Genomic DNA, 42,988 nt, shown 5'->3' with positions numbered 1-42,988 from the left:
GATGCTGACCATAACGCTGCTCAAGTAATCTCTCTCCTTGGGGCGACTGTAAACTCGCCTGAAATTCCGAAACTTAGCTGTCCTCTGGGGCCGCTGGGGATTGGGATAAAGCCCGCACTCTGCGCATAGCGCGGGTGTCGGGTAGTTTACCGCCGCCATTCTCAGCGCTTCCCTGCGGGGGACGGCCAACTTCGACGAGGAGAACTTTCCCTACGATGTTGTCTACACCTTGGGTCGCTACTTCGCCCAAATGGGGGCCTTGGTGCAGCAATATGGGGGAGTACTGGCCAACCAGAGCGGGCTGAGAAGTCTGGCTTTGTTTGGCTTAAAACAACCCGAGCTGGCCATACAGCAGGCGCTGCAGGCGGGGTTGGCGCTTGGGCAGTCGGTGGTGGAGTTGAACAGGTGTTTGCGGCAACTCTCCTACCCGCAGGTCAAGCTTGCCATCGGGATCCACTACGGCCCAGTCCTTTTGCTGCCCCTCGATCCCCAAGATCCGCAGCGGCTGTCTGCCTTTGGCAAGTCGGTCAATGTTGCCACCTGGCTGGAGTCGGTTGAGGATGTTTCGCAAGGGGGGGAACAGTCTGAGGAACAGAGCTCCCGGTTGCTCATCTCGGCAGCTGTGTATCGAGCCGTGGAAGGGCAACTCCTGCAGGTGGAGCCTCTTTCGGTGAAACCCGTTCCCAACGCCAAACCCATCCGAGTCTACAGGGTGCATCCCAACCCCGTCAGCTTGCCGACTGGCGAGGAGCAAGCTCCAGAAGCAACCAAGCCTGAACCGCTTGGATGGCTGGAAGCGCTCCGGGAATGGCTACAGGCTTGGTCTCGTTTTTGAGGGATCCCTTCAGGCAAAAACGCCATCCCTTTGCTGAACTTGGGCCTGCAAATAGGGGATCCCCATCCGGTGGCAGTAGTCGCCGAAGCTCTCGCCAGGACGGCGCTCCTGCTTGTAGGCCTGCAGGAGAACTCTCATCAGCGGCACGATCTGGCTAATGTGTACCCGCTCCTGAAACACTTGCGCCAGGCGATCCCCCTGCGGGCTGGCTCCCAGCCAAATCTGGTAGTAGCCATCGGGGGCGGATCCCACCAATCCCAGTTCCGCCAAGTAGGGTCGGGCACAGCCGTTGGGGCAGCCGGTCATGCGCACCAAAAAGGGCGAATCCTGCAGATCCAGCTCCTGCAACAGTTGATCCAACTGGCGCACCAGCCCTGGCAAAGCTCGCTCCGACTCAGTAATAGCCAAGCCGCAAGTGGGCAGCGCCGGACAGGCCATCGACAGCCGCACCAGTTGAGGGATCTCTTCCTTGGAAAGCACCCCGTGGGACTTGAGGATCTGGTTGATGGCCTCCCGCTGCTGCTCCGCAATGTCGATGAAAAGTAAATCCTGAGTGGGGGTCAGCCGCACGTGCAGAGAAAAGGCTTCCACAATCCGGCGCAGCGCCGTTTTGAGCTGTCGCTCTGGGGTGTCCTGGATGCGCCCATTTTCAATGGAGATGCCCAAAAACCAACGGCCATCCCCCTGCTCGTGCCAGCCCAGGTAGTCGTCGCTGTTGGGAACAAACTTGGGTAGGGGGCGAAACCGGGGCAATTTTTCCCCCACATACTCCTCGACAACGCGGCGAAACTTGCGGATTCCCCAGTCTCTCACCAAGTATTTCAACCGCGCCTGCTTGCGGTCGTGCCGGTTGCCGTAGTCTCGCTGCACGGCCAAAACCGCTTGGCAAACCCGATACACCGCCTCCGGAGGGGCAAAGCAGAGCTTTTGGGCCAAAAGGGGCTGGGTTTCTTCCTTGCCGTGGGTACGCCCCATGCCCCCACCCACCACGATGTTGAAGCCCTTGAGGTTGCCCTTGCGGTCGGTGAGCACAATCAAGCCCAGGTCCTGGGAGTACACATCTACCGTGTTTTCCCCAGCTACGGTGATGGCTGTCTTGAACTTGCGGGGCAAATAGACGGGGCCATACAGAGGTTCTGGCCCCTCCAGGCGCACCCCGTTGCCGACAAACTGCTCTGCTTCCACCACTTCCTCATCCACCGGTGGGATGGGAACCGGCTCCCCATCCACCCAGATCTCGTAGTAGGCAGAGGTTTTTGGAGCCAACAGATCCGCCAGCTTGCGGGCATACTCTTGGGCATAGCGATAGGCAGGGCGATTTTTGTAGGGGGCCACCGGTGCCATTACGTTGCGGTTGACATCGCCGCAGGCGGCCAGGGTGGATCCCATCTGCTTGAGAATGCTGGCTATGGTGGCCTTGAGGTTTTTCTTGAGGATCCCGTGTAGCTGAAACGTCTGCCGCGTTGTGGCTCGCAGGGTGCCATTGCCGTACTCATCGGCCAGCCGATCCAGGGTCAAGTAAAGCTGGGGGGGCACGTGTCCCCCGGGGATGCGGGTGCGCAACATCATCGAATAGGCCCGCTCCAGCCCCTCCTGCTTTCGCTGCTGCCGCCGATCCCGGTCGTCCTGCTGGTAAGCCCCGTGAAACTTCAGCACCTGCACCGCTGCTTCGCTGAAGTGGGTGGTGTCTTGGGCCAGCTCCTGCTGAAGGGGATCCCGTAGAAAGTGGCTGTCTGCCTTGATCTGCTCCACCTTGGAACGCTTGGCCTCGGATGGGATCATGGGGGGCATTGATAATCTCCAGTAAACCGGTCGGAATACTTGTGAATAACAGGCTATCACCTCCTTTGAAGAGCGTCCAGTTGGAAAAGTCAGCCTCTTATCCGGGTTTTGTTCCAAACCCGCAAAACTTGTTATTTGAGTCAGCTGGAGATGTCGGCGCTGCTAGCTGGCCAGGGCTAGGCGGGCACCGTACTCCTGCACCGACCACAGTTGCCAGGCACAATTCCCCTGCAGCTCCAAAACCAGGTCGTGGTAGGCCAGGAGGGTGGGACGATGCCCAACGCTGATGTAGGTGGTGTTCAGGTGTTGCAGCTGCAGGTAGAGCAGTTTTTCGTTGGCCACATCCAGGGCGCTGGTGGCCTCGTCCAAAATGGCGTAGCGGGGCTGGGTGATCAAAATGCGGGCAAAGGCAAGACGCTGCTGTTCCCCTAGGGAGAGAGTGCTGGCCCAGTCTTTCTCCACATCAAAGCCGCCCACCCGCTCCGGCAAGTCTCCCAGGTTCACCTGGGCCAAGACTCGGATGAGATCTTCATCGGTGAGGTCTCGGCGGCGTTTGGGATAGAGCAGTTGATCCCGCAGGGATCCCAGCAGCATATAGGGTTTCTGGGGCAAAAAGAGCATCTCCTGAGTATCTGGGCGGGCGATGGATCCCTGGCCGTTGGTCCATAGGCCGGCAATGGCCCGCAACAGGGAACTTTTGCCGCTGCCGCTAACACCGACAATCAAAAGCCGCTGGCCGGCTTCCAAGGCGAAGGAGAGATCCCGCACCAGGGTTCGTTCTGAATTGGGGGTGAGCAAAGTGACGTGGTTTAGCGCCAATTGCTGGGCAATGCGAGTTTGAATGTTGCTTTCCCGAGCGCCGGTGTGGCGCAGCGCCGGATCTTCCAGAGACTCGTGAAAGGAGCCTAAGCGGTTGATCCCGGCGGCAAAACTGGAAATGCTTTGAATCTGGTTGGCCACAATGGAGAGGGCGCTCAACACCTGGCTGAAGGCAATGGTGGCTTGGGTAATGGTGCCGAAATCTCGCACGCCGCTGAAGTAAAGGGGGGCGACGATGACATAGGGCACAATGCGGGTGAAATAGTTGTAGGCGTATTGGAAAATATCGATGATGGCCTGCCAGATGATCAGCAAATTAAAATTGCGCAAGGCCGCACCAAAGCGATGCAAAATTTGCCTGAGTTCTTGATCCTCTCCCTGGTAAAAGGCGATGGACTCGGCGTTGTCGCGCACATGCACCAAGCTGTAGCGGAAATCGGCTTCGTAGCGCAGTTGATCGAAGTTAATTTTGATCAGCTTGCGACCGGCCAAAATGGCGATGGCAGTACCGATAGTGGCATAGACCACCAGCCCCAACGCCAACGGACGAGAAATGCCATAGAGAATGCCGGTGAAGGCATAGAGGGTGAGAATCGAGTCGAGAATGTCCAACAGGAAGGAAAGGGTGGTGCCGGTAAAGGAGCGGACATCCTCTGATATACGCTGGTCGGGGTTGTCGATTTCGGTGTTGGCGGCGTTGGAATCCAGCTCGTAGTAAGCCCGCTGATTGAAGTAGCGATCCAGAAAATGATCGGTCAGCCATTCTCGCCAAAACAGCCCTAGCTTGAGGCGAGTGTAGCGGTAGATCACCAAAATGGGAATAGCTGAGATAATCAGCACTCCATAAATAATCAAAAACTGCCAGAAAGTGGGCTCTTCTTTTTGCTGCAGAGCTGTGTCGATAAATCGAAAGATAAAGCTAATCATCACGTTCAGCCGGTTTACCGTCAGCGACAGAAACAGCAAAAAGGTGAGCAGCGCCCACTGCAACCAGCGCTGGCGAAGCTGCCGCCACACTGCCCCAAAACAAAGGCTGCTCAAAGCCAAGCTGATCGCGGCTACCCACAGCACCGGCGAGGACAAGTTTCTCTCCGTTTGGGCCACCAATCCGGCTGCCACATTGGTAAAAAACTCTGGGAACAGGGCCTGACCGACCAAAGTTACCCCAATCTCCACAAAGAACATCAGGGCAACCACAAACACCATGGCCGCTGCCAGCAAGCCCAAAAAGATCCAGCCCCCATAGCGCACTCTGGGGTAAAAGTAGGGCTGGGCCACGGTGATAAACCGATCCCACAGTTTGCGGTCAAAGTTAAATTGAGAGGCTTGGGATTCCATTGTCGTGGTCGGCGGAGAGAGCAAGATCGACATCTCCCAGGCTAGCAGGCCATGGGTGCCAATCTGTGTTCAACAGGAGCGGATTCATTGGGGGTGAAACGCGGATCCCCCTTGTCCCATCCAAACCGTCTTGGTTCTGGGTCTTGCTCACCCACACACCCCTTGCTTAAAGCCAGTGTCTCTTCAACCTTGCAACCGGTTTTGCCAAGCCGATTGGGCCGCCAGCCACACCGTCTGAACCGGCACGTGAAACTCCTGGGCGCGGGCCACACAGTCGCGAAACTCCGGCTGAGCGTTGACGATGCGGCCATGGTGGCGGGCCACTTTGATGTCTACCAGGCCGTAAGGGGTTTCCACCCGCTCGATAACCCGCTCCAGCAGGGTGCGCTGCTGTTGGAAGTGGCGAATGCCCAGGGTGGTGGTCTCCCGGAAGATGAGATCTTGACACTCCGGCACCCGATCCGGCGGACAGATAACGGTGAGCAGGATCCCCGGCCGCCCCTGTTTCATGGTGATCGGCTGGGTAAACACGTCCCAGGCCCCCAGGGCCAACAACTGCTCGCAGGTGTAGGCAATCACTTGGGGGTTGAGATCGTCGATTTGGGTTTGCAACACCGATACCGTTTCCGTTAGCTCTCCCCCATCGGCTTCCCCGATCCAGAGACGAAACACGTTGGGAATGGGCAGCTCTTGGGCACCGGCCCCACGCCCCACTTTTTCCACCCGCATCGGCGGACAGGGGCCAAACTCTTCCGCCAACGCCACAGCCAAGGCTGCTCCTGTGGGGGTCACCAGCTCGGCTTCCACCCCGTTGCTGAACACCGGCACGCGGCCCATTTCCCACAACTCGATCACCGCCGGCACCGGCACGGCCAATTTGCCATGCTCTGTGCTCACCCAGCCGCCCCCAATAGGATGGGGGGATGACAACACCCGCTCCACCTGCAGCCAATCCAGGCCGATGCAAGTGCCGACAATATCCACCAAAGCATCCACTGCCCCCACTTCGTGAAAGTGCACTTTTTCCACGGGCACTTGATGGACTTTTGCTTCTGCCTGCGCCAACTTTTCAAACACCGCCAAGCTGCGGGCCTTAATGGCTGGGGAAAGCTGGGATCCCGCGATCAAAGCCTGAATCTCTGCCCAATGCCGAGCAAGGGATCCCCCACTCTGGGATCCTAGTACCTCTACCACAGCTTGCAGAGCAGGCTGCCCACACCGCTGCACCCGGCTCACCTGCAGGCTATATTCCCCCTCGATGCCCAACGCCTGGAGCTGACGGTTGAGGTACTCCAAAGGCACCCCGCAATCCAGCAGGGCTCCTAGACACATATCGCCGGCAATGCCCGCCGCACAGTCGAAGTAGGCTATTTTCATGCTGGAGAACTGGGGGTAGCCGCTGCCGCCAGAATGGACTTGTATCCCTCTTGATTGTAGGCAGCAACCGGCCTGGAAAAGGCGACGGGAGAGCAGTTAGGCTTCCCTAGAGTCAGAAGATTCAGAAGATCGAGCAGCAGATTCCCGCCACTGTTGGATGATGTTGCCCAAATTGCGCCGGAATTCTCCAATTCCCAGCAGGGATCCCGGCTCGGGATCCCAGGAAGCTGAGAACACACCGTAGCTGATGCCCAAAAAACCAAGGCCAAACAAAGTTAGCGACTCCGCCAAGGTGAAGTAAGGGGGCAGAGGAACCACGTGGTTGGTCAAGAGATAGTAATTCACAAAAAAGCTGCTCAGACCTAGCCCCGAAGGGATCCCAGAAAACACCAGAATCCGCCGCACCATCCGCCGGCTGACCTCAGGGGGAATCACGGCAACAGGCTCCTTCTTGGCCGGCTTCTTCTCCACCTCAACAGAGGCGGAGGGGGAGCGACGGCGAAAGGTTTTGGACTGGCGGCTGGATTTGCCCACGAAGACAGATCTCCGATAGCGTTTTGGATGGGCTGCCTACTTTTTCACCCGGATGTTCAGCCGTTCGGCCAGCTCCCGGAAGCGGTCAGGAGAATGCTTGGCGATGTAGTTGAGCAAACGCTTGCGACGACCGATCATCATCAGCAGGCCGCGGCGGGAGTTGAAATCCTTCGGGTTTCTCTGAAGGTGCTGAGAGAGCTGGTTGATGCGACTGGTGAGCAGAGCCACCTGAACCTCGGCAGAACCGGTGTCGGTGTCGTGCAGTCGATAGCTCTCAATGATCTGCTGCTTCTCTTGTTGCAATAAGGCCATAAGATCAAGGGACTGGATGCACTGCTTCAAGATAATAACATCGGCTTTTCCTCCCTCGCTATGGCCGAGGAGGGTTATGGAGAGAATGGGATATGACAACAACCTCTGGGGATCCTCCGGCACTGCCCGCTTTGCTGGAGCTGTTGAACTCACAAGACTTGGGAAATCGGCTGCGCGCTGTCAACAAAGCCAGAGAACTGCCTGGGCCAGAAGCCCTGACATTGCTGCAGCGAGCGATTCACGACGAGAATGCCCGCGTCCGTTATGCTGCCATCAGCCAGATGGGCACCCTGTCTGGCGTCGATCCGAACCTACTGTTGCCTATTTTGCAGCGCTCTTTGCGAGAGGATCCGGAGTTCGATGTGCGGGCTGCTGCCGCCGCTGCCCTGGGGGATCTCAAGCAGCCACAGGCCCTGGCCGATCTCCTGGAAGCTTATCGGCGAGAAACGGAGTGGCTGGTACGGTTTAGCATCATCGCTGCCCTGGGAGAGCTGGGGAACCCTGCCGCCTTCGACACTCTGGTGGAAGCTTTGCAGGACAAGAGCGAGCTGATCACCACAGCCGCTGCCGCTGCCTTGGGCGATCTGGGGGATCCGCGGGCCATCCCCTACCTGGATCCCCTCATTGATTCCGACGACTGGCAACTGCGCTACCGCGTCTGCATTGCCCTGGCCAAGTTGGGAACAGAAGCCGCTCGCGCCGGACTGACCCGGCTGGCCCAGGATTCCCAAGAACAGGTGGCCGTACATGCCCGGGCTGCCTTGGGATCCCTGTAGTTCCCTAGCTCATGGCATTGATGATGTAGTCAAAGTAAGGGGCGGCTTCAGCGGCTGCCGCCGGCTCCAACAAGCTGAGGGCAGCTTCCTTCAAAAAGACAATCGCATCGATCATGCCGGCGATGGGTACGTTGAGGGCATTGTACATTTCCCGCACCCCTATCAGGCCGATGGACTCAATCGGCTCTTTGCTGCCGGCAATAATGCCATAGGTCACCAGACGCAGATACCAGTCGTAATCTCGCAAACATTGGTTGTAGCGCTTGTCACCGTAGGCATTGCCACCGGGTTGCACGTACTCGGGCCGCTTGGCGAATAGCTGCTTCTGGGCCTGGTCAATGATGCGCTTTTTGTTTTCTGCTAACACCTGAGCGATTTGCAAGCGCCTCTCGCCGGTGGTCATGTAATTCCTGATGGCTTCCAGTTCGCTAACTGAGAGGTAACGCAGCTGGTCATCCGCGGTCTCGATGATCTGGTTGATCACGCTCACGGTAGGGATTCTCCTGTTTTCTAACTTGCTTTCAATTCGGTTCATCAATTCGCAACCCATCCCCCCAGCCCAAGGTCGGCCCAAGAGATGAGCAGGTAGCTCGGCAAGCCAGCGCCGCCGGCTGCTCCCAGTTTAGGATAGGGCAAACCTTCCCTCAAGCACTTTGGCGTGACTCCATCTCGAGACTGGCCCTAGATCCGGCCTCGCAGCCATTGGGCCATCTCATTGCGGCGTGGGGCAGCCTCCAGACACACCTCTTCGGTAATCCGCCCCTCTTGGTAAAGCCTAAACAGGGATTGATTCATCGTACACATGCCCTCATAGGAGCCATCGGCGATCAGCTCCTCAATTTCATCCACCGCCCCCCGCTTGATGTAGTCCCGAATGGCATCGGTGTTGCGCATGATCTCGTGGGCCGCAGCTCGCTTGCCATCGGTGGTGCGCACTAAGGTTTGAGCGATGATCGCCACCAGGGTTTCTGCCAGTTGCAGGCGCATCGGCTCCTGTTCCTCCGGCTTGTAAATCCCCAGCAGACGCTCGATGGTGCGGACGGCGCTGTTGGTGTGCAGGGTTCCAAAGACCAAGTGGCCCGTCTGGCCGGCCTTCAGGGCAATATCCACTGTCTCTCGATCCCGCATCTCCCCAATCAGGATGATGTCCGGATCTTCCCGCAGAGAGGCTTTCAGGGCATTGGCAAATTCCAGGGTGTGGATCCCGACCTCCCGCTGCCGCACCATCGATTTCTTGCTCTGGTGGACGAACTCGATGGGATCCTCAATGGAAATGATGTGTTTGGGAAAGTTGGAATTGATGTAGTCCACCATCGCCGCCAAGGTCGTGGACTTACCGGATCCGGTGGGGCCGGTCACCAAAACCAAGCCTTTGTGCTCTTCGGCAATGCGCTTTAGCACTTCCGGCGCCCGCAACTGCTCCAGCGTCAAAATTTTCAACGGGATCAGACGCATCACCATAGCCGGGCCAAGAAGGGAAACAAAGCAGTTGACCCGACAACGCACCAAACCCTCGTACTGGATGGCAGTATCCAGTTCCAAACATTCCTCAAACTGGCGAATTTGGCTCTCCGGCAGGCTTTCCCGCAGCCAGCCATAGAACATCTCGGTGGTGGTGACCGGGTAGTTGGTCAAAAGCATTTGCCCCCGATCCCGAAAGCGAGGCACTTCCCCCACCCCCAAATGAATATCGGAGTAGCCTTTGTCATAGGCTTCCTGCACCAGTTGGCGCAGGGTCAGGCCCGCAGGAGTAGCTGGAGCCACCGGGATCCGACCGGCAGCCGTTGGGCGAGCTGGTGGCGCAAAAGGCGGAGCGGCAGGATTGGGGCTGGGCGGCGACACTGGAGGCCGAGCAGCAGCAGCCGGAGCCGGAGTGGGCGGGGGCATTCGAGGGGGAGCGACAGGATCGGGCACAGGCACAGGCACCTGAGGGGGAGCGACAGCCACACCAGGCGGAAGGGGCCGACCCAGAATGGGGTTGGGGGGGCTTTTGGCGTTGACAGGCCGGGATCCCATCCCTTGGGAAGCTGAACCCAGCACCGGATCCAGTTGCGTTGGGGGCTCCACCGGGGGCGTTTGAGCAGCCGGACGAGGCGGACGCTGCATGACCGGCGGAGCCGGGGGCTGCCAATTGGAGTCCAAATCGGTGGGAAACTGGTTTTCGGGGCTGACCTCGCTCATGACAAGCCTCGCTTCTGGCAGGGTTTGAGTCAATCTTAGGCTAGTATTCCCAGCCTGAGCAGAGGCTTAACCCACTCACCGGCAAAGCTCCGGGAAGCTCCCTAAAAATTGGACGGATGGCGAATGAGACTCAAAAACTCCTCACGGGTACGGGGATCCTCCTGAAACACCCCCACCATCGAGCTGGTGACCGTCCAGGAGCCGGCCTTTTGTACCCCCCGCATCACCATGCACATGTGGGTAGCCTCGATAACCACCCCCACCCCGTAGGGATCCAGCACCTCCATCAAGGCCTCAGCAATTTGCCGTGTCAGGCGTTCCTGAACCTGCAGGCGGCGGGAGTACATCTCGACGATACGGGCAATTTTGCTTAGGCCCACCACCTTTTGCCTGGGGATGTAGGCCACATGGGCTTTGCCGATAAAGGGCAGCAGATGGTGCTCGCACAGGCTAAACAGAGACACATCCCGCAACAGCACCATCTCGTCATGGCCCTCATCAAAGATGGCACTGTTCAGTAGCTCCTCCAAAGACTGCCGATACCCACTGGTCAAAAACTTCAAAGCCGCAACCACTCGTTCCGGGGTTTTTCGCAGCCCCTCCCGTTGGGGATCCTCCCCGATCCCCCGCAGCAGCGTCTCCACCGCCGCCACCATAGCCGGATCTGAGACATCCGAGCTACCCAATTCTTCTTCCGCAAAAGTGGCTCGATCTCGAATCACCCGAGACTTGAAATGGGCTTTGTCATCCATTCGAGATTGCGAGCCAGATCCGGGTTTCGCAAGGGTCATAGCAGGATATTCCTTGGTTAACGAAAGGCTAAGAGAACTCGGTGCATGCAACTCAGCTCAGGTGGCATCCAGTCAAAGGCTGCGATAGCCAAAACCCTCCCAAGTCACGGGCAACCCCAAACCAGCCAGGTCTAAAAGGCTCCCACCGCAGGCATGAAGGTGAGATCTTCCACCACCGCACCTGTGGGCAACCGAACAATGTAGGTAATCAAATCGGCTACCCATTCCGGCGAGAGCATTTTGGAACGGTCGAAGTTGACCCCTACCGTGCCCGTATCCCAGAGGGACGTGTCCACGGCACCAGGGCACAGGCTGGTGACCCGAATGCCATGCTGTCGCTCCTCTTCGGCCAAAGCTTGAGAAAAGCCCATTAGGCCGAACTTGCTGGCACAGTAAGCTCCCCAGTTGGGAAAAGCTCGCTTGCCCGCAATCGAGATGACGTTGACAATCGTGCCGAAGCGCTGCCGGCGCATTCCGGGAAGTACGGCTTGGGCGCACAGAAAAGCTGCCGTCAAGTTCAAGTCGATCACTCGCTGCCAATCCGACAAAGGTAAGGTGGCCAAAGGGCCAACGTGGGCCATGCCCGCATTATTGACCAAGACATCGCAGACGCCAAATCGATCCAGGAGAGCCTGCAACTGCTGGGGCAGAGCTGCTAAGTCGGCCAAGTCCATGGGAAAAACCGCTGCCTTGCCGCCCTGGGCTTGGATTTGGGCTTGCACCGCCAGCAGATCAGGTTGGGAACGGGCCACCAGAGCTACTGCTATCCCTTGTCGGGCTAGGGCTAGGGCTACAGCTCTGCCGATCCCTCGACTGGCCCCTGTAATCAGAGCACGTTCGGGAAACTTTGTCTCAAAACTCATTTACAACAAGCCTCTGGCGTGCGCCACACAAGCAAGCGCCGCCCAGGCCTGAGAAACTTCGCTAACTAAGTTTAACACTGATTTTCCGCTGCTTCGCTTGGAATCAGGGCGAGGCGTAGAAACCTTATTCTGTCCTGCTCAAGATCTGGCTGCTGGCTGTTGGATCTCGATCCGGTTGGACGGGATCCGGGGACATGGTAGTGTGGTAAAAATAGTGAAAATCTTTTGCAACAAAAACCGTCATGGCTGAGTTCTTGTTTTCTCCAAGTCCCACTGCCGCGCGGGAGGATCCCTCCTACATCCTTCAGCTTGAGGGCATCAGCAAGGGGTTTCCCGGCCAGCGGCAGTTGGTTTTGCGGGAAGTCGAGTTTCGCCTGCCCCAAGGAGACATCCTCAGCATTGTGGGCCCATCAGGTTGTGGGAAAACCACCTTATTGCGCACCATTGCCGGATTTGAGCAGCCGGATAGCGGGCGGATCCTGCTGGGGGGGCAGGTTGTGGCTGGGGAGGGGCAGTGGATCCCACCGGAGCGACGGGGAGTGGGGCTGGTGTTTCAGGATTTTGCCCTGTTTCCCCACTTGAACGTGTTGGCCAATGTGATGTTTGGCCTCCGACCCACTACCCCGTTTGCGTCGGCGGCAGGGGGTGGCAATCGCTCCCCCTCAACTGAGTTGCGAGCTGAGTTGCGAGGCGCTGCCCAACAGGCGCGGGAACGCGCTTACGAGGTGTTGCGGTTGGTGGGCCTGGAAGACTACACCCATCGTTATCCCCACGAGCTTTCGGGCGGGCAGCAGCAGCGGGTGGCTTTGGCGCGGGCTTTGGCCCCCAGGCCTAGCTTGATCCTGTTGGATGAGCCGCTGAGCAATTTGGATGTGCAGGTGCGCTACTACCTGCGGGAAGAAATCCGCAAAATCCTCAAGCAAACCCAGACCTCGGCCATTTTTGTCACCCACGACCAAGAGGAGGCTCTCTGCCTCTCCGACTGGGTGGCGGTGATGCGGGAAGGCCGTATTGAGCAATGGGGATCCCCGGAGGAGGTTTACCGGGAGCCGGCTACTCGCTTCGTGGCAGAGTTTATTACCCAGGCCAACTTTCTGCGCTGTGAGCGGCGGGAGTTTGGTTGGCAGGCTGAAGAGCTGCTGCACATCCCATTCCAGGCTTTGAGGGATCAGCCCGACCCCAGCTTGCGCTGCGCAGAGTTGATGGTTCGACAGGAGGAGTTGCATTTGCATCCTGATCCTCAGGGCGGCATTGTCATTCGGGATCGACAGTTTTTGGGGCGAGAGTACCGCTATTCCCTGATCACAGCAGCCGGCAAAGAATTGCACGCCCTAGCCCGGGAAGCCCTGCCTGTGGGCGCGCGGGTTCACATTGCTGTTGGGCAAGGTCGGCTGTTCCCCCTCGCTGAGGGGTCCTCCGTGGCTGAAAAAGAGCCAAATCGCGCAAAAAGTAAAAGTGTTGCCTGAGTCGGGGTTCTTTTGCACACCTTTAGCAACCCATCTTCCCCGCGACACGAAAGCCTTCGCCCCAGATAGGGCTTAGACTGGCAAGACGGTGGTCCAGGCTGGTAGCTCCCTCTGGAGGGACAAACTGGGTAGGCTGTTGGTGGAGCATGCCTCTAACCCCCAAAACCCTGAACTTTGCTGAATTTACTGAGCTTTAGGCGGTTTGGCAAAAGTCATTGAGAGGGATATAGTAGACCAAGTTTCCCCCTGATCCTTGAGTCCACCGCAACGGTTGCCGGGAAGTGAAGGGGGAAAGCGCTCGGGGGGTATTCCTCAGGGCTTTGCGGGATACCGCCTTCCTGTTTGGACTCCGTCCCGCTGACGCGAACAGAGATAGGCAGGATGCGATCGCTTCTTTCCTGAACCATGTTCAGGAGAGTTCAGCGTGAATGTATCAGGATTCAGTGCCAAGCTATGCAGGGATCCCGCATCGTGGCAGGCCCATCGGAGAACCGGATCGCCTTGGCGGAGTTCCGGGTGGGCGTGGATGCGGTCATTTTCTCCATCGACACTGAGCAGAATCGCCTCCTGGTGCTGCTGGTGCGGCGGCGGGAGGATCCCTTCCGCGGTTGCTGGGCCCTGCCAGGAACACTGGTGCGGCGCTCAGAATCCCTAGAAGCAGCGGCCTACCGCATCTTGGCGGAGAAAATTCGTGTTAAAAACCTCTATCTGGAGCAGCTCTACACCTTCGGGGGGCCGGAGCGGGATCCCCGCGAGGCCGAGGATGGCTATGGAGTGCGCTACCTGTCGGTCAGCTACTTTGCCCTGGTGCGGTTCCAGGATGCTGAATTGCTGGCAGACGGAGTGGAGGGCATTGCCTGGTATCCCGCCGACCAAATTCCCCCCTTGGCCTTTGACCACGAAGAGATTTGCCGCTATGCCCGCCGTCGCCTCTGCGCCAAGTTGGAGTACAGCCCGATTGCCTTTGACATTTTGCCCGCCACCTTCACGCTAGGGGAGGTCTATCAGCTCTACGGCACCGTTTTGGGCGAGGGGTTCTCCGACTACTCCAATTTTCGCGCCCGCCTACTGAAACTGGGTATCTTGCAAGATACCGGCCAGAAAAGTTCCCAAGGAACAGGCAGACCGGCAACCCTCTACCGTTTTGATGCGGCTGCTTTCGAGAAAATCCGTCATAAGCCGATGGTGTTTGTCTGAAGGCCGTCTGAGGGATCCCGGCTCGCCAAGGCCAAGCTGGCCAGATCGGTTGGTATAGATTGGCTTTTATTCAAAGGGAGTTCCATACATGACCACCTAGACAAAGGTTTATGCCTTGATCATGGTCATTTCAAGTTAGGCTGAGACACTTCCCAACTACTCCGCGTCGCTTCCACAACTATCCTCAACCCCTCTTCCAATGGAACAGTTTCATTCCTCGTTAAAATGACTACAGTCGTTTCAGGTTAGGGTGAGACGCCTAGGCTACTGAGAAAAGCTTTCTAGCCCTTTGCATTATTGCTCCGCAACGCTATTGCTCCGCAACGCTGACGCGAAGACGCGACCAAGGTTTTAGGTGTGGGTGCAGTGTCCTAGTTTGAATCAAAGTGACCATATAGGATAGGAGCAGCCTGGTCATGACGCACTCAACTATCCCGGGAACCTTGCCAAGACAAATCTTTTGATGGATGCCGTAGAAGCCTGCTTCAGCACGGCTCAGATGCTTTCGGTGCCGTCCCCAAACTGCCTAGCGCTGCGGTTGGCTGAGCGAAGGTCTCAGGCCGGGATCCCAAGGGACAGTTCCTTTGGCGAACGCTCCGTGTAGTAGCAATGGAACAGGCTGAGGTCACCAGCAGCCTGGGGGCTGTGCTAAGATCAGAGACCGTGACAGGTGTTGTTTCAGGAGTTATCCAGGCATGTCTGCAGCAATAGATATCGCTGATGCCACCTTTGAGGCAGAGGTGCTGCGCAGCGATATTCCAGTTCTGGTTGATTTTTGGGCACCTTGGTGTGGCCCCTGTCGGATGGTGGCTCCTGTGGTTCAGGAGATAGCTGAGCAGTATGTTGGCAAAGTTAAGGTTGTAAAAATCAACACCGACGAGAACCCTCAAACTGCCAGCCAGTACGGTATTCGCAGCATTCCCACCCTGATGTTGTTCAAGGGCGGCCAGAAAGTGGATGTGGTGGTCGGCGCCGTACCCAAGGCAACTCTAACCACGATTTTGGAAAAGCACTTCGACACACCTGCCGAAGCCTGAGGGCTATGCCTTGGGTGTTTCAGAATGTAACTTTTGGGTTCTGGATTAGAACCCGGCTGCCATTTTGTGCCGAGAACTGATTAAAGTAATTCCAGAGAACTTTAGGATCCCAGCTTGACCGATTCTGTTTCTTCCCTTCTGCGAGAGGTTTTTTCCAACGCTGAGACCCGCCTAAAGCAGTTGGAGCATCACCCCAACCGGACGGCCTGGCTGCGTATTTTGCAGTCGCTGCAGCGCATGGGATCCCTGGAGCTGAGCCGTTTAGATGCCAAGATCTTGGCGGCTACTCTTGAGGATCTGGAGCAGGGGTTTGCCGCCTTCCAAAACTATGCCCACCAACGCAAGATCACCGTTTTCGGGTCGGCACGACTGGGGCCAGAAAGTCCCGAATATCGCCAGGCCCAGTTGTTCGCCTACTGCATCAGTCAACGGGGATTCATGGTGATGACGGGGGGCGGCGGCGGCATTATGGAAGCCGGCAACCGAGGGGCAGGGCTGGAAAACTCTTTTGGGCTCAATATCCAGCTTCCCTTTGAGCAAATGGCCAATCCCGTTATTGCTGCCAGCGATCGGGTCATCAACTTCAAGTATTTCTTTTCGCGCAAGCTCTTTTTTGTTAAAGAAACCGACGCGCTGGTGCTTTTTCCCGGCGGTTTCGGCACTCAGGATGAAGCCTTTGAATGCCTAACCCTGATGCAAACCGGCAAAACCAAGCTCATGCCCTTGGTGCTGGTGGACAGAACAGGTGGCTGCTACTGGAAAGAATGGGACGAATACGTGCGGGAGCACCTGCTTGGTCGCGGCTTGATCAGCCCAGAAGATCTCTTCCTCTACACCCTAACCGACGACGTGGAAGATGCCTGTCAGCAGATTGTCGATTTTTATCGCGTCTTTCACAGCAATCGCTACGTGCGAGAGCTCCTGGTTTTGCGCTTGAACACCAAACTTTCACCGGAAGCCCTAGAGATTTTAAACGAAGAGTTTGCCGACATTCTCGATTCGGGCCGGATCGAGCAAACTGGGGCTTTGCCGGAGGAAGCCGAGGAAGATATTGCCCATCTGCCACGGCTGGTGATGCACTTCAACCAGCGCAACTTCGGACGGCTGTGGCAAATGGTGCGCCGGATCAACAAGCTTCACCCGGAACAGCCGGATCCTCTGCAAATGCGCCCTGAACAAAAGTAGATGTATCAGCGCTCTCAGAACCATCCAAGAACCAGCAGCCAATTGTTTTGGTGGTGCTCCCAATGGGCCGGTTGTTTGTCAAAATCTGCGGCATCACCCGTCAGGATCAGGCGGAGGCCATCGCCGCGCTGGGGGTGAGTGCCCTTGGGTTCATCGCGGTGCCCAATACACCCCGCTATTTGCCCCTCTCGGAAATGGCTCGTTGGGTGGGATCCCTGCCCGACCACGTGGAAAAAGTAGGGGTCTTTCTGGATCAGGATCCCCGCGCCATCGCCGCCTGGGTGGAAACGGTGGGCCTCACGGCTGTCCAGTTGCATGGCCAAGAATCCCCGCAGGATTGTCAGCAATTGGGGAAATGGCTTCCCGGGATCCGCCGCATCAAAGCCCTGCGCATTCGCCAGCCGGCGGATCTGGAAGTAGCCCATCTCTACCGAGACTGTGTGGAGATGCTGCTTTTGGATGCTTATCACCCCCAACAGGCGGGTGGAACGGGGCGAACTCTGAATTGGTCAGAACTTGCCCACCGCTCCCTGCCCTTGCCTTGGCTACTGGCTGGTGGGCTGAACCCGGACAATGTTCTGCAGGCACTCAGCCACCTTCAGCCAAGCGGCATCGACCTCTCCAGTGGTGTGGAACGTCGGCCAGGCGATAAAGACATCGACAAAGTCCGGCACCTGCTGCAGCAGCTTGGCTCCCAAGGGTGGGAGATTGCTCCTACTCTGCCGCCGATAACGCCAAGCGCAACGGGATGATCATTTGGCTGGGTTCCTACTGCAGCGACTGAATATCCAACCCCGGCTCGAACATCAGCTCTTTCACTTCCCCAAATCGGCCCATCACTCCAAGCTCCCGGTCGTTAAAGGTCACCAACACACCGCCCGCATTGCCGGTACGCAACACGATTGACTGCTCCGCTTCCCAATTCAACTCGGCCCCTGGCTGTAAGGTGGCCTCAAAAACCGTTTGCCCATCGGCGATGACCCGCAACCAGGAAGGGCGCTCCACAACGCGAATATCCAGACGCACCGGCTTGCGCCCCGCCCCCCCTGAGTGAGCTTCCAAGACCTCGGGGAAGACGCCCTGAATGCGCGTCCATTGGTCGAGGGTGGGAAACAGTTGGCGGGCCGTGGGCTGAGCTGCCGACAGAGTGGGATCCGGGGAGTTGGCAGCAGGCGGTTGCTGGCCGGATCCCTCCCGACTGACCGTTGACAGGCTCACCAGCCAACGCCCAAAGGGATTGCCTGTGCCTTCCAAAAGAGCCGACAATCCCCCCACCGTCAGCACAATCAGCACCACATAAGCAGCCCAAAGGTGGAGAGGACGCAGGGCAAAGGTAGGTTGCTGGCCGACAACGGCAAGAGGAGCTGGCGCGTGGGGCGTTTTGGCCGATAAAAGCGGAGAAGCACGCCGGGAGAGGGTTTCGCCATCCAACCCCAAATAGTCGGCATAGCGCTTGAGAAACCCTTGCACATACACCGGCTCCGGTAACCGGCTCAAGTCAGCTTCCTCCAGCGCCTGCAGATATTGGCAGCGAATGAAGGTATCGTTAGCTACTTCTGTCAACGTCAGTCCCCGTGCCTCCCGTGTTTGCCGCAACAGGGATCCCAGGGCTTCTAAAGAGTGTGCTGGCTCTTGCATCATTTGGCCACCTGCGGAAGAAAGGAGGCTACTGTGAGAGTTTGCACTCAGTTAGAGGCTCTGACGAGCTAATCGCGTGAGCGGGCCGGAGGCCTTAGAGGGCGCTTCCCGTTCGCGTAAGCGGGACGGAGTCCTTGCGAGGATGAGCTGCTGTGCCCGGTGAGAGGGGCCAGCAAAGCTCGGAGCTCATGGGGATCCAACTGGCGGAACTGGCCTGCTTTCAGGTTGCCCAAGCCCAGTGGGCCAATGGCTTCCCGATGTAAGCTGAGCACCGGATGCCCAAGACGCTCCGCCACCCGCCGAATTTGCCGGTTGCGTCCCTCAAACAACACCACCCTCAGCCAGGAGCAATTGGGATGCTCCCTTTGCCGGAAATCCGGGGCAGGACAAAACTCCACCTCCGCCGGCAGAGTGGTGTACCCCTCTAAGTCTACTCCGTCTCGCCAATGTTGCAGAGTGGCCTGACTCGGATGCCCTTGTACCTGTACCCGGTAGGTTTTGGGCAGATGATAGCGCGGATGGGTCAGCTTCAAGGTCAAGTCGCCATCATTGGTGAGCAGCAAAGCGCCACTGCTGTCCGCATCCAGCCGGCCCACCGGGTAGAGGCGGGTTTGCCGTTTCCAAGATGGGGGGAGCAGATCCAGCACCGTCTTGCGTCCCCAAGGATCTGCACAGGTTGACAAAACCCCCACTGGCTTGTGCAGGAGCAAAACATAGCGCGCCGGATCCTTGGCCAAAGGGATCACTTGCCCATTCACCTCGATGCAATCCCGCTCTGGGTCGGCTTTGGAGCCCAGCTCAGTGACCACCTTCCCATTGACCCGAACGCGCCCGGCCAGGATCCAGGCTTCCACCTGGCGACGCGAGGCCAATCCCTGCTGAGCCAAGAGCTTCTGTAGCCGTTGGGGTTCTGCCATGGGGATTTGAGCAGCAAAAGCAGCAACCGAAGCTGGGGGTGCTAGGCGGCGGAGCCTGAGGCGTCTGGCCCGCTTGCGCGAACGGGGTTGGAGAGTCGGTCGGACAAATCAGCAGAATTGGAGGGCAACAGCAGCATCTCCGACTGAGACTCTGAGTTTCCTCCTAGAGAATAGCTGAGGCCACAGTCGAACTCTTCTGCCAGCCGACAGACTTCCTTGAGATCTCCCACCGACCAAATGCTCCAACTGCTGCGAATTTGGTTATCCACCCACACTTCCACGCGATTGCCTTCGATGTGCATGATGCGCTTGGGCTGGGCTTCTGAAGGGCAACCTGCAGGCTCGGCCAAGGCCTCCGGCCCGCTCACGCGAAGGGAAGATTTTTGCCTCAAGGCCCCCAGAGCCGCCATGAGCTGCGGCAGAGCCAGCAAAAGGTGCTGAGTGGCCTGTTGGGGTTGCCCTTTCAAGCAGGAAACCAAAGCTTCGGCAACACTCTGGTTTAGGGCCTGCAGAGCTTGGAGTGGAGTAGCACCCCCTAGAGAGGGATCCGGTTGCAGTGGGCTTTGAACATCCATGAAAAGGCAGAAAAGGCATGGACAGCAACCTTACAGCCCTTTCGCAGGTTGACCACAACAACGCCGCTGCCCTTTGGAGCAGAGCGCTCTGGTTTGCGCAAGTGTGCCGCAGACATGGAGTCCTGTACGGATAGACGATCGGGGGAAGGGCTGTATAGCTCCCTTAAGCCTAACAAATCCAAAAACTTCAGGGCCCGCTTACGCGACACGAACGGTAAAAAATCTTTCTTTCATGTTGTCCGCATTGCTGCAAAGCAAAGGCCTCTCTATCTGGTCTGCTTAGCCATCGGTGCAATTATTCACCGCCCGATGGGTTTTCTTCGCCCTCGGCGGTGTTCTCTAGCGGTTCCTCAACCCCAGGCTGGGCCTTGGCCTCAAAGGTCGGTCTCAGTTGGTTAAGCAGAGCCAAAACGCGGGATCCCCGCTCCAAAGAGCGATCCTGCAAAAACACCACCGTTGGCACCCGTCGCAGGCTGAGGCGCTGGCCGATTTCCCGCCGCACAAAGGGTGTGGCCGCTGCTAGCCCTTCCATAGCTCGGTGTTGAGCTGTCTCATCCCCATAAATGCTGACGAAGATGCGGGCGTTTTGCAGGTCATTGGAAACCTCGACATCCACAATGCTGACCATCCCTGCCCCAACCCGGTCATCTTTGATCTCCGAGAGCAGGATTTGGCTGACCTCTCGTTTGATCAGTTCTGCTACCCGTGCCACCCGTCGCGCTGTCGCCATTTTTGGATACCTAGGCTAACATCATCCGCAAGCCTGCTCTGGTCGGTGTGAAGCATAGCCCCCGCCAGCTTGGCCCCAAGAACAGTAGCCAATGCTACGAGCATCTCTTCCTTCCACCTTTATCCTGAGTCCATGTCCATCTTGCCTTGAGTATGAATACCTAAAGCCATCGATGGATGGATGGAGACGTGATGATCAAGACGCCAGAGGCGCTGCGGCGCTCCATTGAGCAGTTTATGCTGAATGTGACGGAGCCGCTTGACCCGTTGCTTTCCCTGAAGCTGACTCAGCTGGTGGTGATGTTGGGGGATACAGCTTACGCGATGGGATACAGCGATGGCCAGCAAAAGCCAGAGGAGCGCTGCCGCTATTGTCCCAGTCGGGTGTTCGACAGTCTAGAGCTTTGATAGGGTTCTTCAAGGTTCTTTAGAATGTAGCTTCTGGCCGCCCCGGCTCCCAGCCTTGGGGGGAGTGAGTTGAAAGGGACGGTGGCAACCGGCCAAGATGGGATCCCATTGCTTGGCAGCCTATGACTTCCCCCGTTTTGCTTTGGCATCGTCGCGATCTGCGGTTAGGGGACAACACAGCCCTGCATGAGGCAGCCCAGCGCAGCTCCCAGGTGGTGCCTGTCTTCATTTTCGACCCCCAGATCTTAGGGCGGTCGGACATGGCTCCGGCCAGGGTGGCCTTTTTGCTCCAGGCTTTGCAAGAGCTACAGGAGCGCTACGCCCAGATGGGGATCCCACTGATCTGGCGGCTGGGGGATCCCTCGGTGGAGTTGCGGTGCTTGGCCACAGACCTGGGAGCCAGGGCCGTGTTTTGGAATGCCGATGGGGAGCCGTTCGCCCTACAGCAAGAGAGTCGAGTGCAGGCCAGTTTGGCCGCAGCCGGGATCCAGTCCTTCTCCTACCAAGATGTGCTGCTGCACGGGCCGGGGGAAGTGTTGACCCAGGCGGGGGAGCCCTATTCGGTCTTCACTCCCTTCTGGCGCAGGTGGGCGAGCTTGCCCAAGCGGGATCCCTACCCAACCCCCGAGGGTCTGCAGCCGGTATCGGGACTAAAAGCGCAGCCTCTACCGACTTTGGCAGATTTGGGCTTTGTCTGCGACCAGCGGATCCCAGCAGCGGGGGAAGCAGCGGCTCAAGCCCTTTTGGAAGACTTTTGTCAGGGTTTGCGCATTTTGGACTACGAGCGAGCCCGCAACTTCCCGGCTGAGCCGGGCACTTCTCTACTGAGCCCCCACTTGTGCTGGGGAACGATCGGCATTCGCCAGGTGTGGCAAGCCACGCGGGAGGTGGAAGCCGAGGTGCGCAGCCAAGAGGCCGAAAGCAGCTTGCAAACTTGGCGGCAGGAGCTGTGCTGGCGAGAGTTTTACAAGCATGTCTTGGCCCACTGGCCCCACGTGGAAACCGGAGCCTATCGACGAGCCTTTGATGCACTGGAGTGGGACAATCGGCAGGACTGGTTTCAGGCTTGGTGTGCGGGGCAGACGGGATACCCCATTGTGGATGCGGCCATGCGCCAACTGAACGAAACCGGCTGGATGCACAACCGCTGCCGCATGATTGTAGCCAGCTTTTTAACCAAGGATCTGCTCATCGATTGGCGCTGGGGAGAACGCTACTTTATGCAAAAGCTAGTGGATGGGGATCTGGCGGCCAATAACGGCGGTTGGCAGTGGAGCGCCAGTGTGGGCACGGATCCCAAGCCCCTGCGCATCTTCAACCCGGCCACGCAAGCAGCCCGCTATGACCCGGAAGGAGAGTACATCCGCCGCTATCTGCCGGAGCTGGCACGGCTGGATACGCCGGCTCTGCTGTGGGTGGGAGATGACCCCAAGGGAGCCTGGGCTTTGCGGGAACGGCGAAGTTGTGGCTATCCGGATCCCATTGTGGATCACAAGGTGCAGCAGCAGGCGTTCAAACGGCGCTACCAGGCGGTGCAGCAGGCCTACTCTAGGTCTGTTCGAGACGGTCTCCCCCCTCCTTCCTAGTCCTCTGTGCCGCTGCCCCCTCTCTCGACGACGGCAGACAAAAGGCAAGACAGGTGCCATTTGAAATGACCACAAAGCAGGTCTGTGTAGTTGTAGTCAATTCAGTTGACAATGAGACGGTGTTAAAGGCAAGATGACGTGGGGGTAGACCTCAGGAGGAAGCTTCATGACCTATAGCTTAGACCTGAGAGAGAGAGTCGTAGGGTATGTCCAGGAAGGGGGCAGCCCCACTGCAGCTGCACAGATGTACAAAGTCAGTCGTGCAACGGTTTATCGCTGGCTGAACCGAGAAGACCTGAGGCCGACAAAAGTCAAGACTCGGAAGCGAAAGATAGACTTGGTCGCTCTGCAGCAAGACGTAGAACAGTACCCAGAAGCTCGACTGAAGGATAGAGCCCAGAGGTTTGGCGTCCATCCCAGCGCTATTTACTATGCTCTTAGGAAGATGAAAACAACGCGAAAAAAAAGAGTTAAGGCACCGAGAGCGGGATTGGCAAGAGAGAATCCAAGAGAGAATCAACGACTCTAGGGTCTTGAGGGAGTTGGTTCAGAAGTATGGAAGTGAGAGTTTAGCTTACAATGGGCTCTGCACCGCTGACGCGAATGATGAGAGAATGACGAGACAGGGTTTGGGGAGATACGCACCTGTTTTATGCTTGGCCAAAGAGAGGGGAGAAAGTTTATGGGAAGAGAGAGAGCTGAGTAGCCGGTAGGAGGAAGGAGAGAGGGGGTTTGATAGCCCCGACGCTTTTTCAAGTAGCTCGAATGCGGAAGAATTTGAGGGACACTAAATGCCGAGTTTGGAGAGGACATCTGTATTGACTCTAGGCAATGGGCCGATTCAAAGGCCTAGGGCCTGCTCGGCGAACGGAAGGGAAGGATAAAGGATTTGATGAAAGCGGCAGGGCAGGAGGTGGTTTTTTGCTGAGGCCCTCGCCAGACTTGAATGAGATTGAGGGTGACTTTAGTGCTCTCAAGAGGGCAAGGATGCATGCTGATAGAGGAACTTCTGTGGATGAAGTGATAAGGCCTGCGGTCCGCTGTTGCAGACGGAACTGTTGTACTGGCTAGCGTCTCATTGTTATTTGGATTGACTATGGCGGCTATTCCAGCAGCAGCGAGAGGAGGGCTAGGGATCTTCAGGGCAGTTGCAGCACCTGAACGGGCGAACCAGCAGGGATCTGGGTTGTCCCTACTGGCAGCACAGCCAAGGCATTACAGCCGGCCAGACTGATGAGATTGCCGGAATTGAGGTTGGCGGCGGGCTGAAATTGGATCCCTTCGGGCTTGACCTGCAGCCGTCCCCAGAGGTAGTGTTCCCGCTGACCGTCGGCATGCAGATCCACCGGGCTGAAGGCGGAGAGGATCTGCCAGTAGGGGGGCAGGGATCCGCCCATTTTTCGCAGGGCCGGGTGCAAAAAGCGCCAGAAGGTCACCAGGGCAGAGGCAGGGTTGCCCGGCAGGCCAAAGTAGAGCTTGGGGGGGCCGTGGGGATTGGGAAAACGAGCCACCGTCAGGGGTTTGCCCGGCTTGATGGCCACGCTGCGGATGAAAATCTCGCCTCCCAACTCCTCCAGCACCTTTTCCACCAGGTCAAAATCCCCCACCGATACCCCTCCGGAAGAGATCACCCCATCGGCGGAGGCCAGGGCCTGCTGGACGACCTGCCGCAACACCTGGAGCCGATCCGGCACGATGCCCAACTGGATCGGGATCCCACCCGCTGCCTTGACCAGAGCCGCCAGGCCGTACTGGTTGGAATCCACGACCTGCCCCGGCCCCGGCACCTGCTGGATGGGCACTAGCTCATCCCCTGTCGAGAACAGGGCTACCCGGGGCTGACGAAACACCGGCACCATCGCCTGTCGGATGGCGGCCAAAACGGCTAGCTCCGCTCCGCCCAAAGCCTGCCCTGCCGGCAGGAGGGGATCCCCCTGGCGGGCAAAGTCTCCCTGAGGCCGGACAAATTGGCCCCGCTGCGGACGCTGCAAGAGGCGAACGGTTCCTGGCGAAGGTTGCTGCGTGTCTTCCTGCATCACCACGGTGTCCGCACCGCTGGGCAAGAGGGAGCCGGTGTAGAGACGCACCGCTTGTCCAGGCTGGAGCTCTCGGGTGGGTGCCTTTCCGGCGGGGAGAGTCTCAATCACCTGCAGCTCACAAGGGATCCCCGCTTGCACATCTTCATGGCGCACGGCATAGCCATCCATACTGGAGGTGGGATGGGCCGGAAAATCCTGGGGGCTATACACAGTTTGGCTGAGAACGCGGCCTTGGGCGGATCCCAGCTCCACCCACTCTGGGCCCAGCGGCTGAACCGCCTGCAAAATCAGGGCTTCTGCTTCCGCCACCGGCAGCATCACGGCTTTTAAACCCCCTTCTCCAACACCTTTCTTCAGCATCCAGAAGTCGGTTCCGCCAAGGCCATTAAATTACAACTTAAACTGCGAACAGCAGCCATGAATTCCGACCTTGGCATGAGAGGTGTATGACCAGGATCCCACCAAGCTCCAGAGCTGGCAAGAAGTCGCAGCAAGTTGCCCATTGGGAGCTGCAGCTCTTTCGAATTCGGGATCCCGGTCTTGCTGGGGAGATGGGGATCCCGGCAGCGTTGCAGCCGGCCACAGGCTATCTGGCTGCCGCGGCTGCGGAAGCTGGATACTGGTCACGTAGCGGGCGTAGCCTTAGAACGACTGAGCGACCAGATAGCTCGAGCGCAGCAAGCGAGGTGTCCATGTTAAGTGCCGCCGTCATCCTCACGATCTTCCTTGGCTTCTGGGGAGTCGTGGTCAAGCGCAACCTCATTATGAAGATCCTGTCTATGGATGTCATGAGCACCGGGGTCATCGCCTTCTTCGTGATCTGGGCAGCCCGGAGCGGTGTGTTCACCCCCATCTACAAACCCTGGCGCGAGCTGGACTATGCCGACCCGGTGCCTCAGGGGATCATCCTCACGGCCATCGTCATTGGCCTATCGGTACAAGCCTTGATGTTGGTGGGGGTGATGAAGCTCTCCCGCAATCATCCCACCCTCGAAGTCGAGAGCATCGAACAGGCAGTCGCGTCAGGGGCGCAGAGCACTTCTACCGATGACTGAGCTGACGCTGGTATGGGTGGCGCTGCCCTTTCTGCTGGCCTTCACAACCTACTTGATGCCAGCCCTAACCCGTCCCAGCTTGGTGGGGATGGCCGCGCTGACGGTGGCCTATGCGGTGCAGCAGGGGGGCTTGCCCGGCACAACCGCTGCGCCCTTGGAGCTGCAGCTTTTGGATCACTTCGGGGTGACGCTGCGGATCGATGCCAATGGAGCAGCGATGCTCTTGGCCCACGGCCTGGTCACGCTAGGAGTGGCCCTGTATTTGGATAGACGCTTTGCGGGCAGCCGCTTTCTGGCCATGCAGTTGCTGATCGTCCACGGTAGCGCCAACGCCGTCATCATCAGTGCTGACCTGATCAGCGTCTACGTTTCCCTGGAGGTGCTCAGCATCGGCGTGTTTTTGCTGCTGACCTACGGGCGGCGGGCTGAGGGCCAACCCACAGTGGAAGAAAATGCTCCGCACCGCGATCGCCAGCTCTGGGTGGGGCTGCGCTACCTTTTCATGAGCAATGTGGCCATGCTCTTCTACCTGATGGGCGCAATCCTGGTCTATGTGCGCACGGGATCCCTGGCGATGAGCAGTTTGGCTATGGCCGACCCCACGGCCTTGGCGCTGATTGCTGTGGGTCTTTTGGCCAAGGGGGCGATCTTCGTTGCCGGCCTGTGGCTGCCTCTCACCTATGCTACCGCGGATCCCGTTATCGCGGCGGTGCTCAGCGGTTTTACGACCAAAGCAGGAGCCATGGCTTTGGTGCGCTGCAGCGAGGCTTCGCCGGTCTTGGCCCAGGGGTTGCCCTACTTGAGCGCTGGTTCAGCCGTTTTCGGGATCCTACTGGCCTTGATGGCGAGCACGCCCCAGCACCTTCTCGCCTGGAGCTCGGTATCGCAGATGGGATTTGTGATTGCTGCCCCTCAATGGGCAGGTTTGTACGGTCTTGCCCATGGGTTGGCAAAGCCCTTGCTGTTTGTTGGAACAAGCGTGACCCATCCCTGGCGTTGGCCGATGCTGCTCTTAGGGACGGCTTCCCTGGCAGGGGTACCCGGCAGTTTGGGGTATGCGGCCAAGGCCCTCAGCTTGTCTGCTCTGGATCCCTGGCACGAGTGGCTGCTGGTGGGGGTTACCGTCGGCACCACTTGTTTAGGCGTGCGAGTGCTGCGGGCACCTGTTTCTCCAATGAAGGGGGCAACCACCTCTGCAACTCCTTGGCAAGATAAAGTGGCACTGGTGCTTTGGGGTGGGGGCTTGCTCTGGGGCTGGCTACCGGCGGCCTATGGCGCTGACAATCTTCTCAAGGCGCTCCTCAGTTTGGGCGTTGGGATCCCCCTAGGCTGGTTTTGGGAGCGGATCCCTTTGAAGGGAGGGTCGGTGAACGAAGGGCTGGAAGCAGTGGTGGGCGGCTTGAGCATAGTGTTGGTGCTGGTTTGGGCTCTGTTAGCTGTGGGGAACTATGGGACGCTACCCTGAGTTGGGTCTATTGGAGATCGGCCTGCGCCTCTTGATTTGGTTTCTGCTGACGGGCAATCTGAGCTGGGACAATGTGGCCATCGGGGTGGCGGCAACGTTGCTGCTGCCGCGCCAGGCTTCCGCACCGGTGCAATGGCGGGATTGGGGGCGAGTGCTCCAGGAAATTCTTCTCGCCATCCCAAGAGCCTACTGGGAAGCCTTCGAGATGATCCTCAAGCCCCACACTGTTGAGGAAGTTGTATACAAACAAACCCTGCCCAACCGTTCAGCAGGGCTGGTGTTTCTGGATATTTTTTTAATTACCTTCACGCCCAAAACCATCGTGCTCAATTGCAATGCCCAAGGCACTTATGAAGTCCATGTGCTCAAGCCGCGGGAGGACGTGTGAACCTACTGCTGTTTCTCCTGACCCTAACGCTGTGCTTGCCCCTGTATGCCGCTTGGCTGAAGGAAGATATTTGGCAGACGATGCTCGCCTTTGCCAGCTTGGCCACAAAGACGGCCATCCTGATTTTGGTGGTGTCGGTGGTGCGGGATGATTGGATGATCGGGATTGTGGGGGTTTTGATTTTGTCGGTGGGCAATGCGGCCTTAATGCTCTTGGCTCATGTACTGAAACGGCTGGAAATGCTTTAGAAAGGCCCTGGGGGTAGGTATGGAAGTCTGGGTGGAAGGTCTGAGCTATCTGTTGTTTGGGATTGGTGTGCTGTTTTGGTTGTGGGGAACGGCGCCGCTCCTTGGGGATCGCTCGATTTTATTTAAGCTGCACGGCCTTTCGGTGTCGGACACCCTGGGCTCGATGAGCATCATGCTGGGGCTGCTGTTGCGGATCCCACGGGAATGGCCCCTGTTGGTGTTGGCACTGATCTCCCTGGCTATTTGGAATACCATTCTGGGCTATGTGCTGGCGTTTTGCTCGCAGCGCAAGTCCCTGTAGGAGACCAGGATGGAAGAGACCCTGTTGCTGGTGATGGCGTTGCTTCTGCCCCTGACGGCGAGCCTGGTGGTGACCCAGACCAATCCCTATCACGCCCTGGTGATGCGAGGGATCCTGGGGACGATTGCCGCCCTGATCTATGCGCTGTTTGGGGCGGCGGATGTGGCCCTGACCGAGGCACTGGTGGGCACCATGCTTTCTATTACCCTCTACGCCATTGCGGTGCGCTCTTCGCTGAGCATGCGCCTGGGCGTTCTCGAAGGCAGCCCTGTGCTGGAGGCCAGTACCTCAGCAGCACGGCAGTTGTTACAGCAGATGCGCCAAGGGCTACAGCGGTATCACATGCGCTTGGAGTTGGCCGCCTATGGGAGTTCGGAGGCGTTGGTGGCTGCTCTTCGCAGCCGAGAGGTACACACCATTGCCCTTGAGCCCGGTGGAGAAGCAGCAGAGTATCGCCTGGTTACACGCGTACCCCGCCTGCAGGCCATTTTGGCGCAGCAAGCTCTGGCCGCTGAGGTGATGGCGACATGAAGTGGGTGTACGGGATAGCGGTGCTGCTGGCAGCCCTACAGCTCATTGTGGGCGAGGCGGGATCCGTTTCCCCCAATCGCGCAGCGGGCGTAGCTTTAGTCGAGGCAGTGGAGATTCTGGCCAGCGAAAGCGGTGTGCCCAACACGGTGACGGGTCTCATTCTGCGCAACCGCCTCTACGATACGGTCTTTGAAGTGGTGGTGTTTTCTACGGCGATTTTGGGCGCCCAATACCTGCTGGCGGATGAGCAGCCGACGGCCAATGTAGCTCAATTTACCGATATTCCCTCGATTGTGTTGGCGCGAGTGGGGGCCACCATTTCGGCTTTGATTGCGGTGGAGCTGGCCATTCGAGGGCACCTGACGCCGGGCGGGGGCTTTGCTGCTGGGGTGGCAGGAGGGACAGCCATTGGCTTGGTGGCGATCACCGCCTCTTCCGCCTGGATGGAGGCCATCTACAAACGGTGGCGGGCTGCGATGTGGGAGAAGCTGTCGGTGGTGACGTTTATCGGGGTGGCTGTGATGGCTCTGGCCGGCTGGGAATTGCCCAGAGGGGAGTTGGGAGCTCTGTTTAGCGGCGGCTGGATCCCGATTCTCAATATTCTGGTGGCGATCAAAGTGGCGCTGGGATCCTGGGCGGCAGTTTTGATCTTTATTCGCTACCGCGGCTTGTTATGAGGGTCTAAATGGGTTAACAAAGGAGGGGCGCGGGGAGCTATAAGTCCCGCGCTGTATGCAAAGCATCAGCGTCGGGATACATGGACTCCCCGCACTTGTCGATTCTCTCGATGGGATAAGACAAGTATTTACCATCAGCCATGGCCTGTGCAACAATGCAGTATAGTACCCAGGGACTCTGGGGAACGGAAACCGCCTGCCAAGTCGGTCTGTCGGGGGTCTATGACCTACGATAAGTGGCGTGGGGCAGGAATGCCTAACCGCGAGGTTAGGAAGCCCGCACTGTACCCGTAGGGTCAGCGTCGGGAGGATGTCACTGAGAGGTACCCCTGTCCCGGCAAAATCACGGACATTGCGAGTAACCAGGGTAAGTCCGTAAACCAAGGCTGTAGCAGCCAGTTGTTTGTCAATCGCATTTTGAGAGTGAGGTACGCACAGGCTTCCCCATACCTGGGCTTCGGTAATTGTGAAATCAAGAATGTGATCGGCATAGTCATCGACAACCGTTTGCAGCCACCTCTCCAGAAGGTTGGCTTGCAGATGATCGCCGCGATCGCGCATGAGTTCAACGCCTCGGCGGAGTTCGCCCAGCGTGATCACGCTGATGTAGATGCGGGCCTCTTGCTCAATGGCAGTTTGAAGAAATTCTTGAACCCCGGAGTTGGCTTGACTGTGTTTGCGCAGCTCACTGATGACGTTAGTGTCAAGCAAATACGTCATGGGCAGTGTTATCTTGCACCCGCTCAAAGTCTGAATCGTTGCCAACGTTAGGTATCGATCTGAGCACTTCGGCAAAGGACTGTTTCGCAGGCTGGAGTAAGACTTGCTCTAGGATTTTGCGGTGTTCGGCCTCTGCACTAACGCCGTGACGACTAGCCCTTTGTTTGAGAGCTTTGACAATGGCTTCGTCAACATTGCGAACAATTAACGTGGCCATAGAGCGTTTCCTCGATCGGCAGATCCCTGGGCGGCTTTGCTGCGACGATAGCATTGACATCATCTAAAGTTCAAGTTTTCCCGTCTATTGATACTGATGAAGAAGCTGCCCTTTTGCGGGTTGCCCCAGAGAACTCCTGCCTGCCAGGGATCCAAGCTCTGCCTGCTGTGCATAGCCTTTGAAAGCGCAACACTCAAAAAAGAGGGATCCCGATGAGCAACTTGACCTGCAGGTGACCTCTACAATAGAAGGCTGACTCTGCCACCTCTGGGATCCCTATGCCGCGCCGCACCGATATCCACAAAATCTTGCTCATTGGAGCGGGGCCGATCGTCATTGGCCAAGCCTGCGAATTCGACTACTCGGGCACCCAAGCCTGCAAAGCCCTGCGGGAAGAGGGCTATGAGGTCGTTTTGGTCAACTCTAACCCCGCCACCATCATGACGGATCCCAGTATGGCGGAGCGCACCTACATCGAGCCGGTGACGGCGGACTTTGTGGCCAAAATCATCGAGCGGGAACGCCCCGACGCTCTGCTGCCCACCATGGGCGGCCAGACGGCCCTCAACGTGGCGGTGCAACTGGCCCAGCAAGGGATCCTGGAGCAGTACGGGGTGGAGTTGATTGGGGCCAAGCGGGAGGCCATTGAAAAAGCCGAAGACCGGGATCTCTTCAAGCAAGCCATGCAGCGGATTGGCTTGGCCGTGCCCCGCTCTGGCCTGGCCCACACCCTGGAAGAAGCCAAGCAGATTGCCCAGGAGATCGGCTATCCCCTCATCATCCGCCCGGCCTATACCCTGGGGGGCACCGGTGGTGGGGTGGCTTACAACCAGGAGGAGTTTGAAGAGATCTGCGCTGCCGGCTTGGAGGCCAGCCCCGTTTCCCAGATCTTGGTGGAGGAATCGGTCATCGGCTGGAAGGAGTTTGAGCTGGAGGTGATGCGGGATCTGGCGGATAACGTGGTGATCATCTGCTCCATAGAAAACATCGACCCAATGGGGGTGCACACTGGCGACTCCATCACCGTGGCCCCGGCCCAAACCCTCACCGACAAAGAATACCAGCGGCTGCGGGACTACGCCATCGCCATCATGCGGGAAATTGGGGTGGAAACGGGGGGATCCAACGTGCAATTTGCCGTCAACCCTGCCAACGGCGAGGTGCGGGTGATCGAGATGAACCCGCGGGTCTCCCGCTCTTCTGCTTTGGCCAGCAAGGCCACCGGCTTTCCCATCGCCAAAATTGCCGCCAAATTGGCAGTGGGCTACACGCTGCCGGAGATCCCCAACGACATCACCCGCAAAACTCCGGCCAGCTTCGAGCCCACCATCGACTATGTGGTCACCAAGATCCCTCGCTTTGCTTTTGAAAAATTCCCCGGCGCAGAGCCGGTTCTCACCACCCAGATGAAATCGGTGGGGGAGGCGATGGCCATTGGCCGCACTTTTCAAGAATCCATCCAGAAGGCCCTGCGTTCTTTGGAAATCGACCGTCCCGGTTTTGGCAGCGATAGGCCGGAGGTTTTCCCCAAGCCGGAGGAAGTGCGGGCCAACCTGCGCACCCCCAACCCCTTCCGCCTGCTCACCATCCGCACCGCTCTGCTCATGGGCTTTTCTGCCCAGGAGATTGCCCAACTCACCCACATCGATCCCTGGTTTATCGACAAGCTACAGGAGTTGGTGGAGGTGGAGCAGGCCCTCAAGGGGCGGGAGCTGGGATCCCTGAGCGCTGACGACTTGAGACACCTCAAGCAAATGGGCTTCAGCGACCGACAAATTGCCCACCTAACCGGATCCACGGAACATCAGGTGCGGGCCTGCCGCAAAAGCCTGCGGGTGATCCCCACCTACAAAACTGTAGATACCTGCGCCGCCGAATTTGAGGCTGCTACCCCCTACCAGTACTCTACCTACGAGAGCGAGTCGGAGATTTTCCCGGCCCGCAAAGAGAAGGTGATGATCTTGGGAGGTGGCCCCAACCGCATCGGCCAGGGGATCGAATTCGACTACTGCTGTTGTCATGCTGCCTTTGCCCTCAGCCGCCTGGGTTACGAAGCGATCATGGTCAACTCCAACCCGGAAACCGTTTCCACCGACTACGACACCGCCGATCGCCTCTATTTTGAGCCGCTCACCCATGAAGAGGTGATGAACTTGGTGGATGCGGAACAGCCGGTCGGCCTGATCGTGCAATTTGGCGGTCAAACTCCCCTCAAGCTGGCGCAGGGGCTGGCGGCAGCCCAGGCTCCCATCTGGGGAACTTCCCCCGATTCCATCGACATTGCTGAGGATCGGGGGCGCTTCGAGCGCATCTTGCGGGAGTTGGATATTCGCCAACCGGCCAACGGCATTGCCCGCAGCGTGGAAGAAAGCTTGGAAATTGCCCGCCGCATCGGCTATCCGGTGGTGGTGCGGCCCAGCTACGTCTTGGGGGGACGAGCCATGGAGATCGTCTATTCCGACCAAGACCTGCAGCGCTACATGCAACTGGCGGTGGCGGTGGATCCGGATCGTCCGGTGCTGGTGGATCAGTTCCTGGAAGAGGCGGTGGAGGTGGATGTGGATGCCATTGCCGACCGCACCGGCGCTGTTACCATCGGCGGCATTCTGGAGCACATCGAGCAGGCCGGGATCCACTCGGGCGATTCGGCCTGTGTATTGCCCAGCCGCACCCTCAGCCCCGAGGTGCTGCGGGTGATCCGCGAGTGGACGGTGAAGTTGGCCCAAGCTCTGAAGGTGGTGGGCCTGATCAACGTGCAATACGCCGTCCAAAAAGGTCAAGTCTATATCCTGGAGGCCAACCCGCGCGCCTCTCGCACCGTACCCTTCGTCAGCAAGGCTATCGGCCATCCGCTGGCGGACTACGCCGCTCAGGTGATGAGCGGCAAAACTCTGGAAGAGCTGGGCTTTACCCAGGAGGTGATCCCCTCTCACATTGCCGTCAAAGAAGCGGTTTTGCCCTTCCACAAGTTTCCCGGCACCGACACGCTGCTGGGGCCAGAGATGCGCTCCACCGGCGAGGTGATGGGCATTGACACGGACTTTGGCCGCGCTTACGCCAAAGCCCAACTGGCGGCGGGGCAGAATCTGCCTCTCCAGGGGACGGTGTTCATCAGCGTCAGCGACCGGGATAAACAGGCGGTCGTCCCGGTAGCCCGCGAGTTTGTGGAGCTGGGCTTTCGCCTATTGGCCACCGAAGGAACCCAAAAAGTTTTAGCCGAGCACGGGATCCCGGTGGATAAAGTCCTCAAGCTGCACGAGGGACGGCCCCACGTCATCGACGCCATCAAAAATCACCAGATTCAGCTCATTATCAACACCCCTTCCGGTGTCGAGGCGCAGCAAGATGGCCAAAAGATCCGCCGCACTGCCCTGGCTTACAAGATCCCTCTGGTGACCACCTTGGCAGGGGCCAAAGCCACCGCGGCTGCCATCCGTGCTTTGCAGTCGGGATCCCTGCAGGTGAAGTGCTTGCAGGATTTTTTTCCACCCAGGAATGCCCCAAGCAAACTTCTGGAAGCCCCATGAAGAGCCCATAGGGTCTTGCCGGCAGGAGAAAAAGCGGATCCTGAACGACTTCTCTTTCTTGAACCCATTCTTGAGAAACATCTGCTCGAGCTTGGCTGCCATCAACTGCCAGTGACCGACCTTCGCCGGGAAGCTCTCAAAGACCTCCAAATTGCAACATATCGGTGCTGATTTGTATCGACAAATCCATTTTTTTCACAGTCCCGTTGCGAAAGTTAGGGATCCCTGTCGGCGTCCCTAAAACTGTCTAGCCTGAAAGAAGGAGACGCTTTTGGCGGTCGGCGCGGGAAGAGTTTTGCCCCGTTCAAGGAAGCCGACAAAGCAAAGAATGGTTTTGTCTCTTTAGGAGTTGGCCTATGAGTACGGTAATTCGCCGCTCCTCGGCTGCACGGCAGCTCTGGAGTTGGAATGGCTTTTGCCAATGGATAACCAGCACCGAAAACCGGCTGTACATCGGCTGGTTTGGCGTATTGATGATCCCGACCTTGTTGGCAGCAGCCTTTTGTTTTGTAATCGCTTTTATTGCTGCTCCGCCGGTGGATGTGGATGGGATCCGCGAGCCGGTGATCGGCTCTTTGATAGGGGGGAACAATCTCATCTCGGCGGCGGTGGTGCCCACGTCGGCGGCCATCGGCTTGCACTTTTATCCCATTTGGGAAGCCGCCTCTTTGGATGAATGGCTCTACAACGGCGGCCCCTACCAACTGATCGTGCTCCATTTCCTGATCGGGGTGTGGTGCTACCTGGGCCGGCAGTGGGAGCTGAGCTATCGCTTGGGCATGCGTCCCTGGATTGCGGTGGCGTTTTCCGCTCCGGCGGCGGCGGCTACGGCAGTGCTCTTGGTCTACCCCATCGGCCAGGGCAGTTTCTCGGAAGGCTTGCCCCTGGGGATCGCCGGCACCTTCTACTTCATGCTGGCTTTCCAGGCGGAGCACAATATCCTCATGCACCCTGCTAGCTGGCTGGGGGTGGCCGGCGTCTTTGGCGGCGCTCTGCTGGCCTCCCTGCACGGCTCCCTGGTGATCTCCAGCCTAATCCGCGAGACCTCGGAAGAAGAGTCACAAAATGCCGGCTACCGCTTCGGGCAGGAGGAAGTCACCTACAACTTCCTGGCCGGGCACTACGCGTTCTTGGGGCGGCTGGGGTTCCCCGGCCTGGGCCTGAGAAACAGCCGTTCCGTCCACTTCTGGATGGCGGCCCTGCCCACAGTGGGGATTTGGGCGGCGGCGATAGGTATCGGCATAATGGCCTTTAACTTGAACGGCTTTAACTTCAACCAGTCCATCCTGGACAGCCAGGGCCGCTTCATCCCCACCTACGCCGATCTCCTCAACCGCGCCAATCTGGGGATCCAGGTGATGCACGCCCCCAACGCCCATCATTTTCCCTTGCTGCTGGCGGCTCAACCCTAAGGCAGGCTAGGGGCAGTCCAGCCGGAAAGCACGGTGAATAGCTTGCAAGGCCGGGATCCCTCGATCCCGGCGCACTACACAGCTCACCTTGATCTCCGAGGTGGCGATCATCTCGATGTTGATTCCGGCTTCGGCTAGGGCTGCAAACAGGCGAGCAGCCACGCCAGGGTAGGTTTCCATCTCGGCGCCGACAATGCTGACCTTGGCAATGTCGTGATCCGCGTCAACGCCTGCCGCCTGGAGCTCTTCGGCCACCTGCCGGCAGACTGCCTCAGCAGCCATCGCTTGATCCTGAGGCACGGTAAAGGCAATGTCGGTACTGGGGATCCCGTTGTGGTAGCCCCGCTGGCTTTGGATGATGGTGTCCACGATGATCCCAGCAGCCGCCAAGCGCCCAAACAAATGGGCGGCAGTTCCCGGACGATCCGGCACTTTGCGAAGGCCCAGCCGCGATTGCTTCAAATCCAAGGCAACACCGCGTACCGGGTGGCTGTCTTGAGGGGCAGCCGGCATCTTTGCCCGATGCAAGTGGGGGATCACCTGGAACGACTCTCCCAGAGCCAAGGCGGCATCCCCGGCCCGCTCCGCAGCCACCACACAGCTCACCTTGATCTCGGACATGGAGATCATCTGCAAATTGATCCCGGCCTCGGCCAGCACCTGGAACATTTGCGCCGCGATCCCAGGTCGGCCCATCATCCCCACCCCGGCAATGCTGACTTTGGCCACCGCCTCATCCACAATCACCGCTGCACACTGCAGCTCTTGGCCAATCCGCCGGGCAACGGCTGCAGCCTCGGCCACCTGCGACCGGCTGACCGTAAAGGCAATGTCATTGGTGGGCTGGGGCACGGATCCCTGCGGCAAGGAGTCCGTCCCGCTGGCGCAAGAGGCTGTGAACTGGAGGGACTGCAAAATCAAATCCACATTCACCCCTGCTGCCGCGATCCCCTGAAAGAGCTGGGCGGCAATGCCAGGGCGATCCGGCACCCCCACCAACACCAACTTGGCCTGATCCCGATCCAGCTCCACCGTATCCACCGCCAGGCCCAGCTCGATACTGCTGTCGGCAGCACGAGGACGGGGGGGAGGAGAAAGAATGAGAGTGCCCTCGCATCCCGCCTGCAACGGCTCCAAGCTGGAGCGCACCCGCAGCTTCACACCGTAGTTGCGGGCAATTTCCACCGAGCGGGGATGCAGCACCTGCGCCCCCAAGCTGGCCAGCTCCAGCATTTCATCACTGGTGATCTCCGGCAACAGCCTGGCCTCAGGCACCTTACGCGGATCCGTGGTGAAGATCCCCGGCACATCGGTGTAGATCTCACACAGCTCTGCTCCCAAAGCCACTGCCAAGGCCACCGCCGTGGTGTCGGATCCCCCCCGACCTAGGGTGGTGATCTCCAGCTCCGCCAGGCTGGTGATGCCCTGAAACCCGGCCACCACCACCACCTCTTCCCGCTCCAGGTGCTGCCACAGGCGGTCGGTGTGGATGTGCAAAATGCGGGCCCGGCTGTGATCCCGAGTGGTGACAATGCCCACCTGGGCTGCCGTCAGGGAAAGGGCAGGACACCCCAAGCGTTGCAGCGCCAAGGCCACCAGGGCAATGCTCACCTGCTCACCGGTGGAAAGGAGCATATCCCATTCCCGCAACTGGGCCGGTGTGGTCGGGGATCCCTGCAAGATCTGCTCCCCCAAGCCCACAAGGCGATCGGTTTCATCCCCCATCGCCGAGACCACCACCACCACCCGATGTCCCCGCTCCACCGTGTGGGCCACCCGTTGGGCCACGGCTTGGATACGCTCCACAGAGCCGACAGAGGTACCGCCGTACTTTTGAACGATTAAGCTGCGTTCCATGAGAGAAGAACGAGGTCAGGGGCGGTTTGGATCCTACCCTGGATCTAGGCCAAGCCCAGCCCATTTTGCAAAAACGGCGGCACCGGCAGCAGGATCAGCACCAGCAGCGTGAGCATCCCCAGCCCTAGCAGATCCCGGGCCTCGTCCAGTTCCGTCACATCGTTGAGGGCCGGCTCGTCAGCACTGGAAATCACAAACAGCAGCAGCGCCCAGAGCAACAGCCAAGGCTGCACCGTCAAAGCCAGCAGCAGCACCAACCAGCGGGCTACCCGGCCCACATTCGCTCCCATCTGCTGTCCATACACTGCGTGGACAATGTGCCCTCCATCCAGTTGGCCCACCGGCATGAGGTTAAAGGCAATCACCACCAAGCCCAGCCAGCCGGCAAAGGCCAGCGGGTGCAGCTCGATCACCTGCCCCGGCTGCAACTGATCCCCCAGCACCATGCGGGCCAGAATTGCCAGCAGCACCGATAGGCGCGGGTCAATGCGATGAAAACTAATCGGGGTCGGCTGCCCCTCCGGCACCGCGGGAGGGTCTGCAGGCGCTGAAAACAACAGCCCCAGCAACAGCATGCCCAAAGCAACAAGGCTCCCTGCCAGCGGCCCGGCGACGGCGATATCAAACAACACCTTGCGGTTGGGCACCGGCTCTTTCAACTGGATAAACGCCCCAAAAGTCCCTAGGACAAAAGGCACCGGGATGAAATAGGGCAGCGAGGTTTTGATGTGGTGGCGGCGGGCCACCCAGTAACGAGTCCACTCATGGGATCCCAAAATGGCAAGGATCCCGACCGCATAGGGCAACCCTTTCATCAGAGAGGGCAAATGCAGCAGCCGGTCAGGGCTAACCCCAGCCGCGTGGGCCCCAGCACTGAGGGTCGTCCAGAAGGTGAATAGCAACAGCCCCAAAGCCAGCAGCGGCAACTCTCGACTGTCCGCCAGGGAGCGCCGCGCCGCCGGGTTGGGCACCAAGGCAAAAAAGGGCTTGCCGGCAAACCCCTCCTGCAGCACCACCAAAAAGCGTTTGCCGAAAGTGGTTTCCACATTCTGCTGCACCCGCTCATAGGCTTCACTGGGATCCGCCCGCAAGTTGCCCCGGCAGATGATCGCCTGGGGGCGGTACTCCACATTTTGCAAATAAAAGACGTTCCAGGGGAAGCAATGGCTCAGCTTCTCCCGCGGCACTTCGGAGATGGGGGTGTGGGCAAGAGCCAGCGAGACCGGATCTGCGGCGCCGTCTTCCTCCTCTTCCTCTGGCTCAGGTTCCCCAGCCGGCGAGGGATCCGCTTCTGGAGAGGAGTTTTCCACCTCTGGCCGAGGGCCTCCGGTTGAGGGTCGAATACCCCCTCGTCTCACCAAGGTCATGCTGGTAAAGTAGGAGGTGAGAAACAGCAGCAACATCAGCAAGGGAGGCAATTCGTACTGAAACACCTGACGCCCCAGCACCCAAACCAAAGGGGGCAGCATCATCACCAGCCACAGGATCCGCCACGGCACCTTCGAAAGGCGGGCCACACTTTTTTGCAGCAGCAGGTAGGTTGCAGAACCCACCAGCGCCAACAGGATCCAATCTGCCATGAGTTCAAAAAACGGAGGAGAACACCTCTACCAAGCTAGCGGCAAATCCAATCCCCTCGCTACAGCTTGCAGCCGGGATCCCTGAAGAGCCAATTGAGGCTTGGCCTGCCCATAGACCGCCACCATTCCGGGGCAAACTTTTCATTCGCGCGAGCGGTGCGGAGCACTTTACTTCTTGTCAGCAGTGGGGCGAAAAAGAGGGATCCCCTTGAGGCGTGCTTATGCTGCCGGCGTCCACTGCACGGCTTCGCCCATGGGCCCCAACCTCAACCCAGTATCTATTCTGGCCAAAAGGTATTCCCTGTCATGCCTCGCAGGGTGAAATAAACAAATAGAAGCAACAAAAGGGATCCCAGCGTCACCATAGCCGCCGCTGTTGGACTTTTGCGATACAGGCCGACAAAAGGCTGGAGGCCAGCCCAGATCCCCCCCAGCAAAACGGTAATAAAGTAAGTGGGATAACGGGAGACATTCTCGACAAACTGGTCTTCCAGTCTTCTGGGGGGCTGCGGTTGTGGCATAAGAGGCTGGGGCTCCAACTCCTTTTTTCTCAGTGTGCCATAGGTAGCTGTCAACCATCTGGAGGCTGGCCATCTTCAGGGAACTGGCGGCAACTCAAAAAGTGTAGTCATCTCAAACTAGATTGAGACACTCCCCAAACGCTCCGCGCCGCTGCCGCGACCCCCCAGCTCATCTCTCTGGGAGAGGGGGGTTGGAGAGCAATGCAACGGAAATGTTTTATTTCTATTCAAAATGACTATAAATCTCCTCCATTGGCGCTCTTTTGGCAGCCGAGCAACCTCGGCTCCCCAGCCGCTGTGGCACCAACCGACCGGTAAGCAGCCTCTCTGCCGCTTGGCTCACAGCCTCCGCGAGGGAGAAAGTCCATCGTCCCCTCATATCAAAAAGAACATCTACTTCACGAAGAGTGGTTGGAGCGAAGGGGAGACTGCGCAGATTCAGGAAACCGAGAACCTGATATGGTAGGCGTTATCCTGCCTGATCTGCTCTTTTGCTCAGTGCAGCCTCCCCTCTTCATAGACTGATGCGAGAATTGCCCTCTGATCCTTCCAATCGTGCCGGCGTACCCTTTGGGGATCAGACCCTGGCTCTGATGCGCGTCCAGGAGGCCCTGGATCAATTGGAGGCAGCCATTCTCAGTAGCCCTCGCCTATTTTGGTCTCGCACCCTTATTGAAGAGGAAAAGATTCTGGAGCAGTTAGACTTTATCCGCCTGAACCTGCCGACAGCCCTGGAGGAAGCGGAGGAACTGCTGCGCCAGCGGGATCGGATCTTGGCAGAGGCCAATCGCTACGCCCAAGAAATTGTGGCCGCGGCCCAACGTAGGGCTGAGCAGCTCCTCAACGAATCGGCGATTCTGCGACAGGCCCAAGCTCAGGCGGAGCAGTTATTGCAACAAGCCTATCAACATAGTGAGGAGGTGCGGCGACAGACACTGCAGGAATCGGAGCGCCTGCAGCGGGAGGCCCACCGTTACGTGGATCAGGTTTTGCAAGACCTGGAGTTGCGGTTGGTGGAATCCTTGCGGGTGATCCGCAACGGGCGACAAAATCTGCAGACCTAACAGAGAAGAGTCAGACTGGGGCTTGAGCGCTGCCTTCAACCTGTGCCAGGAGCATTTTTATCCCGCGTTGTGCAAGTCTTTTGGAGCGGTGGGTTAGGGATCTCCTGAGCAGGCGAGGGACGGCTCCCCTCGCTAGACTTGAGCAGAAGACGTTCCCCAGCGGCCCTTGACATCCTCTCTGCCCATCATCCTTGGCGTATCAGGCGCTTCAGGGATGCTCTATGCTGTGCGCGCTCTGCATGTTCTGCTCAGCCTGGACTACCGCGTCGAAGTGGTGGCCTCCAAAGCGGCCTATCAGGTGTGGCAGGGAGAACAAGGGGTGCTGCTGCCGACAGACCCCCGCAAGCAGGCCCACTTTTGGCGACAGCAAGCCGAGAGCAGCGGTGGATCCCTAGTTTGTCATCGCTGGCAGGATGTGGGGGCAACCATTGCCAGTGGCTCCTATCGCACGCAGGGGATGTTGGTGATCCCGTGCAGCATGGGTACAGTTGCCAAGTTGGCTGCCGGCTTGAGCTCGGATCTGCTGGAGCGGGCTGCTGATGTGCAGCTCAAGGAGGGACGACGCTTGGTGGTGGTGCCGCGGGAAACCCCCTTTAGCCTGATCCACCTGCGCAACTTGACCACTCTGGCAGAAGCGGGGGCGCGCATTGTTCCGGCCATTCCAGCTTGGTACCACCAGCCGCGTACCATCCTAGATTTGGTGGATTTTGTGGTGGTGAAGGCGTTGGATCAGTTCGGTATTGATGGCGATCTCATTCGCCGCTGGCAGGGGATGCGCCAGCATCAGATCCTCAAGCTGCCCCCTGATCTCTGAGCGGGATCCCTTTTCCCGGCGGCAGGCTGGGATTTGGCTTGGGGGTGTTCCAAGCTGGGGGGGCCCTGTGCCGATAGCCCTCACTTGTGGCACCTTGCCGGGAATAGCTCAGATCACTTGCTGAGCTAGCCGACTCGGGGATCCCGCTGAAGGGGGGTGGGCAAGTCAGGGCAGGTCTCCAGACTGGCCGCCCATTCCCCGATGAGGGTGTTGACCCAGTGAGGCAGCTCGTCGTGGGCGCAGTGGCCTACTCCCGGCAGCTTCACCAAGGTGAGGGCAGGTTGCCAGCGCTTAAATTGGTCTGCCAAAAAACTGGGCACTGCCGGATCTTCTCGGCCCCAAAGTAGCAAGATAGGCATTTTTAGGGTGGGCAGCAGGCGTTTGGGGCTGTCGAAGCGGCGGCAGAGAATGGCCCTCAGACCGTCCAAAAACACGTGGGCTGCCCCCGGCTCAAAGGCCGGTCTCTGGAAGATCTGCACCAGCTCGTCATCCACCTGCTCATCCCGCTTGTAGACATTCTTGATCCAAGCTCGTAGCACCTCGGTTTGTCGCAGCCAGTTGAAGAGGTGGGGATAAGTGAGGGGGCACCCCAGCAACGACAGAATCCCTTCGCAGAGGGCTCGCACCAGAGCATCCCAGGGAGAGGGCAATTCTTCCGGATGGGGCCCATCGGCGCAGCTAATCAAGCACAGGCCCTTCACCATCTGGGGATAGCGGGCGGCGGCAATGACTCCCACCAAGCCCCCGATGGAATGGCCCACCAGGATGCTGGGCTGCTGAATGTGAGTTTGCCAAAACTCGTGTACCTGCTCCACCCACAGATCAACGCTGTAGGCAATCTCCGGCTTGGCACTCTTGCCAAATCCCAGCAGGTCGAGGGCATAGACGGAGCGCTGGGATCCCAGAGGGAGAATGTTGTGGCGCCAATGACCCACTGACGCTCCAAATCCATGGATTAAAAGGGCCGGAGCTGCCGTCAAGTTGACGACACCGGTAAGGGTTTGGGCGCGACTGGGGGTGTAGGTGAAATGGATGGGCCAGCCCCGCCAATGCCAGGTTTGGGAGTAGCCGTAGCGAGGCAAAGCCGACAAGGGATCCCTGTCGCTGCCCGTTGGGGAAGGGGGGGGCGCATCAACAGAGGAGAAACCGGGAGCGCCAACGGAATTGGCGCCGACGGGAGCAGAAGGGGAAGGATGGGAGTCGAGTCCGTGCAAGGGAGGAGTGGGTGATAACAATAGGCTCATCTCCAATTTAGGCTAGACCAATCTTAGTGGTTTCCTCGGCTCATCATTTAATAGGACGTACTTTGCCACCGGTTCTTCTATATCTTCCAGGACATGCCAGCATGACTGTGTCCATAACCCCAGACCCAATGGATGAAGCCTTCGGGATAGACCCGATTACCGCTGCCAGCTTTCGCCAGATCGATCAAGAGATCGGCCCCCACCCCTGGCAAGGGATCCCTTATGAGGTGGTGCGCCGTGCCATTCATGCCACTGCCGACTTTGAGCTGCGGGATCGCTTTTTCTTCGGCCCCAACGCCGTTGAACACGCCCTGGCAGCCCTACGGCAAAAGCAGCCTGTCATTGTCGATGTCAGGATGGTGGCAGCTGGGATCCAGTCAGGTCTGAAAGCCCAAGGGATCCCCCTCTACTGTGCTTTGGACTGGGTGGAGGAGCCCCGTTGGCCCGGTCAAACCCGCGCCGCCAATGGGATGGTGAACTTGGCACGCCGCTATCCAGAAGCCCTGTTTGTCGTTGGCAATGCCCCCACCGCGTTGCTGGCTTTGGTGGAGGAGATTCGGGCACAGCGGGTCAAGCCGGCTTTGGTGATCGGAGTGCCGGTGGGATTTGTGGCGGTGGAAGAGGCCAAGCAGGCGTTGGCGCAAACGGATGTTCCCCAGATTCGCGTGGAGGGCCGCAAAGGCGGATCCCCAGTTGCTGCTGCCATTGTCAATGCCCTTCTCTTGGCAGCTCAACGGGATCCCATCCCCAACTGACTAGAATTGAAGGGATATCTTCAGACCTTTCCCATGACCCCAGAACAAGAGGAGTGGCTGATTCGCAACCTTCAGCAACAACAAGAACAAATCCAAGAAATGCGGGCCGAGCAGCAGCGGTCGGCTGAGCGCTTTGAGGCTCAGATGGTTGAGATGCGGCAGGGCTTTGCAGCCCAAATCTCCGAGATCCGGGCTGAACAGCAACGATCTGCCGAGCGCTTTGAGGC

At 58.5% G+C, this 42,988-nt stretch carries 39 protein-coding genes and 5 pseudogenes; 23 read left to right on the top strand and 21 right to left on the bottom strand.

Annotated features, from left to right (window positions below):
- The first annotated feature begins 157 nt into the window (after positions 1–157).
- Entirely contained in the window at positions 158–835 is a 678-nt protein-coding gene (locus tag ACVWXZ_RS09835; protein ID WP_457403883.1) for an adenylate/guanylate cyclase domain-containing protein, read from the top strand.
- 9 nt (positions 836–844) lie between these two features.
- Here the strand turns inward: ACVWXZ_RS09835 and ACVWXZ_RS09830 are convergent, their stop codons facing one another.
- The 5 genes from ACVWXZ_RS09830 to rpsO all read right to left on the bottom strand — a co-directional run bounded on the left by ACVWXZ_RS09830 (position 845) and on the right by rpsO (position 6,997).
- On the bottom strand, positions 845–2,626 hold the full coding sequence (locus ACVWXZ_RS09830) for an NADPH-dependent assimilatory sulfite reductase hemoprotein subunit (protein ID WP_457403860.1): 1,782 nt from the start codon (positions 2,624–2,626) through the stop codon (positions 845–847).
- Positions 2,627–2,779: 153 nt separating this feature from the next.
- Positions 2,780–4,807 (bottom strand): ABC transporter ATP-binding protein/permease, encoded by a 2,028-nt coding sequence (locus ACVWXZ_RS09825; protein ID WP_457403859.1) that lies wholly within the window; start codon positions 4,805–4,807, stop codon positions 2,780–2,782.
- A 150-nt stretch (positions 4,808–4,957) separates the two neighbouring features.
- Entirely contained in the window at positions 4,958–6,151 is a 1,194-nt protein-coding gene (gene larC / locus ACVWXZ_RS09820; RefSeq protein WP_457482459.1) for a nickel pincer cofactor biosynthesis protein LarC, read from the bottom strand.
- Positions 6,152–6,247: 96 nt separating this feature from the next.
- The gene (locus tag ACVWXZ_RS09815; RefSeq protein WP_414408022.1) at positions 6,248–6,685 is read right to left on the bottom strand and encodes a photosystem II biosynthesis protein; all 438 of its coding nucleotides are present in this window, start codon (positions 6,683–6,685) and stop codon (positions 6,248–6,250) included.
- A gap of 36 nt (positions 6,686–6,721) precedes the next feature.
- A complete protein-coding gene (gene rpsO / locus ACVWXZ_RS09810; protein WP_011431855.1) occupies positions 6,722–6,997 on the bottom strand; it encodes a 30S ribosomal protein S15 in 276 nt (91 codons plus the stop codon).
- A 92-nt stretch (positions 6,998–7,089) separates the two neighbouring features.
- Here rpsO and ACVWXZ_RS09805 point away from each other — a divergent pair, with 92 nt between their 5' ends.
- The gene (locus ACVWXZ_RS09805; protein WP_414329553.1) at positions 7,090–7,773 is read left to right on the top strand and encodes a HEAT repeat domain-containing protein; all 684 of its coding nucleotides are present in this window, start codon (positions 7,090–7,092) and stop codon (positions 7,771–7,773) included.
- A gap of 4 nt (positions 7,774–7,777) precedes the next feature.
- Here the strand turns inward: ACVWXZ_RS09805 and apcD are convergent, their stop codons facing one another.
- The 4 genes and pseudogenes from apcD to ACVWXZ_RS09785 all read right to left on the bottom strand — a co-directional run bounded on the left by apcD (position 7,778) and on the right by ACVWXZ_RS09785 (position 11,608).
- Entirely contained in the window at positions 7,778–8,263 is a 486-nt protein-coding gene (apcD, locus tag ACVWXZ_RS09800) for an allophycocyanin subunit alpha-B (RefSeq protein ID WP_011431857.1), read from the bottom strand.
- A 191-nt stretch (positions 8,264–8,454) separates the two neighbouring features.
- Complete coding sequence (locus ACVWXZ_RS09795) at positions 8,455–9,789, bottom strand: type IV pilus twitching motility protein PilT (RefSeq protein WP_457403881.1); 1,335 nt, start codon at positions 9,787–9,789, stop codon at positions 8,455–8,457.
- A 266-nt stretch (positions 9,790–10,055) separates the two neighbouring features.
- A pseudogene (gene folE / locus ACVWXZ_RS09790) lies at positions 10,056–10,625 on the bottom strand (GTP cyclohydrolase I FolE); the annotation flags it as partial.
- A gap of 251 nt (positions 10,626–10,876) precedes the next feature.
- A complete protein-coding gene (locus ACVWXZ_RS09785) occupies positions 10,877–11,608 on the bottom strand; it encodes an SDR family oxidoreductase (protein WP_457394784.1) in 732 nt (243 codons plus the stop codon).
- A 242-nt stretch (positions 11,609–11,850) separates the two neighbouring features.
- Between ACVWXZ_RS09785 and ACVWXZ_RS09780 the strand changes: the two genes are divergently transcribed.
- From ACVWXZ_RS09780 to ACVWXZ_RS09760, 5 genes are all read left to right on the top strand, one after another.
- Positions 11,851–13,074, top strand: coding sequence for an ABC transporter ATP-binding protein (locus ACVWXZ_RS09780; RefSeq protein WP_457384699.1), 1,224 nt, complete (start codon positions 11,851–11,853; stop codon positions 13,072–13,074).
- A gap of 453 nt (positions 13,075–13,527) precedes the next feature.
- Complete coding sequence (locus ACVWXZ_RS09775) at positions 13,528–14,271, top strand: NUDIX hydrolase (RefSeq protein WP_414406347.1); 744 nt, start codon at positions 13,528–13,530, stop codon at positions 14,269–14,271.
- A gap of 695 nt (positions 14,272–14,966) precedes the next feature.
- Positions 14,967–15,308, top strand: a complete 342-nt coding sequence (gene trxA, locus ACVWXZ_RS09770; protein WP_011431863.1) for a thioredoxin — start codon at positions 14,967–14,969, stop codon at positions 15,306–15,308.
- Positions 15,309–15,422: 114 nt separating this feature from the next.
- Complete coding sequence (locus ACVWXZ_RS09765; protein ID WP_457403856.1) at positions 15,423–16,493, top strand: LOG family protein; 1,071 nt, start codon at positions 15,423–15,425, stop codon at positions 16,491–16,493.
- A 62-nt stretch (positions 16,494–16,555) separates the two neighbouring features.
- Positions 16,556–17,245 (top strand): phosphoribosylanthranilate isomerase, encoded by a 690-nt coding sequence (locus ACVWXZ_RS09760; protein WP_457403855.1) that lies wholly within the window; start codon positions 16,556–16,558, stop codon positions 17,243–17,245.
- Between the two features lie 16 nt (positions 17,246–17,261).
- Here the strand turns inward: ACVWXZ_RS09760 and ACVWXZ_RS09755 are convergent, their stop codons facing one another.
- The 5 genes and pseudogenes from ACVWXZ_RS09755 to rbfA all read right to left on the bottom strand — a co-directional run bounded on the left by ACVWXZ_RS09755 (position 17,262) and on the right by rbfA (position 20,353).
- A complete protein-coding gene (locus ACVWXZ_RS09755) occupies positions 17,262–17,924 on the bottom strand; it encodes a DUF4115 domain-containing protein (protein ID WP_457403879.1) in 663 nt (220 codons plus the stop codon).
- A pseudogene (locus ACVWXZ_RS09750) lies at positions 17,922–18,131 on the bottom strand (helix-turn-helix domain-containing protein); the annotation flags it as partial. The gene ACVWXZ_RS09755 and the pseudogene ACVWXZ_RS09750, both read right to left, overlap by 3 nt.
- 68 nt (positions 18,132–18,199) lie before the next feature.
- Positions 18,200–19,048, bottom strand: a complete 849-nt coding sequence (locus ACVWXZ_RS09745; protein WP_457482458.1) for a pseudouridine synthase — start codon at positions 19,046–19,048, stop codon at positions 18,200–18,202.
- Between the two features lie 41 nt (positions 19,049–19,089).
- A complete protein-coding gene (locus ACVWXZ_RS09740; protein WP_457482457.1) occupies positions 19,090–19,623 on the bottom strand; it encodes a hypothetical protein in 534 nt (177 codons plus the stop codon).
- A 295-nt stretch (positions 19,624–19,918) separates the two neighbouring features.
- Positions 19,919–20,353 carry a 30S ribosome-binding factor RbfA gene (gene rbfA / locus ACVWXZ_RS09735; RefSeq protein ID WP_457388081.1) on the bottom strand — a complete coding sequence of 145 codons (435 nt, stop codon included), beginning with the start codon at positions 20,351–20,353 and terminating at the stop codon, positions 19,919–19,921.
- Positions 20,354–20,544: 191 nt separating this feature from the next.
- On the opposite strand from rbfA, the gene ACVWXZ_RS09730 reads away from it, so the two are divergent.
- The 3 genes and pseudogenes from ACVWXZ_RS09730 to ACVWXZ_RS09720 all read left to right on the top strand — a co-directional run bounded on the left by ACVWXZ_RS09730 (position 20,545) and on the right by ACVWXZ_RS09720 (position 23,417).
- A complete protein-coding gene (locus ACVWXZ_RS09730) occupies positions 20,545–20,760 on the top strand; it encodes a hypothetical protein (RefSeq protein ID WP_238376842.1) in 216 nt (71 codons plus the stop codon).
- Positions 20,761–20,882: 122 nt separating this feature from the next.
- Positions 20,883–22,346 carry a cryptochrome/photolyase family protein gene (locus tag ACVWXZ_RS09725; RefSeq protein ID WP_457482456.1) on the top strand — a complete coding sequence of 488 codons (1,464 nt, stop codon included), beginning with the start codon at positions 20,883–20,885 and terminating at the stop codon, positions 22,344–22,346.
- Positions 22,347–22,512: 166 nt separating this feature from the next.
- Positions 22,513–23,417, top strand: a pseudogene (locus ACVWXZ_RS09720) (IS630 transposase-related protein).
- Positions 23,418–23,485: 68 nt separating this feature from the next.
- Here the strand turns inward: ACVWXZ_RS09720 and ACVWXZ_RS09715 are convergent.
- The gene (locus ACVWXZ_RS09715; RefSeq protein WP_457404124.1) at positions 23,486–24,745 is read right to left on the bottom strand and encodes a molybdopterin molybdotransferase MoeA; all 1,260 of its coding nucleotides are present in this window, start codon (positions 24,743–24,745) and stop codon (positions 23,486–23,488) included.
- Between the two features lie 332 nt (positions 24,746–25,077).
- Here ACVWXZ_RS09715 and ACVWXZ_RS09710 point away from each other — a divergent pair, with 332 nt between their 5' ends.
- The 7 genes from ACVWXZ_RS09710 to ACVWXZ_RS09680 are packed head-to-tail and all read left to right on the top strand — an operon-like array spanning position 25,078 to position 29,050.
- Complete coding sequence (locus ACVWXZ_RS09710) at positions 25,078–25,440, top strand: cation:proton antiporter subunit C (RefSeq protein WP_414357739.1); 363 nt, start codon at positions 25,078–25,080, stop codon at positions 25,438–25,440.
- Positions 25,433–26,905, top strand: coding sequence for a cation:proton antiporter (locus ACVWXZ_RS09705; RefSeq protein WP_457482455.1), 1,473 nt, complete (start codon positions 25,433–25,435; stop codon positions 26,903–26,905). The genes ACVWXZ_RS09710 and ACVWXZ_RS09705 overlap by 8 nt, the downstream gene beginning before the upstream one ends.
- Complete coding sequence (locus ACVWXZ_RS09700; protein WP_041436089.1) at positions 26,889–27,293, top strand: Na+/H+ antiporter subunit E; 405 nt, start codon at positions 26,889–26,891, stop codon at positions 27,291–27,293. Before ACVWXZ_RS09705 ends, ACVWXZ_RS09700 begins: the two co-directional genes overlap by 17 nt.
- Positions 27,290–27,541 carry a hypothetical protein gene (locus tag ACVWXZ_RS09695; RefSeq protein ID WP_011431878.1) on the top strand — a complete coding sequence of 84 codons (252 nt, stop codon included), beginning with the start codon at positions 27,290–27,292 and terminating at the stop codon, positions 27,539–27,541. The genes ACVWXZ_RS09700 and ACVWXZ_RS09695 overlap by 4 nt, the downstream gene beginning before the upstream one ends.
- Before the next feature lie 19 nt (positions 27,542–27,560).
- Complete coding sequence (locus ACVWXZ_RS09690; protein ID WP_011431879.1) at positions 27,561–27,842, top strand: monovalent cation/H(+) antiporter subunit G; 282 nt, start codon at positions 27,561–27,563, stop codon at positions 27,840–27,842.
- 9 nt (positions 27,843–27,851) lie between these two features.
- Positions 27,852–28,373, top strand: a complete 522-nt coding sequence (locus ACVWXZ_RS09685) for a DUF4040 domain-containing protein (protein ID WP_414357736.1) — start codon at positions 27,852–27,854, stop codon at positions 28,371–28,373.
- Complete coding sequence (locus tag ACVWXZ_RS09680; RefSeq protein WP_457404128.1) at positions 28,370–29,050, top strand: Na(+)/H(+) antiporter subunit B; 681 nt, start codon at positions 28,370–28,372, stop codon at positions 29,048–29,050. The genes ACVWXZ_RS09685 and ACVWXZ_RS09680 overlap by 4 nt, the downstream gene beginning before the upstream one ends.
- 318 nt (positions 29,051–29,368) lie before the next feature.
- On the opposite strand, the pseudogene ACVWXZ_RS09675 reads toward ACVWXZ_RS09680, so the two are convergent.
- Positions 29,369–29,782, bottom strand: a pseudogene (locus tag ACVWXZ_RS09675) (PIN domain-containing protein); the annotation flags it as partial.
- Entirely contained in the window at positions 29,754–29,987 is a 234-nt protein-coding gene (locus tag ACVWXZ_RS09670) for a FitA-like ribbon-helix-helix domain-containing protein (RefSeq protein WP_071818136.1), read from the bottom strand. The pseudogene ACVWXZ_RS09675 and the gene ACVWXZ_RS09670, both read right to left, overlap by 29 nt.
- A 278-nt stretch (positions 29,988–30,265) precedes the next feature.
- Between ACVWXZ_RS09670 and carB the strand changes: the two genes are divergently transcribed.
- Complete coding sequence (gene carB, locus ACVWXZ_RS09665; protein ID WP_457482454.1) at positions 30,266–33,514, top strand: carbamoyl-phosphate synthase large subunit; 3,249 nt, start codon at positions 30,266–30,268, stop codon at positions 33,512–33,514.
- A 356-nt stretch (positions 33,515–33,870) separates the two neighbouring features.
- Complete coding sequence (gene psbA, locus ACVWXZ_RS09660) at positions 33,871–34,926, top strand: photosystem II q(b) protein (RefSeq protein ID WP_457482453.1); 1,056 nt, start codon at positions 33,871–33,873, stop codon at positions 34,924–34,926.
- A gap of 6 nt (positions 34,927–34,932) precedes the next feature.
- Here psbA and ACVWXZ_RS09655 read toward each other — a convergent pair whose 3' ends face one another.
- From ACVWXZ_RS09655 to ACVWXZ_RS09645, 3 genes are all read right to left on the bottom strand, one after another.
- Positions 34,933–36,783: an aspartate kinase gene (locus ACVWXZ_RS09655; RefSeq protein ID WP_457482452.1), complete on the bottom strand. Its 1,851-nt coding sequence runs from the start codon at positions 36,781–36,783 to the stop codon at positions 34,933–34,935.
- A 44-nt stretch (positions 36,784–36,827) separates the two neighbouring features.
- Positions 36,828–38,363, bottom strand: a complete 1,536-nt coding sequence (locus ACVWXZ_RS09650) for a site-2 protease family protein (protein WP_414406340.1) — start codon at positions 38,361–38,363, stop codon at positions 36,828–36,830.
- Positions 38,364–38,641: 278 nt separating this feature from the next.
- Entirely contained in the window at positions 38,642–38,884 is a 243-nt protein-coding gene (locus ACVWXZ_RS09645; RefSeq protein ID WP_041436092.1) for a DUF751 family protein, read from the bottom strand.
- A 533-nt stretch (positions 38,885–39,417) separates the two neighbouring features.
- Here ACVWXZ_RS09645 and ACVWXZ_RS09640 point away from each other — a divergent pair.
- Positions 39,418–39,948: an ATP synthase subunit B family protein gene (locus ACVWXZ_RS09640; RefSeq protein WP_238376845.1), complete on the top strand. Its 531-nt coding sequence runs from the start codon at positions 39,418–39,420 to the stop codon at positions 39,946–39,948.
- A 166-nt stretch (positions 39,949–40,114) separates the two neighbouring features.
- The gene (locus ACVWXZ_RS09635) at positions 40,115–40,762 is read left to right on the top strand and encodes a flavin prenyltransferase UbiX (RefSeq protein WP_011431889.1); all 648 of its coding nucleotides are present in this window, start codon (positions 40,115–40,117) and stop codon (positions 40,760–40,762) included.
- A gap of 125 nt (positions 40,763–40,887) precedes the next feature.
- Here ACVWXZ_RS09635 and ACVWXZ_RS09630 read toward each other — a convergent pair whose 3' ends face one another.
- Positions 40,888–42,006 carry an alpha/beta fold hydrolase gene (locus tag ACVWXZ_RS09630; protein WP_457482451.1) on the bottom strand — a complete coding sequence of 373 codons (1,119 nt, stop codon included), beginning with the start codon at positions 42,004–42,006 and terminating at the stop codon, positions 40,888–40,890.
- 101 nt (positions 42,007–42,107) lie between these two features.
- On the opposite strand from ACVWXZ_RS09630, the gene ACVWXZ_RS09625 reads away from it, so the two are divergent.
- Positions 42,108–42,761, top strand: a complete 654-nt coding sequence (locus tag ACVWXZ_RS09625; RefSeq protein WP_414329503.1) for a cobalt-precorrin-8X methylmutase — start codon at positions 42,108–42,110, stop codon at positions 42,759–42,761.
- Between the two features lie 33 nt (positions 42,762–42,794).
- Positions 42,795–42,988, top strand: a pseudogene (locus ACVWXZ_RS09620) (hypothetical protein); the annotation flags it as partial.

Source organism: Thermostichus sp. MS-CIW-38 (assembly GCF_054058415.1).
Note: the sequence above shows the minus strand (reverse complement) of the source record. Positions and strands in the feature narration are given on the sequence as shown.

Bases quoted from the DNA above. Each gene is read 5' to 3' on its own strand.
- ACVWXZ_RS09680 (WP_457404128.1), top strand. From the start codon at position 28,370: ATGAAGTGGGTGTACGGGATAGCGGTGCTGCTGGCAGCCCTACAGCTC.
- ACVWXZ_RS09760 (WP_457403855.1), top strand. From the start codon at position 16,556: ATGGGCCGGTTGTTTGTCAAAATCTGCGGCATCACCCGTCAGGATCAG.
- ACVWXZ_RS09630 (WP_457482451.1), bottom strand. From the start codon at position 42,006: ATGAGCCTATTGTTATCACCCACTCCTCCCTTGCACGGACTCGACTCC.
- ACVWXZ_RS09780 (WP_457384699.1), top strand. From the start codon at position 11,851: ATGGCTGAGTTCTTGTTTTCTCCAAGTCCCACTGCCGCGCGGGAGGAT.
- ACVWXZ_RS09710 (WP_414357739.1), top strand. From the start codon at position 25,078: ATGTTAAGTGCCGCCGTCATCCTCACGATCTTCCTTGGCTTCTGGGGA.
- rpsO (WP_011431855.1), bottom strand. From the start codon at position 6,997: ATGGCCTTATTGCAACAAGAGAAGCAGCAGATCATTGAGAGCTATCGA.
- carB (WP_457482454.1), top strand. From the start codon at position 30,266: ATGCCGCGCCGCACCGATATCCACAAAATCTTGCTCATTGGAGCGGGG.
- larC (WP_457482459.1), bottom strand. From the start codon at position 6,151: ATGAAAATAGCCTACTTCGACTGTGCGGCGGGCATTGCCGGCGATATG.
- ACVWXZ_RS09645 (WP_041436092.1), bottom strand. From the start codon at position 38,884: ATGCCACAACCGCAGCCCCCCAGAAGACTGGAAGACCAGTTTGTCGAG.
- ACVWXZ_RS09725 (WP_457482456.1), top strand. From the start codon at position 20,883: ATGACTTCCCCCGTTTTGCTTTGGCATCGTCGCGATCTGCGGTTAGGG.
- psbA (WP_457482453.1), top strand. From the start codon at position 33,871: ATGAGTACGGTAATTCGCCGCTCCTCGGCTGCACGGCAGCTCTGGAGT.
- ACVWXZ_RS09705 (WP_457482455.1), top strand. From the start codon at position 25,433: ATGACTGAGCTGACGCTGGTATGGGTGGCGCTGCCCTTTCTGCTGGCC.
- ACVWXZ_RS09785 (WP_457394784.1), bottom strand. From the start codon at position 11,608: ATGAGTTTTGAGACAAAGTTTCCCGAACGTGCTCTGATTACAGGGGCC.
- ACVWXZ_RS09650 (WP_414406340.1), bottom strand. From the start codon at position 38,363: ATGGCAGATTGGATCCTGTTGGCGCTGGTGGGTTCTGCAACCTACCTG.
- ACVWXZ_RS09805 (WP_414329553.1), top strand. From the start codon at position 7,090: ATGACAACAACCTCTGGGGATCCTCCGGCACTGCCCGCTTTGCTGGAG.
- ACVWXZ_RS09795 (WP_457403881.1), bottom strand. From the start codon at position 9,789: ATGGGATCCCGGCCTGTCAACGCCAAAAGCCCCCCCAACCCCATTCTG.
- ACVWXZ_RS09625 (WP_414329503.1), top strand. From the start codon at position 42,108: ATGACTGTGTCCATAACCCCAGACCCAATGGATGAAGCCTTCGGGATA.
- ACVWXZ_RS09745 (WP_457482458.1), bottom strand. From the start codon at position 19,048: ATGGCAGAACCCCAACGGCTACAGAAGCTCTTGGCTCAGCAGGGATTG.
- trxA (WP_011431863.1), top strand. From the start codon at position 14,967: ATGTCTGCAGCAATAGATATCGCTGATGCCACCTTTGAGGCAGAGGTG.
- ACVWXZ_RS09685 (WP_414357736.1), top strand. From the start codon at position 27,852: ATGGAAGAGACCCTGTTGCTGGTGATGGCGTTGCTTCTGCCCCTGACG.
- ACVWXZ_RS09690 (WP_011431879.1), top strand. From the start codon at position 27,561: ATGGAAGTCTGGGTGGAAGGTCTGAGCTATCTGTTGTTTGGGATTGGT.
- ACVWXZ_RS09700 (WP_041436089.1), top strand. From the start codon at position 26,889: ATGGGACGCTACCCTGAGTTGGGTCTATTGGAGATCGGCCTGCGCCTC.
- ACVWXZ_RS09715 (WP_457404124.1), bottom strand. From the start codon at position 24,745: ATGCTGAAGAAAGGTGTTGGAGAAGGGGGTTTAAAAGCCGTGATGCTG.
- ACVWXZ_RS09825 (WP_457403859.1), bottom strand. From the start codon at position 4,807: ATGTCGATCTTGCTCTCTCCGCCGACCACGACAATGGAATCCCAAGCC.
- ACVWXZ_RS09670 (WP_071818136.1), bottom strand. From the start codon at position 29,987: ATGGCCACGTTAATTGTTCGCAATGTTGACGAAGCCATTGTCAAAGCT.
- ACVWXZ_RS09740 (WP_457482457.1), bottom strand. From the start codon at position 19,623: ATGGATGTTCAAAGCCCACTGCAACCGGATCCCTCTCTAGGGGGTGCT.
- rbfA (WP_457388081.1), bottom strand. From the start codon at position 20,353: ATGGCGACAGCGCGACGGGTGGCACGGGTAGCAGAACTGATCAAACGA.
- ACVWXZ_RS09775 (WP_414406347.1), top strand. From the start codon at position 13,528: ATGCAGGGATCCCGCATCGTGGCAGGCCCATCGGAGAACCGGATCGCC.
- ACVWXZ_RS09730 (WP_238376842.1), top strand. From the start codon at position 20,545: ATGATCAAGACGCCAGAGGCGCTGCGGCGCTCCATTGAGCAGTTTATG.
- ACVWXZ_RS09655 (WP_457482452.1), bottom strand. From the start codon at position 36,783: ATGGAACGCAGCTTAATCGTTCAAAAGTACGGCGGTACCTCTGTCGGC.
- ACVWXZ_RS09830 (WP_457403860.1), bottom strand. From the start codon at position 2,626: ATGCCCCCCATGATCCCATCCGAGGCCAAGCGTTCCAAGGTGGAGCAG.